The organism is Kitasatospora sp. NPDC101157 (genome assembly GCF_044768255.1).
GTDB lineage: Bacteria > Actinomycetota > Actinomycetes > Streptomycetales > Streptomycetaceae > Kitasatospora.
Map to the genome: position 1 here is coordinate 148,894 of NZ_JBIWPL010000007.1, position 54,591 is coordinate 203,484.

Below are 54,591 nucleotides of genomic sequence, written 5' to 3' on the forward strand. Positions count from 1 at the left end.
CGCTGGCGCGAGAACACCCTCACCCGGCTCACCTCCGGGCCCCGGCCCCGGCTGGTCCTGATGGCCGGACTCAACCGCTACGGCAGCCAGGAGGAACGCACCGTGGGCTGGACCCGCACCCTGGACCGGCTCACCGCGCTCGGCGCCCCGCTCACCTACCTCGGCGACACCCCGATGCCGGGCAAGGACATCCCCACCTGCCTGGCCGCCTCCGACGGTCGCTCCGACGCCTGCTTCTTCCCCCGCGAGACCGCCTTCGAGCCCGACCCGATGCTCGACGGCGGCCTCGCGGCCCGCTACGGCGTCCGCACCCTGGACCTCGGGGCGCTGCTCTGCCCGGGCAGCGGGCCGAGCTGCCCGGCGGTGCTGGAGGGCGTGGTGCTCTACCGGGACACCGGGCACATCACCGACACCCTGGCCCGGGTGCTGGCACCCCGGCTGGACAAGGGGCTGCTGGGCGCGCCGTGACCGGTCCGCGCCCGACGGGGGGCCGGCACCGGATGTGCGGGGATGGGAACGGAACTCCCATCGGCCACCCGACGGTGAACCACGGGCCCTCCGCCGGGCGGAGGACTCAGCCGTAGAACTGGTGGCAGAGGCGGGCCTGCTCCGAGTCGGCCGGCCAGCGGCCGATGCGTTCGGCCTGCTCGCAGATGGTGCCCGGGCCGAGGGAGGGCACCTTCTGGGCTCCGCCGTTCGGGGTCGGGCGGGTGCCGGGGCTGGGATGCGGGGTGCGGCCGGACCTGGGACGGGCGCCGGGGGAGGGGTGCCGGCCGTCGGCGTGCTCCGCTCCGGCCTGGGCGGCCGCCGGGGTGGCCGGGTCCTCGCCCCCCGCCGGAGAGCGCTCGGCGCTGCTGGGCGAGGGCAGTGGGGACGGCAGTGGGGACGGCAGCGGGGACGGCGCGGGCGTGCCGTCCGTCAGCAGGTCCGAGGGGGCGGCGGAGGGCGAGGCGTCGGGCATGCTCACCACCCGGACGTCGTCCCCCGCGCCCGGGCCGCACATCACCAGGACCGCCGCCAGCACGGCGAGCGTCCCGCCAGCCGCCACCGCCCACGCCTTCCGCGATCGGCGCGGCGGCTCCGGCTCCGGGGGCACCGGCGGGCCCACGCGTGGCGGGCCGGCCTGGGGCGGAATGGGGACCGGCGGCGGCTGCCAGGCGTTCGACGGCCACTGCCACTGTCCTCCGGTGGGCTGCCCAGTCATCTGCTCGTCCTTCCAGCGCGCCCCCGCCGTACCTTTCCGTGCTCAACGAGCGCGCGGACTCCGGGACATGACCCGGAAGAGGGGTCTGGACGGGCGTGGATTGCCGCCGCGCCACATGCTGGGGGTCATGGAGACCAACAGCACGACCGCACACCTGGTCGAGGTGGCCGAGTTCCGTACCGACAGCCGCTACCGCCTCGTCCACTTCGAGGGGCACGGCTGGGAACCGCTCGCCCCCGAGGAGTTCGAGCCCCGGATCCACCAGCTCTTCCCCGACGTCGACCCGCGGGACCCGGTCAAGGTGCACTGGGCCGACCGGCCCTGGGAATGGCCGGCCTGGCACCCCGGTGAGGCCTGATCCACCGATCACCGCGCCGCCGTTCGCTACGCTTTCCGGGTGAGCGTGGATCACTTCTGGCGTCGCCTGCCGGGTCAGGCCGTGGACGCCTGTTCGCCCGAGGAACTCGGCGACCTGGTGCCCCGGAGCCGCGACCTCCGGTACGACCGACTGGCCGCCGACGGACTCGCCCTCGGGGTGCGGCAGACCGCCGCCCTGATGGAGGTCGCGCTCACCGAGAACGGACTGCACCCCGACCCGGCCGCCCGGTTGCCCGTCTACGGCGGCGCCCGCCCTGCGGCCGGAACCGGGATGCTCGTGCTGCGCCCCGAACAGGTCGCCGCGGCCTCCACCTTCCTGCGCGGCTCGGCGCTCGGCGAACTCGTCCGCCAGCAGGACACCGTGCTCGCCCGGCGGGTCGCCCAACTCGACTCCGCGCCGCCCTGGTCGGAGACCTGGGCCGCCCGCGTCGTCAACGACCTGCGCGAACTGCGGGACTTCTTCGCGGGCGCGGCCGCGGCCGGGGACGCGGTGGTCGTCCGGGAGTCGGCGGGGGCGGTCCGGTGAGCACCGCTGGGAGCGCCGCGGGCGCCACGAGTGGTGCGGGTCCCGCGGGCACCGCCGGTTACGGCGAGGCGGCGGAGCAACTCGCCGTCCAGTACGAGAGCGTGGCCTTCACCGACGTCCACCGCTCGCGCCTGCACCTCTACCCGGCCGCGCCCGCCGCCGTCCTGGACATCGGCGCCGGCACCGGACGCGACGCCGCCGCCCTGGCCGCCCTCGGCCACCGGGTGGTGGCCGCCGAACCGACCCCCGAGCTACGGGCGGTGGGCCGACGGCTGCACCCGGACGCGGACATCCGGTGGGTCGCCGACGCGCTGCCCGAACTGCCCCGGCTGAGCACCGAGGGCGAGCGCTTCGACCTCATCCTGCTCACGGCGGTGTGGATGCACCTGACCCCCGCCGAAGGCCCGACGGCCATGGACGCCCTCGCCCGCCTGCTCGCCCCCGGCGCCCGCCTCGCCCTCACCCTCCGCCACGGCCCCGTCCCACCCGGCCGCCGGATGTTCGACCTCCCGCCCGAGCACACCATCGCCCTGGCCCGGACCCGCGGCCTCCAACTGCTCCACCGCAGCGCCCGCCGCGACCTGCACGGCCGCGCGGACGTCAGCTGGACGGAACTGGTCCTGGGCCGCGGACACTGACGGACTCGTCCCGCCGCCGCCCGACACGAGGGGGCCCGGTCACGGTTCGCTCCCCGCCTCAGCCCTTCAACTCAACGAGCAGGAGCCTCATGTCGGTCGAGTTCGACATCCCGGAGTTCCCGGATGAGGAGCCTCCCCACGGGATCACCTGCCGAGAGAAGCCCTGGAACGGTGTCCTCGTCAGGGTGGACCGGATCCCGTTCAGGGCCGGAGACAAGGTCACCTTCGACGTCATGGTCTGTGGTGACTTCCACGGGCAGACCCCGGCCGCGACGGTCCAGGGTGTCGTGGCCGTCGCCGCCGACACCACCACGGTCCACTACACCATCCCGTGGGACGGCGTCCTGGACGTCGTCCCCGAGGGGTCCGTCGCGGTCTGCTACAGCCTCACGCCTGCCGACGGCAGCAAGCCGACGACCTCGGAGAGCGCCCTGGTCCTGTACTCCCGCCGACAGCCTGGCGGCGCCGTCTGCGGACCGGAGAGCTGAACGACCGCCGGCCGACGCGGCGTGGGCCGGCACCGCACCGGTGGCCGCCCCAGCCACGGCCGGGCAGCGGTAGCACGGCGGGCGCCGGTCAGCAGCGGAGTTCGGGCGGGAAACCCGTCCAGCGGAGTTCCTCGGGGAGGTGGCTCTGGTCGTTCAGCAGGAGGACGGAAGAGGGGCGGCCGGGGGTGAAGCGCAGGACGGTGAGGGCCGCGTTGGCGGCGTTGAGACCGAGCCAGCGCCACCTGGGGGCGTCCAGGGTGTGGCGGACCAGCCAGCCGACCAGGAAGGCGTGGGTGACGACCAGTTCGTGCCGCTCCTCGCCGCCCGGGACGGGCCCGGTGAACCGCTCGACGGCCCGGCGGGCCAGTTCCGGGCCCCGGGCGAGTTCCTCCGCCGAGGCGCCGGACAGGAAGTTCAGCAGGAACTCCGCGCTGTCGGCGGGCAGTTCGTCGGCCGCGGGCAGGTAGGGGACGTAGTCGTCGGCTTCCTCGCAGGCCGACACCGCCGCCCCGCCCAGCTGCTCCCCGACGAGCCGGGCGGTTTCCACGGCCCGGGGGAGCGGCCCGTGGTGCACCGCCGTGATGGGGCGGTTCGCCAGGCGGCGGCCGAGCAGGACGGCCTGGCGGCGTCCGGCGGCGGTGAGTCCGCCGCCGTCCGGTCCGTCGGAGGCGGCCTCGCCGTGGCGGGCCAGGTAGAGGTAGCGGGTGGCGGTGCCGGGCATGCTGCGGGGTTCCTCGACTCTTCGGTGATCTTCGGGCTCGGTGTTCTTCAGCGACGCCCGCGGAGCCGCTTCCGGTTCCGGGTCAGCCGGCGTGGGCCCGGTCCAGCAGGGCGAGTTCCTCTGCCGTCAGCCGCACCGCGCCCGCGGCGATGTTGTCCTCCAGGTGCGCCACGTCGCCGGTGCCCGGGATGGCGAGGACGTGCGGGCCGCGGTGCAGCGTCCAGGCGAGCCGGACCTGGGCGGTGCTGATCCCGCGGGCATCGGCCACCGCCTGGACCTGGGAGGGTTCGGCTCCACCGGCGCCGTGCTGCCGGCCGTCGCCCGCGATGGCGTAGAAGGGGACGAAGGCGATGCCCTGCTCGCCGCAGAGCCGCAGCAGTTCGTCCTGGGCGGGGGAGGCGCCGATGCCGTACGGGTTCTGCACGCAGGTGACCGGGGCGATGTCCTGGGCCTCGGCCAGCTGGTGGGGGTGGATGTTGGACAGCCCGAGCCGGCGGATCAGGCCGGCCTGCTGCAGTTCGACGAGCGCGCCGAAGCGTTCGGCGATCGAGTCGGTGCCGAGGATGCGCAGGTTCACCAGGTCGAGGTGGTCGCGGCCGAGTTGGCGCAGGTTCTCCTCGACCTGGGCGCGCAGTCCGGCCGGGGTGCGGGCGTGCTCGGTCCACCGGCCGTCGGGACCGCGGGCGGGGCCGACCTTGGTGGCGATCACCAGGCCATCCGCGTACGGGGCGAGGGCGCGGTTGATCAGCTCGTTGGCGGAGCGCAGCGGCGAGAAGTAGAACGCGGCGGTGTCGATGTGGTTGACGCCCAGTTCGACGGCGCGGCGCAGCACCCGCAGGGCCTGCTCGCGGTCGCGCGGCACGGCGTCGGGCACCAGCGCCGGGCCGGTCTGCGGCAGGCGCATCGCGCCGAAGCCGATCCGGTGGACGGCGCGGTCGCCGAGCTGCCAGGTGCCGGAGGCGGCAGCGGTCACGGTGGTCACGGTGGTGTCGGAGGTCATGCCGGTCATGATCGCTTCTGCACTAGCCTGGCCGCCACTGATTCGCAGATGTGCGAATCCATGCGAATCCAAGGGCACGGCCGGGGGGTGAGTGGTGGCGGAACTGCGGTTCACGGCGGGCGACGTGGCGCCGGACCGCCGCCGTGGACGGCCGCGAGGTCGCGCTCACCCGCCAGGACGTCCGCGGCCTGCGCACCCTGATCGAGCTGGGCGAAGGGCTGCACGACGCGCGGGACATCCTGCTGCACGGCTGGGGCGTCCTGCTCGGCCCCCAGGAGCTGCGGTACCCGATGGCCGTCCTGCGGACGAGGCTCGGCGAGCCCTGGTGGATCGTCCGGGCCGGGGACCGCTACGGCCTGCGGCCCCCGGCCCCACCGCCGTCTGGCAAGCTGCCGTCATGACGCTTCCGATGCTTCGCTGCGCCGTCCTGGACGACTTCCAGGGCGTCGCCACCAGCTCCGCCGACTGGTCGTCGATAGCCGACCGGGTCGAGGTGACCTCCTTCCGCGAGCACCACGGCTCGGAGGACGAACTGGCCGCCGCGCTCGCCGGGTTCGACATCGTGGTCACCCTGCGCGAGCGGGTGCCGTTCCCCGCCACGCTGTTCGCCCGGCTGCCGCGGCTCGAACTGCTGGTCGCCTCCGGCATGCGCAACTCGGTCATCGACCACGCCGCCGCCGCGGCCCACGGCGTCACGGTCTGCGGCACCGCCAGCTCCGGCACCCCGCCGGTCGAGCTGACCTGGGCGCTGCTGCTCGGCCTCGCCCGCGGCATCGTCCAGGAGAACACCGCGCTGCGCGAGGGCGGACCGTGGCAGAGCACCGTCGGCGCCGACCTGCACGGGCGGACGCTCGGGCTGCTCGGCCTCGGGCGGATCGGCGCCCTGGTGGCCAGGGTGGGCGTGGCCTTCGGCATGGACGTGCTCGCCTGGAGCCGGAGCCTGACCGACGAGCGGGCGGCGGAGGCGGGCGTGCGCCGGGCCGGTTCCAAGGAGGAACTGCTGCGGGAGAGCGACTTCGTCTCGGTCCACCTGGCCTCGAACGCGGACACCCACGGGCTGATCGGCGCCGCCGAACTCGCCCTCATGAAGCCCGACGCCTACCTGGTCAACACCTCCCGGGCGGCGATCGTCGACCAGGACGCGCTGCTCTCCGCGCTCACCGGGGGCCGGATCGCGGGCGCCGCCCTGGACGTCTTCGACGTCGAGCCGCTGCCCGCCGACCACCCGCTGCGCAGCGCGCCCCGGCTGCTCGCCACCCCGCACCTGGGGTACGTCTCGCAGGACAACTACCGGCGGTACTTCGGCGAGGCGGTGGAGGACATCGAGGCCTTCCTCAAGGGTGAGCCGATCCGCCGTCTGGGCTGACACGACCGTCCGTGCCCCGGCGGCCGGTCGCATACTGACGGCATGACGGGCGGAGACGGTTGTGGCCACCGGGGGACGGGCCGGCGCGGGGTGCTGCGGGCGGGGGCGGCGGCGGTGCTGCTGGGGGCGGTGGGGTGTTCGAGCGGCGGCAAGCCCGTCGGGGCGCTCTCCGGTTCGGGTACGACGACGCCGACCGGGACCGCATCCCCGACCGCGACGCCCGCCGCGCCCTCGACCCCGCTGCCCAACCCGCCGCTCTGGCAGCCCGGCCCCGGCGAGATCCAGCCGGACGTCAAGCGCCGCGCCGTCGAGCTGGTCGCCGCGCTCGGGGCCTGGCCTGCCGGCGGCCAGGGTGCGGAGGCGGCCCGGTCCCGGGTGGCGGCGCTCGGGCTGCCGCCGGGCCTGGCGGACCAGGCCGGGCGGCTCGCCCCGGCGGCGGCCGAGGCGAGCCTGGAGGTGATCGACGCCCAGTACGGCGGGATCCTGGTCGACTCGGCCAGCGTGCTGGTGGTCTGCCGGCAGTGGACCCGGCAGCCGGACGGCTCGGTGGCCCCGGGCGGGATCACCGTGGACGTCCGGCTGAGCCGGGCCGAGCCGCGCTGGACGGTCACCGCACTGCACCCGGGCGACCCGGGCCCGGCCGCCGCCTCGCCCGCCCCGGCGGTGGCGAAGGTGCTGGCCGAGCCGAGGATCGAGCTGCCGCCGGGGGCGGCGGACGACCTGCGCAGCGGCACGGTGCACGACACCGTCCTGGCGGCGATGCTGCGGCTGGCCGGCCCGTACGCGCTCTCGGTGAGCGTGGTGCGCAGCGGCCACCCGCTGGACGTCTTCGGGACGACCCGGCCCAGCGACCATCCGCTGGGCCGGGCCTTCGACGTCTGGCGGATCGACGGCCGGGCGGTGGTGGACCCGGCCACGCCCCGGCAGCTGATCGAGTCCTTCATGCGGGACGCGGCGGCGGCCGGTTCGTACAACGTGGGCGGGCCGGTGGCGATCGCGGGCGTCGGCAACCAGTTCTTCACCGACGACACCCATCACGACCACGTCCACATCGGGTTCAACAGCTAGCGCCAGAAGGCTAGTTGACGCCGACCGCGGTCCAGGCCGCGGCGACCGCGTTGTACTCGGTGCTGCCGGCGCCGTACAGGTCGCGGGCGGCGTTGAGGGAGGCCGCGCGGGCGCCCTTGTAAGTGGTGGTGGAGGTCATGTAGACGGTCAGCGCGCGGTACCAGATCTTGGCGACCTTCTGGTTGCCGATGCCGGTCACCGTGGACTTGTCGCAGGTCGGGCTGTTGTAGGTGACCCCGTTGACGGTCTTGCTGCCGCTGCCCTCGCTGGCCAGGTAGAACCAGTGGTTGCCGACGCCGGAGGAGTAGTGGACGTCGAGCTTGCCGACCGAGCTGGTCCAGCAGTCGGCGGACCTGCCGTCCAGCGAGGGCCTGTCGAAGCGGCGCAGCCACGGCGGGGTCGACTGGTCGCTGAACAGGTAGTCGCCGGTGTCGACCTTGTTGTTGGCGTACCACTCCACCATGGTGCCGAAGATGTCGCTGGTGGACTCGTTGAGGCCGCCGGACTCGCCGCTGTAGCGCAGGTTGGCGGTGGCGCTGGTGACACCGTGGGTCATCTCGTGGCCCATGGTGTCGAGGTCGACCTGCTCGGGGTCGGTGCTGCCGTCGCCGTCGCCGGTCATCATGCAGAAGCAGCTGTCGGACCACTGGGCGTTGTCCCAGTTGGTGCCGACGTGGACGAAGACGGTGGCGCCCTTGCCGTCGTTCTTGATGCCGTTCCGGCCGTGGACGTTCTTGTAGTAGTCGTACGTCCAGGCGGTGTTGGCGTGGGCGTCGACCGCGGCGGTGGCGCGGTCGGCGGAGAACTTCTTTCCGTCGCCCCAGACGTTGGTGGTGCTGGTGAACGGAGTGCCGGAGGTCGCCTTGATCGAGCCGGCGGAGAGGTTGCCGGCGTCCTTGGTGACGTGGCCGCGGACCGGGTCGGTGAGGGTGTAGCCGCCGCTGGTCCGGGTGGTGTCGATGGTGACCTGGCCGGTGTACTCGGAGTTCCCGGTGCCGGCGGCCTGGTGCTCGGCGTCGTAGGACTCGATCTGCTCGCCGGTGGTGGCGTCGGTGACGACGACCTTGCCGGCCGGCTGGCCGTGCTCGCCGGTGCCCTCGACGGTGGTGCGCCAGGCGAGCCGGGGGGTGCCGTCGGCGGCCCAGACCACCAGCTCGGGGGTGCTGACGGCGTCCCTGACGCCGGGGGCGGCGGAGATCGCGTCGGCGGCGCCGGACCGGGCGGGCACCTTGGGGGTGGTGGACCTCACGGCGGCGTCGTGGGCGGCCGCGCGGGAGGTGTCCTTGAGCTTGCCGCGGGCGTCCTGGTGGACGACCAGGTCGCCGCCGACCACCGGGAGGCCCTGGTAGGTGCGGTCGAAGCGGACGTGCGAGACGCCGTCGGCGTCGAGGACGACGTCCTTGAGGACGAGGTCCTGGCCCTCGCCGTAGCCGAACACCCCGGCGTTGTGGGCGACGTTGGCGCGGGCCTGGGCTATCGCGGCCTCCCGCGTGGCGGGTGCGGCGGCGGCCGTGGTGGGGACGGCCACGGCGGCGAGCGCGGCGACGACGGCGATGGCTCCGGCCGTGCGGACACGACGGGAGGAGGACGTGGGGGTCACTCTGGCTCCAGTGGGGGTAGCTGCAGGGAAAAGAGCTGCGACCGAGATTGACGGCGGTCAGTCAGGTTCAGCTAGAGGAAAGGTCATAACTTTGCCAAGTTGTGTCCTGGTCAAATCAAAAATGATCGAAAGTTAACAAGCGCTCCACACTGCCGTCGTGACGATCAATTACCGGGCGACCGACGACCGGCGACCGACGGACGGTGGCGCGGCGCGGGGCTGTCGGGGCTCCCGCCCGGGGTCTAGGCTCTCGGGGCATGGACGGATGGGTGGGGGCCTGGACCGGCGGGCGGGCGGCGGTGCACCTCGGCAACGTCGCGGACTTCAACGCGCAGTTCTTCGCCCCGGGCATGGACGCGGAGCAGCGCGCGCGGCGGCTGCGGCAGGCCCACCACTACGCCTGCCTGGCCGTCGGGTACAGCCCGGAACCGGCGGTGCTGGTGCTGCCCGCCGAGGTCGACCGGGAGTGGACCGACTGGCTGGCCCGGGAGTTGGCGTGGGGGCCGGTCGAGGTGCACAGCGGGCTGGCCCCCGGCCTGACCCTCGCCGAGGCGCTCGCCGCCCGGCCCGCCCTCGCCGCGCGGATCGCCGACTCCGGCCACCCGGTGGTCAGTTGGGGCCGTACCGCCGCGCAGGGCGAGGGGCCCGAGCTGGCCGCCGTGCGACGGTACGAGTCCAAGGCCGCCGCGCACGGGCTGTTCGCCGCCCTGGCCGCCGAGCACCCGGGGATCGTCGTCCCGGCGCAGGAGCGTCCGGAGAGCCGCCGGCGGGCGGCGAGGCGGCTGACCGTCCGCGCCGCCCGGGGCCTGACCACCGTACTGAAGAGCCCGCACGGCGTCGGTGGCTACGGCACCGTGGTGGTCGAGCCCGCCGAGCTGTTCGCCGCCGGCGGCGGGGGCGCCCTGCTGCGCCGCCTGGTCCGCTCGGAAGTCCTGCCTCGGCAGGGCGAGTTGCTGCTGGAGGAGTACGTCGACCCGGGCCCGGCCGCCCGGCTGCGCGATCTCACCTATGACGTCGTGGTCGGCCCGGACGGCACCGTGCACCCCGTCGGCGCGGGCGCCATGGAGGTGGCCGGCACCCGCTACCAGGGCGTCACCGTCGGCCCCGGCGCCGTCCCGCGGGCCGCCGCCGAGACGGCCCGCCGGTTCGCCCTCGCGGTGGGGGAGCGGCTCGCCGCCGACGGCTACCGGGGCTGGTACGACGTCGACTTCGTCACCGACCGGCAGCGCCGGCTCGCCCCCACCGAGATCAACCTGCGGCTGACCGGCCCGGCCATCGCCTTCGTGCTGCGCGAACGCCTCGACCAGGTGCGCGGCCCGGGCCACCTGGTCCGCACCCTGGACGCGCTGCCGCTCGGCGCCCGGCTCGCCCCGGAGGCGCTGCACGACCACCTGGACCGGCTGCGCCCGCGCTGCGCCCGGCTCGGCGTCACCCTGCTGCCGCTGATACCGACGGCGGGCCGAGACCCGGAACCCGCCGTCGGCCTCGCCCTCGCCGGGCCGGACACCGAGGCACTGGACGCCGCCCAGGCCGTGGTCGAGGCGGCCAACCACGCCCTGGCCGGAATGTTCGAGGCGCTGCGCTGAGGCCCTACTTCCTCGCCTTCGGCCGGCTCAGCAGGAACACCACGACCACCACCGCGGCCAGCATCAGCGGGATGTTGAACACGTAGACCATGGTCGTCTCGCGCGGCCAGTCGGTGGCGGCCGTCAGCCGGTACAGGTTGTCCTGCGGCCACCAGGACGCGAGCAGCCAGAACACCGACAGGTACGTCAGCAGCGACAGCCTGAGCGAGCGGCCCTGCCGCAGCACGGCCGGGAGACCGAGGAGGAGGAAGGCCAGCCCGGCGCCGAAGGAGGCGGACTCGGCCCAGTAGAGCAGTCCGAACCAGAAGTGGTAGTCGGCGGGCACCCCGGATAGGTCCGTCGAGCCGGGGTAGAAGTAGTCGGTGGTCCACCGGGCGAGGACGGTGGCGACCACCGTGACGAAGAGCGCGAAGCAGCCCACCCCGTCCTTGTCGGACACCCCGGCCGGCCGCCCGGCCTTCCCGCCGCCCTTGCGGCTGCCACCCGCCTTGGCGGAGCGCGGCGCGGAGTGCTTCGGCGGGGCCGGCAGCGGCAGCGCGGCGCGGTCCAGCTTGCCGGCCCGGGTGCGCGGCAGCTCCGGGACGGGGATGACGGCGGCGGGCGCGGAGAAGCCCTTGAGCTGCCTCGTCAGGTACTGGCTGAGCGACCAGCCGTCCACACCGTCCGCCTGCGGATCGGTCACCGCGTAGCCGACCATCACCCGCTGCCCCGGCGTCGGGTACACCTCGACCACGGCCGCCTCCCGCACCGCGGGGTGGGCGCGCAGCGCCCCCTCCGCCCGGGCCGCGGCCTTGACCCGGGTGGTCACGGTGGTCACCCGGTCCGACCCGAGCGGACCGACCACGGTCGCGGCCCGCCCGACGAACTCCAGCACGCCGTCCGCCCGCAGCAGCCCGAGGTCGCCGGTGAGCAGCACCCGCCCGTCCGGGTCGAAGCTCGCCCGGATGAAGCGGCGGGCGGTCTCCGCCGACCGGTTGAGGTAGCCGCGGGTCAGCCCGCCGCCCGCGATCGCGATCTCGCCCACCCGCCCGGGCGGCACCGGGGCACCGGTGGGGCCGAGCACGTACACCCGGGCGCCGGGGAAGGGCCGGCCGATCAGCGAGACCAGCTCCGCCCCCTCGGCGACGGCCGCACCGCGCACGTCGAAGTAGGTGCTGTCGACGGTGGCCTCGGCCAGGCCGTAGACGTTGAGCACCCGGGTGAAGTCACCGAGCAGCCGCTGCAGGGCCACCTGCTCGTCCAGGTACCACTTCTCGGCGCCGACGGTGACCAGCCGCACCCCGGGCAGCCCGGCGCCGCCGGCCTCCAGCAGGGCGGTGAGGCGGCGGGCGGTGCGGACGTTCAGCTCCATGACCGTGATTCGCTCCTCCGCCACCAGGGCGGGCAGGGCGGCCAGGTCGGCGGTGCGGTCCAGGGTGAGGTTGAACGGCGTGACCACCAGGGTGGCGCCGGTGCACAGCGCGCGGACCCAGTCGGCGGTGAAGACGTCGAACTCCAGGCTCGCGGTCTGCAGGATCCGGTCCCCGGCCGTCAGCCCGTACACCTCGCGCCAGCCCGCGTACGCGGCCAGCAGGTTGCGGTGCTCGACCAGGGCGCCGGTGGGCAGGCCGGTGGAGCCGGAGGTGTAGAACACGCAGGCCAGGTCGCCCGGCCCGACCTCGGGGCGCTCGAACTCCCCTTCCGGCGGGCCGGCTTCGGCCGGGTCGTCCAGGCAGACGACCGGCGACCCGCCCGCGTCCGCCAGCCGCGTCCGGTGGCGCTGCTCGGTCAGCACCAGATCCGGCGCCGCGTCGGCCAGCACGTGCCGCAGCAGCGCGTCGGGCGCGGTCGGCTCCAGCGGCACGAACGCGGCGCCCGCCTTGAGCACCGCGAGCACCGCCACGTACACCTCGGTGCCCCGGCCGAGCGCGACCGCGGCCCGGCCGCCCGGGCGCAGTCCGCGCCGGGCCAGTACGGCGGCCAGCCGGTCGGCCCGCTCGTCCAGCTCCCCGTAGGTCAGCTCCGCCCCGCCGCAGCGCACCGCGACCGCCTCCGGGGCCCGGCGGGCCCGCCGCTCGACCAGCCCGTGCAGGCTCTCCGGCCGTTCCTCCTCCGCCACCATCACGCCTCCCCCTCGCTCCCCTCGGAAAGGCACAATCCTCCTCCCAACTCCCCTCGTACAACAGGGTTCTGCGAAGTCCACCCACCGGACGGCCGGGCTCCGCCCGGGCCGACGGCTGTACGGTGCACACGGACGGTCCGCGCCGGCCGGTCGGTACGGCGCCCCGCCCGTTCCCTGCCCGGCGCCATGAATCGGAGTTCCCCATGAGCCCGTCCTTCGACGGCCCGCTGCTGCGCACCCAGGACGTGGACGTCGTGCGCGACGGCCGGCACCTGCTGCGCGGCATCACCCTGGAGATCCGGCCCGGCGAGCACTGGGCGCTGCTCGGCCCCAACGGGGCGGGCAAGTCCACCCTGCTCGCCCTGCTCGGCGCGGTCTCCCACCCCACCCGGGGCACGGTGGACGTGCTCGGCCGCCGGCTCGGCCGGGTGGACATCCGCGAGCTGCGCGCCCACCTCGGGCACGTGAACCCGCGCCACCCGCTGCGCTCGCCGCTGAGCGTGCGCGAGGTGGTGCTCACCGGGTCCACCAACACCATCGAGCCCGAGTGGCACCGCAAGCCCGCCCCCGAGGCGGTGGAGCGCGCCGAGCAGCTGATCGAGACGCTCGGCATGGGCGCGATGGCCGAGGCCCCGTGGACCACCCTCTCCCAGGGCGAGCGCGGCCGGGCACTGATCGCCCGCGCGCTGATGCCCAGCCCCCGGCTGCTGCTGCTCGACGAGCCCGCCACCGGGCTGGACCTGACCGCCCGCGAGCTGCTGCTGGACAGCCTGGACCTGCTGCGCCACCAGCATCCCGAGCTGGCCAGCGTCCTGGTCACCCACCATCTGGAGGAGCTGCCGGAGAGCACCACCCACGCCCTGCTGCTGCGCGGGGGCGAGTGCGTGGCGGCCGGGCCGGTGGACGAGGTGATGACCACCGAGCTGATCAGCGAGACCTTCGGCCACCCGATCCGGATCAGCCGCCACGAGGGCCGCTGGACGGCCCGGGCGGCCGCCCGCCGCGTGCCCGGGAGATAACGGTTCGGGCTGGGCAGGGGGGCCGGGTACCAACGGTAAAGAGTTCTTACGTAAGGTATGCCTTAGCTAAAAAGGAGGCACCGGCCCGGCCGGCGCTTTACCCGGCCTTGGCACCCCCATGCCCTTTTCCGTTGGAGCTCCCATGCCCGCCCGCCGCCGTTCCACCGCAGCCGCCCTGCTCAGCCTCGCCGTGGCGACCGCAGCCCTGGCCGGCTGCGCCTCGAAGAAGGACGACCAGGCGGGCGGCGCGGACGCGGTCAAGGTCAACGCCACCGACACCGCCTGCGAGGTCTCCACGACCAGCTTCCCGGCCGGCCACGTGGTGCTGGACATCAGCAACAAGGGCTCCAAGACCACCGAGGTCTACGTCTACGCCCCCGGTGACAAGATCGTCACCGAGCGGGAGAACATCGGCCCCGGCACCAGGGCCAGCATCAACGCCGAGATCAAGGCCGGCTCGTACGAGATCGCCTGCAAGCCCGGCATGGTGGGCGACGGCATCCGCCAGAAGATCACGGTGACCGGCGAGGGCGGCAGCACCGCCCCGGCCGACCCGCGCCTGGCCGCCGCCGTCGACTCCTACCGCAAGTACGCCCAGGAGCAGGCCGACGCCACCGTCCCGGCCGTCGAGGCCTTCGCCGCCGCGATCAAGGGCGGTGACCTGGAGAAGGCCAAGTCGCTGTACGCGCCCTCGCGCACCGGCTGGGAGCGCACCGAGCCGGTCGCCGAGAGCTTCGGGGACGTCGACCCCAAGACCGACACCCGTGAGGACAAGCTGGAGCAGGGCCAGGCGTGGACCGGCTGGCACCGGCTGGAGAAGGCGCTCTGGGCCGACGCGAAGACCGGCGACGACGAGAAGAAGCTCGCGGACCAGTTGGTCGCCGACCTCAAGGACTGGCAGAAGAAGATCCCCGAGGCGGAGATCACCGCGACCAGCATGGCCAACGGCGCCAAGGAGCTGCTGGACGAGGTCGCCACCAACAAGATCACCGGCGAGGAGGACCGCTACAGCCACACCGACCTCGCGGACTTCCAGGCCAACGTCGAGGGCGCCCAGAAGGCCTACGAGCTGCTGAAGCCGGTCGCCGCCGAGAAGGACCCCGAGCTCGCCAGGACGCTCGACTCCGAGTTCGCCGCCATCAACGCGCTGCTGGCCAAGTACAAGCAGACCGACGGCACCTTCACCCCCTACGACAAGGTCACCGAGGCCGAGCGCAAGGCCTTCTCCGACGCGGTGAACTCGCTGGGCGAGCCGCTGTCGAAGCTGGCCGCCGCCGTGGTCGTCAAGTAGGACCTCGACCAGATCGTCAAGCAGCCGGTCCCCGGCCGCAGTTCAGTAGTTCCGCAAGAGTGAGAAGGGCCCGCCCGCCGATGGACGCCGAGAACGAGCAGCAGGACGGCACCCCGGCCGCTGCCGCCACTGCCACCCCCGACCGGGCCCCGGTCAGCCGGCGCGCCGTCATCGGCTGGGCGGGCGCGGGCGTCGCCCTCGGCGCCGCCGCCGTCGGCTCGGTCGCGGCGGCCGTCCGGCAGGACGACGCCCCGGCACCGGCGGCGAACGCCGTGGTCGGCGGCGAGGTGCCGTTCTACGGCGAGCACCAGGCGGGCATCTCCACCCCGGTCCAGGACCGGCTGCACTTCGCGGCCTTCGACGTCTCCGAGAAGGCCACCCGGGAGTCCCTGGTCAAGCTCCTCAAGGAGTGGACCAAGGCGGCCGCCGCGATGACCGGCGGCCGCGAGGTCGGCACCGGCGCGGTCCCGGCCTCCGCCGAGGCCCCACCGGACGACACCGGCGAGGCGCTCGGCCTGCCCGCCTCCCGGCTCACCCTGACCATCGGCTTCGGGCCGAGCCTGTTCGAGAAGTCCGGCCCGGACGGTCAACCCGTGGACCGCTTCGGCATCCGGGCCCAGCGCCCCGACGCCCTGATCGAACTGCCGAACTTCAAGGGCGACAAGCTCGACCCGCTGCGCAGCGGCGGTGACCTGTGCGTCCAGGCCTGCGCCGACGACCCCCAGGTCGCGGTGCACGCGATCCGCAACCTGGCCCGGATCGGCATGGGCACCGTCAACATCCGCTGGTCCCAGCTCGGTTTCGGGAAGACCTCCTCGACCACCCCGGACGAGCAGACCCCGCGCAACCTGATGGGATTCAAGGACGGCACCCACAACATCGCGGGCACCGACACCGCCAACCTGTCCGAGCACGTGTGGGCCGCCCCCGGCGACGGCCCGGAGTGGATGACCGGCGGCTCCTACCTGGTCGCCCGGCGGATCCGGATGCACATCGAGACCTGGGACCGCGCCTCCCTCAAGGACCAGGAGGACACCTTCGGCCGCACCAAGGGCGAGGGCGCCCCGTACGGCAGGGCCAAGGAGCACGACGCCCCGGACCTCAAGGCGATGCCCGCGACCTCACACGTAGCCCTGGCCCACCCGGACGCCAACAACGGCCTGATGATCCTGCGCCGCGGCTTCTCCTTCACCGACGGCACCGACGGCCTCGGCCGCCTGGACGCCGGACTGTTCTTCATCGCCTACCAGCGCGACACCCGCAAGGCCTTCGTGCCGCTGCAGCAGCGGCTCGCGGCCTCCGACAAGCTCAACGAGTACATCCAGCACGTCGGCTCCGCCCACTTCGCCTGCCCGGCGGGGGTGCGCAAGCCGGGGGAGTGGTGGGGCCAGGCCCTCTTCGGCTGATGTCACCCACCCCCACCACCACGAGGAGTCAGCCGTGTTCGGCAACTACCTGATCGGCCTGCGCGAAGGCCTCGAAGCCAGCCTGGTCGTCTGCATCCTGATCGCCTATCTGGTCAAGACCGACCGCCGGGACAAGCTGCCGCCGGTGTGGCTCGGCGTCAGCGCGGCCGTGGTGCTCTCCATGGCCTTCGGCGCGGTGCTGCAGTTCGGCTCCTCGCAGCTCACCTTCGAGGCCCAGGAGGCGCTCGGCGGCTCGCTGTCGATCATCTCGGTCGGGCTGGTGACCTGGATGGTGTTCTGGATGCGGCGCACCGCCCGGCACCTGAAGACCGAACTGCACGGCAAGCTGGACGCGGCGGTCGCGATGGGCACGACGGCCCTGGTGGTCACCTCCTTCCTGGCCGTCGGCCGCGAGGGCCTGGAGACCGCGCTGTTCATCTGGTCGGCCGTGCAGGCCACCGACGACGGCTGGAACCCGCTGATCGGCGCCGCGCTCGGCCTCCTCACCTCGGTGGTGCTCGGCTGGCTGTTCTACCGGGGCGCGCTGAAGATCAACCTGGCCAAGTTCTTCACCTGGACCGGCGCGATGCTGGTCGTGGTCGCGGCCGGCGTGCTCGCCTACGGGGTGCACGACCTCCAGGAGGCCGGCTGGCTGCCCGGCCTGCACTCGCCGGCCTTCGACATCTCCAGCACCATCCCCAAGGACAGCTGGTACGGCACCCTGCTGAAGGGCGTGTTCAACTTCCAGCCGGACCCGACCGTCCTGCAACTGGTGGTCTGGCTGGCCTACCTGCTGCCCACCCTGGCCGTCTTCTTCAACCTGTTCGGGAGCAGGGCGAAGCCCGTCACCGCCAAGTCGGCCGCCTGACCCGGCAGTTCGACCTCACTCCACCGCCCCGCTCGGCCGTCGAACGCCGGCGGGGCGGTGTCGTTCCCGGCGGCGGGTGACCGTCCGTGAGCGCTCCTCCTCGTACGCACCACGCGGGAGAGCCGGGTCGAGTGGCACCTCCGGCCTGCCGCGGTCATGCTGGGAGGCGGACGGCCTCGCTCGATCTGCGTACCTCGCACCACCCGCGTACTCACGGAGAGAACATGAACGTCCACAAACCCTCCCGCTCGACCGTCATCGGCAGCGGCACGCTCGCTGCCACCCTCCTGCTCACGGTGTGCGGCACTGCCGGAGCACAGACACCGCCGACGGCGGTTGACAACGCCACCACCGCCACCGCGGCGGCGTCTCCCCGGTCGGCCCCTCCGCGCTGCACCGCCGACGACCTCGCCGCGACCGTACAGCTCCAGAACACCGGCTCCGCGAAGAACGCCGGCTCCGCGATGGTGATGCTGCAGAACAAGGGCAGCCGCACCTGCACCCTGCGGGGCTACCCGGGCTTCGCCGGACTGCTCGCCAACAACCGCTCGGACACGCTGGCCGTCAAGCGTGTGGCGCACCCCGGGCCGCCGGTGCGGGTCACCCTCAAGCCGGGCGCGACCGCCTTCGCCGGTCTGAAGTGGGCCACCTGCCAGAAGTCCGACAAGAACTGCCACGTGATCGCCGGGCTGCGGCTCACCCCGCCGGACGGGAACAGGCAGCTGACGGCCAAGGTGCTCGGCCTGAACGGCAAGGCCGTCACCCAACTGACCGTCTCCGCGGCCGGACTGACCACCGGCACGCTGCAACCCACCAGCCAGGGCGTGGTGTTCGCCCCTGGGGCGTGACGCGCTCCCGCCCTGACGCGCCAGGGCCCCTGACGCGCCGGGGCTCCTGACGAGCGGACCGCCTCACACGCCGGGGCCCCGAACGGTGAAGAGCCGTCCGGGGTCCCGCCGGTCCGGTTTCGTCGTTCGTCATGAGTACGTCACAGCCGCAACCGGGCCGGCCGTGGACCACGTACCTCCCGGTGGAAGTTCCGCAACGAACACTCGCCCATGAGGGGACCATGACCGTCCGCAGGCCGGCCGCGCTCGTCGCCGCCGGTGCGACCGCCGAGGTGATCGGCCCCGACGGCAAGCCCGTCACCCAACTCCCGGTATCCACAGAGGGTTTGACCACCGGCAGCATCCAGCCCTACAAGCAGGGCGTGGTCTTCCCCCGGTCGTGAGGCGCGGAAGCCCCCCGGGGGGCGGTTCGACCGGAACCGCCCCCCGCCGGTCACTCCACCGCGACGCCGAAGGCCGTCGCCAGCCCGGCCAGACCGTTCGTCACCGCTCGTGCGGAGGGGGCCAGCTGCCAGCCGCCGTCCGCCCGCCGGAAGCTCCCGAGCAGCATCGCGGAGTCCGGGATGCCGCCGTTGGCGCCCGGCCACTTGGCCGGCCCGTCCGCGCCGGGACCGAGCTCGGCGGCGACGGCCAGCCCGTACACATGGCCGAGCGGCAGCGCGGGGGGCTCCTCCTCCTCGGTGGAGACCGCGAGCACCACCTCGTCGACGGCGGCCGGCAGCCGGTGCAGGTCCAGGCTCAGCCGGGCCGCCCGGACCGGCTCGCCCGGCACGGAGTGGGTGGGGTGCAGGCGCACGGCGCCGTCCGGGTCCTGCGGGTTGTTGAAGAAGACGAAGTGCTCGTCGCTGAGCACCCGGCCACCGGCGCACAGGAACGCGGTGACGTCCAGCTCCACCGGGTCCCCGCCGGCCGTACGGCTCTGCCAGCTGACCGTGACACTGCTCTGCGGGGCGGCCGGCTCGGCCTCCTGCGGCTTCGGCGCGGGCTCGGCGCCGCCGCCCGGTCCGCCGCCGCCCGGTCCGACACCGAGCCGACCGCCGCCGAGCCGACCGCGCAGGCCCTGCTCCGCCAGCAGCTCGACCAGCTCCGGCCCGCTCACCAGGGTCAGCGGCTTGCCCTCGATGTAGCTGTACGAGCCGCGGCCGAAGCCCGCCGTGGTGACCAGGATGCCCTTGATCGCGCCGTGGTGGCGGACGGTGGACTCCAGGTCCCGCACGGCCGTCGGCGGCACGGTCTTCTTGTAGCGCTTGGCCTGGATCACGATCTTGCCGCCGGTGACCGGGTCCAGGTCCTCGGCCACCACGTCCACCCCGACGTCGCCGCTGCGAGCCGTGGTCATGACGCGGAAACCGCGCAGCCGGAACAACTCGGCGATCAGGTCCTCGAACTCCAGCGGATCCATCTCGAAGAGGTCCGGCTCGTCCTCGCCGAAGTGCCCGGCCAGGTTCCCGCCCACCGACTCCGGCAGCCGGTCCGGCCTCACCTCGTCCAGCCGCTCGGGCCGCGCCGACAACCTGCCGCCCAGGCCCTGGAAGCACTCCACCGGCGCCACCCGGTCCAGCGCCAGCCCGGAGAACTCGGCCCGGGTCGCGGTCAGCGTGGACAGGAAGCGCTCCGCCTCCCGGCCGGTCGCCGGGTCGATGCCCAGCACGAAGCCGTTCAGCACCACCGAGTCCAGCATCCCGTCCCGGTCCGCCCGGAACAGCTCCGCCGCCACCCGCAGCGCCGACTGGGCCAGCACCTCCCGGTACAGCGCCTTGCGCTCGGTCGCCGGACGGGCCACCTCGGCCTCGCGGTCGTCCGACTTCACGTACCGCACCCGGGTGGCCGCCGGCACCACGTCCGGACCGGGCAGCTCCCAGTTCACCACCAGCTGACGGCTCGACGCCTCCCAGGCCGCCACCAGCCGGTGCGGGAAGCCCTCCGGCCAGGCCGCCGAGGCGTACAGACCGGCCGTGAAGTACTCCTGCACCGCCTCCGGGTCACCCGCCCGCAGCCGCCGCAGCAGCTCCTCGGTGCCGGCCCCGCGCTCCTCCTCCTGGCGGCGGAAGCCCTCCGCCCAGGCCAGGTACTCCTGGTGGTACGCGGCCAACCGGCGCTGCCGGTCCGCCTCCTGCGCCTGCGCGGCGTACCAGTCCTGCTCGAACCGGGCCCGGGCCTGGACCAGGTACTGCTCGTACTGCCGGCGCACCCCGGCGTTGCGGGCCTGCGCGGCGTCCGGCGGCGGCACGTGGTACGTGGCGGAGGTCTGGTCCGGCATCGGGACCGGCACACCCAGCGGCCCCGGATCGAACGGCGGCACCGGACGCGGCGCCAGCAGCGCCTGCGGCCCGAACGCCGGAGCAGCCAGCCCGGCCGCCAGGAGCCCGCGAAACTCCGCGACCCGGGCGTCCAGTTCGGCCGTCCGCCGGGCCGCCTCCGCCTCCCGCGACTGCTGGTACGCGCGCTGCGCCTCCCGCTCGTCGCGGGCGGCCGCACGCTGCGCCTCGCGCTGCGCGCGCTCGTGCCGGCGCAGCTCCGCCGCCTCGGCACGCCACCGGGCCTCCTCCCGGCGCTGCTGCTGCCGCTGCGCCTCCGCCCAGACCGCCAGCACCCCGCTGTTCCGCCGCCCCGCCACCAGCCACCCCTTCGCCCTCGCACCGGCCAGGCCGGCCCGCGCCACCTCCCGGCGACACCGCCGACCGCGCCCGCCACAATAGAACGTGGACGGCCCGACGGGCCAAGCGCCCGCGACCTGCGGAAGCGAACGGGCCCCGGGGACCGTCCGGCACCTGGCGACCGGTCAGCGGATCACGCGCCGGGCTCAGTCCGGTACGTCGGCGTACCAGCGCCAGTCGGTGCGCGGCGGACGACCGGGGAGGGCGGTGCGGCCGGTCGCCCAGAGCAGGGTGGGCCAGGGTGCGGCGGCGAGCGGGACGTCGGGGAACAACCGGGCCAGGGTCCGGGCGCAGACCCCGGCGGGCGGCTCCCAGGGCAGGCCGAGGCCCTGGGCGACGTCGTGGAGGTGGACCAGGGTCTCCACCAGGCTCATGGCCACGAAGCCGGTCGCATCGGCCAGGCCCCACGGGTGGTGGGCCCGCGCGTCCGGCGGCGAGACCCGGGCCACGGCGACCATCAACCCGCCGCTCGCGTCCAGCACTTCGAGCAGCCCCGGCACGCCGCAGGCCGGGTCGGCGCGGACGAAGTTGTTCGGGGCGCCGGGGGAGCGGCGGGTCGCCAGGAACGGCACGTACCGCTCGCGCGGCGGCCGCGCCGGGCCGAGCTGGGCGGCGTAGGCGAGGAGATCGTCGGCGAGGTGCTCGACGGTCTCCCAGCAGCTCCAGCCGAGCGTGCCGGCGGGCCGCGACCAGTCCGCGTCCGCCGGGGCGGCTGCCAGGGTGTCGACAGCGAGGCGCAGGGTGCGGGCGAGGTCGTCCGGGGTCGGTGAGTCGATCATGGCCGGACGCTAGCAAGCGCTCGGGCCGTCGGCCACGGAAGGTGCGGTGCAGGTGCTCGATCGAGACCCCGGGTTCTCCCACGGGGCGAAGCGCCCGCCCTCCGGGACGCGGGTGTTGTCGGTGGCAGCGGGTAGCCTCACCAGGGTCGTCGACCCACAGGGAGGGCTGCCCATGACGATCCCCGCGCCCCAGCACCCGGACCGGCCGGGCGGCTGGGTCTCCACCGGCCTGAGCTGGCACGACGGCCGGGCCCTGCTCGGCGCCGTGCGCGGCGACCGGGTGCACGAGCGCGCCGTCGTGCCGGGTACGGAGGTCGGCTGGCTGCTCGGCGGCCCGCGCCGCTGCACCGGGGCCTGGCTGGCCGGGGCGACGGAGCGCACGCCCTGCCCTCACCACGCGGAGATCGCCCCGGGCGGCAGCGCCACCCAGTGTCCGGCCTGCCAGAGCGTGGACCGCGGCCTGGCCCTCGCCCGGGACCAGATCCTCGACGACGGGCGCACCTACCTGCTCTACCTCGCCTGGTTCGGCGAGGGCCTGCTGAAGGTCGGCCTGACCGCCGAGCAGCGCGGCGACAGCCGACTGCTCGAACAGGGCGCGCTGGCCTACGCGTTCACCGCGCGCGGCGGCCTCCCCGCGGTGCGCCGCGCCGAACTGACCGTCGCCGCCTCGGGGATGGCCCGCGAGCGCTACAAGTCCCGGCTGAAGACGGACCACTGGTGGTCCCACGGCGACGCCCCGCACCGCCGTGCGCTGCTCACCGAGGCCCGCGCCCGGGCGCACCGGCTGCTCGACGGCCACGCCGTGGAACCGCTCGCCGACCGCCCGGTGGTGGACCACGTGGAGCGCTTCGGCCTGGTCGGCGGCGCCCCCGAGACCTACCGGGAGATCGTCGGCCTGGCCCCCGGCGCGGTGATCGCGGGCACGCTGCGTCCGCCGGTGGGCCGGCACCTCTTCCTCGACCAGCCGGACGGCTCGGGCCCGCTGCTGCTGGACACCCGGAGGCTCACCGGCTGGACGCTCACGCCCGTCACCGGCCGCCCTTCGGAGGGCCTGGTGCTGGAGGAACGGGCCCGCCCGCCGGAGCCGGACACCCAGGAGGTGCTGTTCTGAGGCCGGGGCCGGCGCCCGTCAGCTGCTGATCAGGGCGAGCAGCTGGGTCACCAGGCCCAGTGCGGGCGCGGCCGCCTCGCCGAGCTCCCGGGTCAGGCCGGCCAGCAGGTGGAGGGTGTTGCGCCGGCTGCGCCGCTCCTGGCCGGCCGGCTCCCGCAGCACCGGGAGGATCTCCTCCAGGCTCTGCCGGTCCTCCGCGGGCACCCGTGCGTCCCGGGCCAGGTCGGCCACCGCGGTGGCCAGCCGGGCGAACAGCGCGGCGACCTCGGGCGGCAGGGCCTGGTCGGCGGCCGGCCCGTTGTTGTGCTGGACACCGACGTTGTGGTGGCCGCCGTGGATGGTGACGTTGTCGCCGAACTGGAACCGGGGTCCGTTGCCGCTCATTTGATGACTCCCGTGTTGCCCTGGCCGCCGTAGATGTTGACGTTGTCGCCGAACTGGTAGTGCCGCAGGTCCACCAGGACGTTGCTGACGAACTGCTGGAACTCGGTCTGCGGATTCTCGATCGCGTGGGTGATCCTGGCCTGGAGCTCGTACGCGTACTTCGGGTCCTTCCAGGCCAGCAGCGCGGTCGGCGGGCCGGCCGTGTCGACGGTCAGCGCGTGCAGCCGGCGCTGGAGCAGCACGGGCAGGGTGGCGACCAGGAAGTAGGACACCACGAGGAACAGGGACACCGCCACGATCCAGCCCGAGCCGGAGCCGCTGCTTCCGTCGCGGCTCCCGAAGGTCGAGTGGGAGGCGTCGGCGAGGGCGGTGAGTGCGGCCAGGACGAGCGCGATCCCCAGCACGGCCCCGACGAACTTCAGGAACCGTTTGATCGCGCCGAGCACATCCGGCACGATCACCGTGATGCTGACCCGCGCGACGGTCGCCAGCGGGTAGGCCGCCGACCCGATCCAGAGGATGCGCCTGGTCACGGCCACCCGGGTGGCGGACGGGTCGTACGCGGGTCTCGGCGGCGGGACGGACGGAGTGGAGCCGGTCTGTCCGGCCCCCGGCGGCTCGGCCGGTTCGGTCGGTTGCACAGGCGTTCCCCCAAGGCTGTCGAGCGAGCGACGACAATTAACCAGCACGCCCGCCGGTGCGCACAAGCGATTTGCCGGAAACCGCTTTTGACGGACCGTCGGGCCGTCGGACCGGTGGGGCCGGTGGGGCCGCCCGCCGGGGGCTCAGCCCAGCCTGCCACGCACCCCGCCCGGACCGGAGCGCGCCCGGCGGGACAGCGGGGGCCGGGACGGCCGGACGTCACCGCGCCCGACGGCGGCCGGTTCGGCCGCCTCGGCGGCGCGCCGGGCCAGGGCGGCGCGGGCGGCGGCCAGGGCGAGGCGGGCGAGCAGCGGGTCCTCCCGGAGGCCCGCCGTGCGCTTGGACGTCTGGCAGGGAGAGCACCAGACCGGCGAGGCCGGCCCGTCCGGGTACACCATGCCCTCCGGCGGCAGGTAGTGCCCACCGCACTCGACGCATTCGAAGACCAGCCTCATCCGACGATCACCGTCCCGGATCCGTGGCACCGACCGCAGGGCGACCAGTAGTCGTGAACCCTGGGCACCATGCTTCCTTCCTCGTCCAGCTCGACCGTTGCCTCGGTCTTCTGGGTCCCCCCGGACCCGCCGCAACCGGAGCAGGACTGAACCTCGGGCATATGCCGTCCTTCCGTAGCGGAGCACCACCGTAGCGCGATTCTCCGTCAGGGAGCACCGCCGACGGCCATCCACCACCCGTTCGGGGAGCGCGAACTGCGCTCGCGCGCCCCGAACATCGGTGTCGGCCCCTCGCCTGAGCACCAGAGCGAGGGGCCGACCGTCCTGGGAAGGGGTGTCAGCCGCGGGCGGCCCGCAGGAACTCCCGGTTCATCGCCGCGATGCTGGGCAGCGGGATGCCCTTGGGGCAGGCGGTGGCGCACTCGCCGGTGTTGGTGCAGCCGCCGAAGCCCTCGGCGTCCATCGCCGAGACCATGTTCCGTACCCGGGCGGCCCGTTCGGGCGCACCCTGGGGCAGCACGTTGAGGTGCACCACCTTGGCGGAGGTGAACAGCATCGCCGAGCCGTTCGGGCAGGCGGCCACGCAGGCGCCGCAGCCGATGCACTCGGCGTGCTCGAAGGCGGTGTCCGCGGCCTCCTTGGGGACGGGCGTGGCGTGCGCCTCGGGGGCGCTGCCGGTGGGCGCGGTGATGTAGCCGCCGGAGCCGATGATCCGGTCGAAGGCCGAGCGGTCCACCACCAGGTCCTTGACCACCGGGAAGGCCGCCGCCCGCCACGGTTCGACGTCGATGGTGTCGCCGTCCCGGAAGTGCCGCATGTGCAGCTGGCAGGTGGTGGTGCGTTCCGGGCCGTGCGCCTGGCCGTTGATGACCATGCCGCAGGCGCCGCAGATGCCCTCGCGGCAGTCGTGGTCGAAGGCGACCGGCTGGTCGCCGCGGGTGATCAGCTCCTCGTTGAGGGTGTCCAGCATCTCCAGGAAGGACATGTCCGGGCTGATGCCGGTGACCTGGTAGGTGGTCATCGAGCCGGGTGCGTCCGGGCCCGCCTGGCGCCAGATGCGCAGGGTGAGGTTCATGCGTAGCTCCGCTGGGTGGGGTGGACGTGCTCGAAGTCGAGGTCCTCGCGGTGGAGGACGGGGGCCTCGCCGGTGGCGGTGAACTCCCAGGCGGCGGCGTAGGAGAACTCCTCGTCGCGCCGGGCGGCCTCGCCGTCGGGGGTCTGGCTCTCGGTGCGGAAGTGGCCGCCGCAGGACTCGGCGCGGTGCAGCGCGTCCAGGCACATCAGCTCGGCCAGTTCGAAGTAGTCGACCAGCCGGTTGGCCTTCTCCAGCGACTGGTTGAGCTCCTGGCCGGTGCCGGGCACCTTGATCCGGCGCCAGAACTCCTCGCGCAGCTGCGGGATCCGCTCCAGCGCGCGCCGGAGCCCGGCCTCGTCGCGGGCCATCCCGCACTCGTCCCACAGCAGTTCGCCGAGTTCGCGGTGGAAGGAGTCCGGGGTGCGGTCGCCGTCCACGGAGAGGATCAGGTTGAGCCGGTCCTCGACCTCGGCCTCGACCTCGGTGAGCACCGGGTGGTCGGTGGGCACCGGGGCGACCGGGTTGCGGGCCAGGTAGTCGTTGAGGGTGGGCGGCAGCACGAAGTAGCCGTCGGCGAGGCCCTGCATCAGGGCGCTGGCACCGAGCCGGTTGGCGCCGTGGTCGGAGAAGTTGGCCTCGCCGATCGCGAACAGGCCGGGAACGCTGGTCTGCAGGTCGTAGTCGACCCAGAGCCCGCCCATCGTGTAGTGGATCGCCGGGTAGATCCGCATCGGCACCTGGTACGGGTCCTCGGCGGTGATCCGCTCGTACATCTCGAAGAGGTTGCCGTACTTGGCCTCGACGGCGTCCCGGCCCATCCGGCGGATCGCGTCGGCGAAGTCCAGGTACACGCCCTGCCCGCCGGGGCCGACGCCGCGGCCCTCGTCGCAGACGTTCTTGGCGGCCCGGGAGGCGATGTCGCGGGGCACCAGGTTGCCGAAGGAGGGGTAGATCCGCTCCAGGTAGTAGTCCCGCTCCTCCTCGGGGATCTGCGCGGGCGGGCGGGTGTCGCCCTGGGCCTTGGGCACCCAGATCCGGCCGTCGTTGCGCAGCGACTCGCTCATCAGGGTGAGCTTGGACTGGTGGTCGCCGGAGCGCGGGATGCAGGTGGGGTGGATCTGGGTGAAGCAGGGGTTGGCGAAGTAGGCGCCGCGCCGGTGGGCCCGCCAGATCGCGGTGGCGTTGGAGTTCTTGGCGTTGGTGGAGAGGTAGAAGACGTTGCCGTAGCCGCCGGTGGCGAGGACGACGGCGTCCGCCGTGTAGCTGGTGATCTTCCCGGTGACCAGGTCGCGGGCGACGATGCCGCGGGCCCGGCCGTCGACCACCAGCAGGTCGAGCATCTCGGTGCGCGGGTGCATCTCCACGTTCCCGGCGGCGATCTGCCGGGAGAGCGCCTGGTAGGCGCCGAGCAGCAGCTGCTGGCCGGTCTGGCCGCGGGCGTAGAAGGTGCGGGAGACCTGCACGCCGCCGAAGGAGCGGGTGTCCAGCAGGCCGCCGTACTCGCGGGCGAAGGGCACGCCCTGGGCCACGCACTGGTCGATGATCTCCACCGAGACCTGGGCGAGCCGGTGCACGTTGGACTCGCGGGCGCGGAAGTCGCCGCCCTTGACGGTGTCGTAGAACAGCCGGCGGATCGAGTCGCCGTCGTTGCGGTAGTTCTTGGCCGCGTTGATGCCGCCCTGGGCCGCGATCGAGTGGGCGCGCCGCGGGGAGTCCTGGAAGCAGAACTGGACGACGTGGTAGCCCTGTTCGGCGAGGGTGGCGCCGGCCGCGCCGCCGGCCAGGCCGGTGCCGACCACGATCACGGTGTGCTTGCGCCGGTTGGCCGGGTTGACCAGTTTGGCGTCGAACCGCCGCTGGTCCCAGCGCTGTTCGATCGGCCCGGCGGGGGCCTTGGTGTCGGCGATCGGCTCGCCGAGGGTGTAGTCCAGGTAGCTCACTTCACGACTCCGGTCATCACGGCGACGGGGACGGACAGGAAGCCGGCCGTCAGCAGCAGCGCCAGCCCGTTGGCGGTCAGCTTCAGCGCCCGGTCGCGGCGGGCGTTGTTGGCACCGAGGGTCTGGGCGGCGCTCCAGAAGCCGTGCCGGATGTGGAGGCCGAGGGCCAGCATCGCGACGATGTAGATCACGTCGCTGTACCAGCGGCCGAAGGTGCCCACGACGTTCTGGTAGACGTGACCGTGCTCGGCGACCGGGTTCACGGTGAGCGTGGTGAGGTCCAGGACGTGCCACACGACGAACAGGCCCAGGATCACCCCGCCCCAGCGCATGGTCCGGGTGGCGTAGCTGGCGCGGCGGCGCTGGTGGACGTACTTGCTCGGGCGGGCGGCGAGGTCCCGGCGGCTGAGCTGGTACGCGGACACGCCGTGCAGGACGACGGAGGCCAGCAGGGCCAGGCGGGCGATCCACAGGAACCACTCGTGGCCCAGGAACGGCTGGCCGATGGTGCGCAGCCAGGCCGCGTAGCCGTTGATGTCGTCGGGGCCGAAGAACACCTTGAGGTTCCCCAGCATGTGCGCGACCAGGTACAGCAGCATGACCAGTCCGGTGACGGCCATGACCGCCTTCTTGCCGACGGTCGACCGCCACAGGGTCGCCAGGGTGGACGGATGCCGGCCCGTCCGAGTCGCGGTTGTCATGGCAGCAACGGTAGGGAAGCCCGCAAGGGTGCGTCCAAGACATGCTGCGGCTGGTGACGATAGCCGGAGCCTATCGAGACGGCGTAGCCTGGCCGTGTGCAGCTCCAGCAACTCCGCTACTTCCTGGCCGTCGCCGAGACCCGGCACTTCACCCGGGCCGCCGAGGCCGAGCACGTCGCCCAGCCCTCGCTCTCCCAGCAGATCCGGGCGCTGGAAAGGGAGTTGGGCGCCGAACTGTTCCACCGCACCCGGGGCAACATCGCGCTCACCGACGCCGGGGACGCCCTGCTGCCGCTGGCCCGGCGCATCCTCGCGGACACCGAGAGCGCCCGGCTGGCCGTCCAGGAGACGGTGCAGCTGCGCCGCGGCCGGGTGCGGCTCGGCGCGCCGCCGAGCCTGTGCACCAGCCTGGTGCCGGACGTGCTGCGGGTGTTCCGGGACCGCTACCCGGGCGTCGCGCTGGCGGTGCGCGAGGGCGGCTCGCGGGACCTGGTGCGCTGGCTGGCTGCGGGTGAGCTGGACCTCGCGCTGGTCATCACGCCGCCCAGCGGAGAGGCCGCGCCCGCCCTCGCCGTCACCGAGCTGCTGCACGAGGAGCTGGTGCTGGTCTCGGCCGCCGGGCCCGCCCGGCGCCCGGTGCGGGTGGCGGAGCTGCGGGGGCGGCCGCTGGTGATGTTCCGGGAGGGTTACGACGTGCGCGAGGCCGCGCTGGCGGCCTGCCGGGCGGCCGGCTTCGAGCCGGAGTTCGCCGTCGAGGGCGGGGAGATGGACGCGGTGCTGGGCTTCGTCCGGGCCGGGCTCGGACCGGCGGTGGTGCCCGGCATGGTGGCAGCCCGCTCGGGCCTGTCCGTCACCCCGTTCGCCGGGCCGGGCCTGGGCCGCACCATCGCGGTCGCGCACGGCCACGAGGTGCCGCTGACCCGCGCCGCCGAGGCGCTGCACGACACCCTGCTGGCGCACCTTCGGAACGCCGCCGAGGAGGGCGAACTACCGCCCGGCACAAGGCTGTTGCTGTGAAAGGGCCGCCTGTGGGGGCGGCCCTTCCGGCAGCGGGGCGGGCGTCAGGCCGGCAGCACGGCCTCGATCGCGGCGATCAGCTCCGCCGACTCCGGCTCGACGCGCGGACGCAGGCGCGCGGCGACGGTGCCGTCCGGGGAGACCAGGAACTTCTCGAAGTTCCAGCTGACGTCCCCGGCCTGGCCCTCGGCGTCGGCGACCTCGGTCAGCTGCCGGTACAGCGGGTGCCGGTCGTCACCGTTGACGTCGATCTTCTCGAACAGCGGGAAGGTCACCCCGTAGGTGGTCGAGCAGAAGCTCCGGATCTCCTCGGCGCTGCCCGGCTCCTGCCCGGCGAACTGGTTGCAGGGGAAGCCCAGCACGGTGAACCCGCGACCGGCGTAGCGCTTCTGGAGGTTCTCCAGGCCGGCGTACTGGGGGGTCAGGCCGCACTTGGAGGCGACGTTGACGATCAGCAGCGCCTTGCCCTTGTGGTCGGCCAGCGAGGTCGCCTCGCCGTCGAGGGTGCGCAGCGGAATGTCGTACAGGCTCACGGTGGTGGGTCCTTTCGGCAGGTTGGCGGCGGGTCGCGCCCGGGCACACGGTAGCGGCCCCGGACGGCTCAACCGTGTCGGCCCCGCCGGTGTTCCGGCGGGGCCACCGGTGCCCCGCGGGCGCGGGGGCGTACGGAGCGGCTCGTACGCCCCCACTCCTTGACCGCCTCAGAGGGCCAGCGGCTTGATGGCGGTCGGCGCGTGCTCGGGGAGGGTGGCCAGCTCCTCCCACTCGTTGACCTTGTCGATGTCGGCGGCGGCCATCGAGATGTTGGTGACCCGCTCCAGGATCGCCTCGACCACGACCGGGACGCGGAACTCGGCGGCCAGCTTCTTGGCCTCCTCGAAGGCCGGCAGCAGGCCCTCCGGCTCGGTGACCCGGATCGCCTTGCAGCCCAGGCCCTCGGCGACCTTGACGTGGTCCACGCCGTAGACGCCCAGCTCCGGCGCGTTGATGTTCTCGAACTCCAGCTTGACCTGGAAGTCGATGTCGAAGTTGCGCTGCGCCTGGCGGATCAGGCCCAGGTAGGAGTTGTTGACCAGCACGTGGACGTACGGGATCCGGTGCTGCGCGCCGACCGCCAGCTCCTCGATCATGAACTGGAAGTCGTAGTCGCCGGAGAGGGCGACGATCTGGCCCTCCGGGTCGGCGGTGGCGACGCCCAGCGCGGCCGGGATGGTCCAGCCCAGCGGGCCGGCCTGGCCGCAGTTGATCCAGTGCCGCGGCTTGTAGACGTGCAGCATCTGCGCGCCCGCGATCTGCGACAGGCCGATGGTGGTGACGTACCGGGTCTCCGGGCCGAAGGCCTTGTTCATCTCCTCGTACACGCGCTGCGGCTTGAGCGGCACGTTGTCGAAGTGGGTGCGGCGCTGGAGCTGCGCCTTGCGCTCCTGGGTGGAGGCGGCCCACTCGCTGCGGTCCTTGAGGGTGCCGGCGGCCTTGAGCTCCTTGGCGACCTGGACGAACAGCTCCAGGGCGGCCTTGGCGTCGGAGGCGATGCCGAGCTCGGGCGCGAAGATCTTGCCGATCTGGGTGGGCTCGACGTCGACGTGGACGAACTTGCGGCCCGCGGTGTAGACGTCCAGGCCGCCGGTGTGGCGGTTGGCCCAGCGGTTGCCGATGCCGAGGACGAAGTCGGAGGCGAGGAAGTTCTCGTTGCCGTAGCGGTGCGAGGTCTGCAGGCCGACCATGCCGGCGTTCAGCTCGTGGTCGTCCGGGACGATGCCCCAGCCCATCAGGGTCGGGACCACCGGGACGCCGGTCAGCTCGGCGAACTCCAGCAGCAGCTCGGAGGCGTCGGCGTTGATGACGCCGCCGCCGGCCACGATCAGCGGGCGCTCGGACTCCTGGAGGAGCGCGAGGGCCTTCTCGATCTGGATCCGGTTGGCGGCCGGCTTGTAGACCGGCAGCGGCTGGTAGGCCTCCGGGTCAAAGTCGATCTCGGTCAGCTGGACGTCGATCGGCAGGTCGATCAGGACCGGGCCGGGGCGGCCGGAGCGCATCAGGTGGAAGGCCTGCTGGAACACGCCGGGGACCTGTGCGGCCTCCAGGACGGTGGTGGCGGCCTTGGTGACCGGCTTGGCGATCGAGGCGATGTCGACGGCCTGGAAGTCCTCCTTGTGGAGGCGGGCGACCGGGGCCTGGCCGGTGATGCACAGGATCGGGATGGAGTCGGCGATCGCCGAGTACAGGCCGGTGATCATGTCGGTGCCGGCCGGTCCCGAGGTGCCGATGCACACGCCGATGTTGCCGGCCTCGGCGCGGGTGTAGCCCTCGGCCATGTGGGAGGCGCCCTCGACGTGCCGGGCCAGGGTGTGCCTGATCCCGCCGGAGGCCTTGAGGGCGGCGTAGAAGGGGTTGATCGCGGCGCCCGGCACACCGAAGGCGACGTCGACGCCTTCCAGCTTGAGGATCTCCACGGCCGCGCGGGCGGCTGTCATACGGGGCATCGGTTCTCTCCTGCGTCGGCCCGCAGTGGGTCGGAGGGCTCATCTCCTGAATTCCACCATACGGAAGAACGGTTTCTGTATGTGGAAACACGGTAGGGTCGGGCCCAGCGGGGAGTCAAGGGGCACTTCAACAGAATGTGGAAGGCCCGATGGTGCGCTGCCGCGTGGCCGGACTCGCACACCAGAACCGCGTTCGCGCTGGTGTGCCCGGGGAAGCGGAGCGTCCGGGCCGGAAAGCGCAGCCGCCGTGCAGTGCCCGTGAAGGGACGGTGCCCGAGGTCGGCCCGGCGGGCGGGGCTGGGTACCGTCGGTGCCACGCCGGGCCCATGGCGTCCGACGGGGGCCGCGGCGGGGGACGCGGGAGCGCCGGGACGGGGGACACCGTCGGCGGGCCTGCCCAGGAGAGCCCGACCGCAGCGCACCCGGATCGCACTGCGCACCTGGATCGCACCGAACCGCACCGCACCGACCCGAAACCCGCCGACCGCCCGGACCCGCCGACCGCCCGGACCCGCGGCCGTACCGCTGTCGCCCGTCCGGCGCCCGCCGCGGTCCTCCCCCCGGCCCCACCTCGTGCCCGTCCCGCAACGGCGCGCCCGCAGCGGCGGGCGCACGGAAGGAACGCCGCCATGCGCCGCACCCCTGCCCGATCCCCGCTCGCCGTGCTGCGCGCCGTCCCCTGGCGGCACGACCTGCCCGCCTCGCTGGTGGTGTTCCTGGTCGCCCTCCCGCTCTGCGTGGGGGTGGCCGTCGCCTCCGGCGTCCCGGCCGAACTGGGGCTGGTCACCGGCATCGTCGGCGGCCTGGTCGTCGGTCTGCTGCCCGGCAGCAGCCTCCAGGTCAGCGGTCCCGCCGCCGGACTGACCGTGCTGGTCGCGGACGCCGTCCAGCAGTTCGGCGTCGCCGCACTCGGCCCGCTGGTGCTCGCCAGCGGCCTGCTCCAGCTGGCGATGGGCGCGCTGCGGCTCGGCCGCTGGTTCCGCGCGATGTCCGCCTCGGTGGTGCACGGCATGCTGGCCGGCATCGGGCTGACCCTGGTGTCCGGCCAGCTGTACGCGCTCGCCGACCGGCGCGCCCCCGGCACCGGCCCGCAGAAGCTCGCCGGACTGCCCGCCCTGCTGACCGACGTGGCCACCGCCGCCGCCAATCCCGGCGCCGTCGCCCTCGGCCTGGGCACCCTGCTGCTGCTCGTCGCCTGGAAGCACCTGCCCGGCCGCGCGGCCCGGGCCGTCCCCGCGCCGCTGGCCGCCGTCGGCCTGGCCGCCGCCGTCACCGCCGCCGCCGACCTGCCGGTGGCCCGGGTCCGGGTCTCCGCCCTGCTCGACGTCGTCCACCTGCCCGGGCCCGCCGTGCTGGGCGAGCTGGCCGGAGCGGCCGGGTTCGGGACGGTCGTCGCCCTCACCCTGATCGCCTCCGCCGAGACGCTGTTCAGCGCCGCCGCGGTCGACCGGATGCACCACGGACCGCGCACCGACTACGACCGCGAACTCACCGCCCAGGGCCTCGGCAACACCGTCTGCGGACTGCTCGGCGCCCTGCCGATGACCGCCGTGATCGTGCGCAGCGCCGCCAACGTCCAGGCGGGCGCCCGCAGCAGGGCCTCGCGTTTCCTGCACGGGCTGTGGCTGCTGCTGTTCACCGCCCTGCTGCCCGGCGCGCTCGGGCTGGTTCCGCTCACCGCGCTGGCCGCCGTCCTGGTGCACGCCGGGGCCAAGCTGGTGCCGGTGCGCCGGATCGTCGCGTTGTGCCGGGGGCACCGCGGCGAGGCGCTGGTGCTCGGGGTGACGGCGGTCGCGATCGTCGCCACCGACCTGTTCGAGGGGGTGCTGATCGGCGTCGGCCTGGCGGTGGCCAAGTCCGCCTGGCAGACCTCCCACCTGCAGATCGCCGTCGAGGAGGTGGTGCTGGCGGACGGGCGGCCGCTGCACCGGGTGCGGCTGAGCGGCAATGCCACCTTCCTGCGGCTGCCCCGGCTGCTGGACACCCTGGAGCGGCTGCCCGGCGACCGGCCGGTGGAACTGGACTGGTCCGGGCTGCGCCACCTGGACCACGCCTGCACCCTGGCCCTCACCTCCTGGGCCGACCAGCACCGGGCCCGCGCCAGCGCCCCGCTGGCCGTCGACCCGCCGCTGCCGTCGGTCGTCTGACGGCGGGCCGGGGAGCCGGCGGGATGCTCAGGACCGGCGACCCGTGCCGGCGGGGCGCCCAGGCCAGCCGGGCCTGGGCCGGCGCGGCGTGCCGGGCTCGAACGGAGGGCCGTCCGACGGGGGGACCCTAACCTGGTCGCGGCCCGGAGTGGTCCGGGCCGCGACCAGTGCCGTCGGGTGACAAGGAGCACAGAACCGTGATCGCAGCTTTTTCGGTGACCCCGCTGGGGATCGGCGAGGACGTGGGGGAGGCGGTGGCAGCGGCCGTCCGGGTGGTCCGGGCCAGCGGGCTGCCGAACCGCACGGACGCGATGTTCACCAGCATCGAGGGGGAGTGGGACGAGGTGATGCCGGTGATCAGGGCGGCGATCGAGGCGGTGAAGGCGCACAGCAACCGGGTGAGCACGGTCATCAAGATCGACGACCGGGCCGGGGTCACCGACGGCCTCACCGCCAAGGTCGCCTCGGTCGAGCGGCACCTCGCGAACGGCTGAGGGCCTCAGCCGGTGGTGGGCTGGGCGGCGGTCGCCTCGACCGGGCCGGGCACCGCCTGGGGCTGACGGGTGCCCAGCAGCCGGTCCAGCGAGTAGGGCCCGGAGCCGAGGACCGCGATGGCCAGGAAGGCCCAGCAGAACATCACCGAGGGTTCGCCCCCGTTCTGCAGCGGCAGCAGCGCGTGCTCCTGGTGGACGGTGAAGTAGGCGTAGGCCATCGAGCCGGAGCACAGCAGGGCGGCGTACCTGGTGCCGATTCCGAGGAGCACCAGGGCGCCGCCGACCAGTTGGATCAGGGCGGCCCACCAGCCCGGCCACTGGCCGAACGGGAGGCTGCCGCCGCCCTTGGCGCCGCCGAGGACGCCGAAGACCGAGGCGGCGCCGTGGCAGGCGAAGAGCAGGCCGACGACGACCCGAAAGGCCGTCAGCACGAGGGGACGGGCGGCCTCGACGGCCTGTGCGGGGGTGGTGTGGATGCGTGCGGGCATGCCGGGGGACCTCCTGTGGGGGGAGGAGGGACGGGGCGGTAAGGGTAGCCTTGGTCTAGTCCACTTGGCAATGCCCCGTCAGATAACGGTCAGGACCGGTCGCCGTCCTTTCTTGACCGATCGATCTCGAAAGGGCTAGCGTTCACACCATGGCGCGAACGAAGGAATTCGATCCCGACGCGGCGCTCCAGGCAGCTCTCGAACTGTTCTGGCGCCGCGGCTACGAGGCCACCTCGATGGCCGACCTGGTCGAGGGCCTCGGCATCGCCCGGGCCAGCATCTACGCCACCTTCGGCAGCAAGCACGAGCTCTACCTGCGCGCGCTGGAGCGCTACAACGAGCAGCACGACCCGGGCCTGCTGGCCGAGCTGTCCCAGCCCGGCCCGGTGCTGCCGGCCGTCCGCGCCCTGGTGCGCCGCTACGCGGGCATGGGGGGCGAGGATCGCAAGCGCGGCTGCTTCATCACCAACACGGCCGTCGAACTCGCCCCGCACGACGAGGCGGCGGCCCGCCGGGTGGAGGTCAGCTACGACCATCTGGAGACGGCGCTGACCGCCGCCCTGCTGCGCGCCGAGGCCCAGGGCGAACTGCCCGCCGGGCGGGAGCCGCGGGCGCTGGCCCGGATGCTGGTGGTGCTGCTGCAGGGGATCCGGGTGGTGGGCAAGACCGCCGAGGGCGAGCCCCGGGTGCGGGACGCCGCCGAGCAGGCGCTGACGCTGCTGGGCTGAGCTCCGGCCGGCCCGGCCGGAGCCGTCTGCTGTCCCTTTTCTGGACCGAACGGTCTTGAAACTTTGACATTGGGGGGAGTTCCATGGGCATCGCCGTGCCGTCGGCCCGGGCGAGTTTCGCCCTGCTCGGTGCCGTCCAGGCCGTGCTGATCTTCGCCATCATGATCCTCGCCGTGCCGCTTCCCCTGGTCGCCCGGGAGCTCGGGCTCGGCCCGTCCGAGGTGCTGCTGCTCAGCTCCGCGTACGGGCTCTCCTTCGCCGCACTGCTGCTGCTCGGCGGACGACTGGCGGACCGTCACGGAGGCCGCCCGGTGCTGCGGTGGGGCCTGGCACTGCTCGCCGCCGCCTCGGTGGCCTGCGCCCTCGCGCCCGGCTACCCCGTCCTGCTGGCCGGCCGCCTCGTCCAGGGCGCCGGTGCGGCGCTCACCGCCCCGGCCGCGGTCGCGGTGGTCCGCCGGCTGTACCCCCGACCCGCCGACTACCGACGGGCGATGGCCACCTGGGGCGGCCTCTCGGTGATCGGCGCGACGACCGGCAGCGTGGTGTCGGGCGCGGTCGCCGCCGCGGTGTCGTGGCGCTGGCTGTTCGCGGTGCCCGTCCTGGTCGCCCTGGCCGGCCTCGCCCGCTCCGGCTCGCTGCCCGCCGCTGCCCCCGCACCGTCCGGCCGCCGTCCGGCGCTCGACCTGCGCGGCGCCGCCCTCGCCACCACCGGTCTCTGCGCGGCGAGTTACGCCCTGGTGGCCTCCACCGACCACGGCTGGCGGACCGCCGAGACGCTCGTGCCGCTGGCTGCCGGACTGCTCCTGCTGCTCGCCTTCGCCGGCGCCGAACGCCGCACCGTCGACCCGCTGCTGCCACCCGGCTTCCTCGCCGACCGGTCCCGGGCCACCGCACTGGTCGCCGTGACGGCGACCTCCGCCGGTACCGCAGCGGCCTTCGTCCTGCTCTCGCTCTACCTCCAGCAACTGCGCGGCTGGAGCGCGGCCGGCACCTCCGCCGCCTTCCTGCCGTACGCGGCCGCCCTGCTGCTCTCCGGCCGCCTGGCCGGCCCGCTGACCGCCCGGTTCGGGCCGGTTCCGGTCACCGCCGCCGGCCTCGCGCTGGAAGGCGCGGGCCTCGCCCTGCTCGCCGGGATCGATCCCGCCAGCTCCTACCCCACCGGCCTGCTGCCCGGACTGCTCCTGCTGCCCGCCGGAGCCGCCGCCTCCTTCGCCGGGGCGGCCGTCCTGGCCACCGGCGGCGTGGCGCCCGAACGGACCGGCCTGGCCGCGGGCGTCCTCAACACCGCCATGGAGCTCGGCCCCACCACCGGACTGGCCGCCCTGATGGCGCTCGCCGCCACGCGGCCGACCACCGTCGGCGGCTACGCCACGGCCTTCGCGGCCGCGGCCGCCGGCCTGGCACTGACCGCGGTCGCGGTCGGCGCCCTGCCCCGAACCAACCCGACCACCACCCCTGAACGCACCGATCCAATCAAGGAGTTCAGCTCATGAGCACGCGTTTCGCCGACAAGTCCGTCCTGGTCACCGGCGGCGGCAGCGGCATCGGGCGGGGCATCGCCCTCGCCTTCGCCCGGGAGGGCGCCCGGGTCGCGGTCGCCGGGCGCGGCGCCGGCCCGCTGGCCGAGACCGTCGCGCTGATCGAGCAGGCCGGTGGCAAGGCCGTCGCACTGACCGGCGACGTGACCAACGGTGCGGACGCCGCCCGGCTGGTCCGGGAGACCGTCGAGCGGTTCGGCGGTCTGGACGTCGCCGTCAACAACGCCGGGGTGTTCGGCGCGGCCGGCCCGGTCGCCGAGATCGACGAGGACGAGTTCCGGCGGGTCGTCGAGATCAACGTGACCGGCACCCTGCTGGCGATGAAGCACCAGATCGGCCACATGCGGGCGCACGGCGGCGGCGCGATCGTCAACGTCTCGTCCAACCTGGGCGTCCACCGGCGGCTGGAGGGCGTCGGCGCCTACGCCGTCAGCAAGGCCGCGGTCACCGCGCTCACCCGCGCCGCCGCCCGCGACCACATCGGTGAGGGCGTGCGGATCAACACCGTCAGCCCGGGACCGGTGGACACCCCGATGTCTTCCCGGCCCGGCGAGAGCGACGCGGACAAGAGCGACCGGATGAAGTCCGAGGTGCCGGTCGGCCGTTCCGGCGCGGTCGCGGAGATCGCCGCCGCCGTGCTGTACCTGGCCTCGCCGGAGGCGGGCTACACCGTCGGCGCGGACCTGGTGCTGGACGGCGGCGTCACCGCCTGACCGGCGCGGCTCAGCCGTTCAGCCATTCACCGGGCACGGCCTCGTGGAGCGCGTGGAGCGCCTCCGGGGTCCGTGCCCGGGCCGAGATCCAGGCGTCCCCGACCGCCACGACCAGGACGTCCGGACCCCCGTACCAGCGGAACTCCCGGCCCAGCGCGGGCAACTCCACGAAATCGTCCGGGAGTTCGCCCTCGGATTCGAGGAAGTCGCACAACTCGCCGTCCTCCAGCAGCTTCTCGCTCATCGCCATCACCGCCGCCGCCGTCGAGAAGCGCTCCTCCCAGGGCTCCCAGCGCTCCTGCGACTTGTCCGCGAGGTCCGGCCGGGTCACCGTCGGCGGGTCCTCCTGCGCCAGGTCGTCCAGCAGCACGCCCCAGTGGGCGCAGCCCTGGTTCTCCGCGCGGTACACCAGCGCGCCGTCCAGCACGTGGAGCTCGTCCGGCGTGAGCAACACGTCCTGGGAGCTGGTGAGGTCGGCCCGGCGTCCGAACAGTCGGTACGCCTCCCGCAGCGCCACCGGCAGCCGCAGCCCGAGCCGCCGCTCGGCCGCGTCCAGTTCGGCGTCGGTGAAGCCGTCCCGGGGGGTCAGCGGCGCACCCCAGTACGCGGCGAAGCCCCGGACGAGGGCCCAGGCGTCCTCACGGCCGCCGCGCAGGGTCCCCGCCATCGCGGCCGGCATGTCGAAATCCGTGTCGTTCACCCGCGCACCGTACGACACCGCGCTGACAGGGCCCCGGCCCCGACCCTCGTCAGCGCACGACCGGCCGAATCTGACGCGAACGCGTAATCCCGAGGACACCGGTTGATCACTGCGGGGTTCCCGCGCCGTCGTTCGGGCAGGACACGGTTTCGGCCGGAACCGACACACGAAAGGCGGACGCGCGACAGATGCCGACCGCACCGCACGCCGCACGCAGGAGCCGCTGGGGCGAGCACGGGCTCGCCTGGGCCTTCCTGCTGCCCTCCCTGGTGGTCTTCGCCCTGTTCATCGGCTACCCGCTCGGGCGAACGATCTACCTGAGCGGACACGCCAACGACCTCTTCGGGGCGCCCTCCCGCTACGTCGGCGCGAAGCACTACACCGACCTGCTGTCCTCGGCCGACTTCGGCCGGACGCTGGTCACCACGGGGCTGTTCACCCTGATCACCGTGGCGCCCGGGGTGCTCGGCGCGCTGGTGCTGGTGCTGCTGCTGGAGAACCGGATCCGGGGCGTACGGCTGCTGCGCTCCGCCTTCGCGCTGCCCTTCGCCTTCTCGGTGGCCAGCGCCTCGGTGGTGTTCGCGGTGTTCTTCAACCCCGCCAGCGGGGTGCTCAACGGCCTGCTGGCGCACGTCGGCCTCGGTCCGGTCGGCTGGCTCACCGACTCCCGGTACGCGCTGGTCTCGGTGGCCCTGACCACGGTCTGGATGAACCTCGGCTACAACGTGCTGGTGCTGTCGGCGGGCATCGGATCGATCCCCGGCGAGATCGTCGAGGCGGCCCGCATCGACGGCGCCTCCGGACTGCGGCTGGCCCGCTCGATCACCGTCCCGATGCTCGGCCCGAACCTGTTCTTCCTGACGGTGGTCTCCACCGTCCACGCACTGCAGAGTTTCGGCCAGATCCACATCCTCACCAAGGGCGGGCCGGACGGTGCCACCCGGACCCTCGTCTACTCGGTCTACGAGAAGGCCTTCGCCTACAACTCCAGCGACTTCGGCACGGCGAGCGCCCAGGCCGTGGTGCTGCTGGTGGTCGTCCTCGCCTGTACGGCCGTCCAGTTCGGCGTCCTGGAGCGGAAGGTGCACTACGCATGACCACGATCGTCAGTGAGAGCGGGACCAGGACCGACACACCCCGCCCGCGTCCCCGGCCCCGGCTGCTCGCCGGGCGCTCCCCGCGCGACCTGCTGGGCCGCGCCGCCGTGTACCTGCTGCTGGCCGCCGCCCTGGTCACCGTGGCCTTCCCGGTGTACTACGCGATCGCCGGCGCCTTCATGGGCCCGGCCGAACTCTCCTCCTACCCGCCGGCGTTGGTGCCGCACTCGGTCACCGGCCGGAACTTCTCCGGCGCCGTGGACAGCATCCCGCTGTTCCGGCAGTACGCCAACTCGGCGATCACCGCCACCGCGATCACCCTCGCCCAGCTGTTCACCTCGATCCTGGCCGCGTACGCCGTCGTCTTCCTGCCGCTGAAGGCCAGGGCCGTGGTGTTCGGGGTGTTCCTGGCCACCCTGATGGTCCCGTGGGAGGCCATCATCATCCCCAACTACCTGACCCTGTCGGACTGGGGCTTCGGCAACACCTACTTCGGCCTGGTCCTGCCGTTCCTGGCCTCGGGCTTCGGCACCTTCATGCTGCGCCAGGCCTTCCGGCAGCTGCCCGGCGAACTGCGGGACGCAGCGCGGATCGACGGGGCCGGCCACTGGCGCTTCCTGTGGCGGATCGTCGTCCCGCTGAACAAGCCGGCCCTGGCCGCGCTGTCGATCTACGTCTTCCTGTCGGCCTGGAACCAGTACTTCTGGCCGCTGATCATCACGCGCACGGCCGACATGCAGACCCTGCAGATCGGCCTCACCTCGCTGCGCGACTCCGAGATGGCCGACCCGGGGCTGATCCTGGCCGGCGTCGTGCTGTCGCTGCTGCCCACCCTCGTCCTGGTGGTCCTCGGCCAGCGGTTCATCGTCCGCGGCCTCACCGCGGGCGCCGTCCGCTGACCCGCTCCGGCCGCCCGGTCCGCCGACCCGTTCCGGCCGCCCGGTCCGCCGACCCGGCGGCACCCGTCCCGCTCGCACCCGCCCGTCCCCCTTCCGGAAAGAGAGTGAACCCTCGTGAAGAAGAGTGCACGCGCGCTCGCGGCCCTGCTGGTGGCCGGCCTGTCCCTGACCGCCTGCAGCTCCAGCGGCTCCGGCTCGGGCGGCTCCGCCGAGGCCGGTGCCCCCGGGGCCCAGGCGCTGGACCAGGCCTCCGGCGTGACCACCGTCGAGTTCTGGCACTCGATGACCGGGAAGAACGCCGACGCGCTGAACGGGCTGGTCAGCCAGTTCAACGCCGCCCACCAGGGCAGGATCGAGGTCAAGGCACAGTTCCAGGGCAAGTACGACGAGCTGGTCACCAAGTACAAGGCCGCGGTGCAGCAGAAGGGCACCCCCGCCCTGGTGCAGGTCTACGACATCGGCACCCGGTTCATGATCGACTCTCGGCAGACCGTTCCCGCCCAGGCCTTCGCCGACAAGGACGGCTACTCGCTGGACGACCTCGACCCGAACATCCGCAACTACTACTCGACGGGCGGCAAGCTGGTCTCGATGCCGTTCAACTCCTCGATGCCGCTGCTCTACCTGAACACCGACGCCTTCAAGGAGGCCGGCCTCGACCCGGCCCAGCCGCCCAAGGACCTCAACGAGCTGGCCGACCTGGCCAGGAAGCTCACCAAGAAGGACGCCGACGGCAAGACCGTCCGCTACGGCTTCGGCGCCGCCGTCTACGGCTGGTTCGTCGAGGAGCTGATCGCCGAGTCCGGCACCATGTACTGCGACAAGGACAACGGGCGCAGCGACAAGGCGGGCAAGGTCGTGTTCGACTCCGCCCAGGGCGCGCAGATCGTCCAGTGGTGGGCCGACCTGGTCAAGGGCGGCTACGCGGCCAACACCGGCCGGGTCACCGACGACGCCCAGGCCGCCTTCAAGTCCGGCACGGTCGCGATGCACCTGGAGTCCACCGGCGTGCTGCGCGGCTACACCGAGGCCGCCAGGTTCGGCGTCGGCACCGCCCCGTTCCCCAAGGTCACCGCCGCCGACCAGGGCGGCCCGGCGATCGGTGGTGCCTCGCTCTGGATCAGCGGCCCGGGGCACTCGGACGCGGAGAAGCGGGCCGCCTGGGAGTTCGAGAAGTTCCTCACCGGCCCCGAGCAGCAGGCCGCCTGGCACACCGGCACCGGATACTTCCCGGTCAACAGGAAGGCCCTGGACGACCCCAAGGACAAGGAGTGGGTGGCCAAGTACCCGCAGTTCCGGACGGCCATCGACCAGCTGAAGGCCACCAAGCCCACCCCGGCCACCGCCGGCTGCCTGCTCGGCGTGATGCCGCAGGCCCGCAAGGGCGTGGAGACCGCCATCGAGCAGACCATCGCGGGCAGCAAGACCGCCCAGCAGGCCCTCTCCGACGCGGCCAAGGAGCTCCAGCCCGCGATCGAGAGCTACAACAGCTCGGTCGGCTGACCCGGCCCGCCCCCGGCAGCACGGCCCGCCCCCGCATTCCGGCCCGCCCGGCGCAGCGCGCGCCCGGCGGGCCGTCGCCGCCACGCCCGTACGCCGTCACACCGTCGCGGCGCATACCGTAGGGGCGTCACACCGTCGCGGCGCACACCGTCGCGGCCGTAGCGCCGGATCAGGCCGAGAGCGCCTCGCCGTCCTCGGGCAGCACGCACGCGCCCGCCAGCTCGTCCAGCGACAGGTCCAGCGCGAAGGCCAGCGCCGCGATGGTGAAGAACGACGGCGTCGGTGCCCGACCGGTCTCGATCTTCCGCAGCGTCTCCGCCGAGACACCGGCCACCGCCGCCACCTCGACCATGCTGCGCTCACCACGCGCCTCACGCAGCAGCGCCCCGAAGCGCTCCCCACGCTCGCGCTCCCACGGGGTCAGCGGAGTCCTCACCATGGCGTCGAGTCTACGGCGTGCCTGACATGCCCGGGCCCTCGTACTGCGCCTCGTGCTTGGCGCAGCCCACGATCTGCTGACGCTGCCCTGTCCTGTCCTGTCCGGACCCGGCGCCGCGATCGTGCGGGCAGTCGCCGACCCGCGGGACATCGGCGCCGGTGCGTTTTCCGGACGGACGGACGGACGGAGCCGGATCGCCGGGTGGGGTTCGCGGACCCTCGACCGTGATACAAATACCGGTATAAGAATTGGATCCCAGGGGAGTGGTTCACCATGGTCGAACTCAAGTCGGACACCGCCCTCGCCGCGATGCGCGAGGCCGGAAGGGTCGTCGCCAACGCCCTGGCGGCGGTGCAGCAGGAGGCGGCGGTGGGCGTGAGCCTGCTGGAGCTGGACGAGGTGGCGCGCGGCGTCCTCGCCGCCGCCGGGGCGAGCTCGCCGTTCCTCGGCTACCGACCGTCCTTCGCGCCCGTGCCCTTTCCGGCCGTGATCTGTGCCTCGGTCAACGACGCGGTGGTGCACGGCATCCCGGACGGCTACCGGCTGCGCGACGGCGACCTGGTGAGCATCGACTGCGGCGCCGTGCTGGACGGCTGGTGCGGCGACTCCGCCGTCAGCTTCACCGTCGGCGCCGCCCGCCCCGAGGACGACGAGCTGATCGCCGCCGCCCGGCGCTCGCTGGAGGCCGGCATCGCCGCCGCCGTGGTCGGCAACCGGATCGGCGACATCGCGCACGCCATCGGCCGGTCCGCCCGGGCCGGGCGCTACGGACTGCTCGACGGCTACGGCGGCCACGGCATCGGCCGCCGGATGCACGAGGACCCGCACGTCCCCAACGAGGGCCGCCCCGGGCGGGGTTACCCGCTGCGCCCGGGCCTGGTGCTGGCGATCGAGCCGATGCTGACGGCCGGCGGCCGCGACGACTACGCCACCGACCCCGACGGCTGGACCCTGCGCACCACCGACGGCACCCGCGCCGCCCACGTCGAGCACACCGTCGCCATCACCGAGGAAGGCCCGCGGATCCTGACAATTCCCTGACAAGTGACGGATGCCACGCGTTCGCGCCCCTCCTGCCGGAGTACCGTGCGGGGCATGAACGATCAGGACTTCACGACCCGGGTCACCGTGCGCGGCTACGAGACCGACACCCAGGGCCACCTCAACCAGGCCGTCTACCTGCAGTACGCCGAGCACGCCCGCTGGGAGTACCTCCAGGCGGCCGGGATCCGCCAGGCCGACCTCGTGGCCAAGGGCGTGGGCCCGGTGGTGCTGGAGACCACGGTGAAGTACCTGCGGGAACTGTGCGCCGGGGACACGGTGGAGATCAGCTGCGCGTTCAGCTGGCGGGAAGGCAAGACCTTCCAGGTGGTGCAGCGGCTGACCCGCGAGGACGGCGTGCTGGCCGCGGAGATCACCGGGGTCGGCGGCATCCTCGACCTGGCGGAGCGCCGGCTGGTCGGCGACCCGCGCGAGCCGCTGCGCGCCCTCGCCTCGGACCCGGGCCTGCTCGGCCTCTGACCGCCCCCGACTCGGCCTCTGACCGGCCCCGAGAGGAATCCCGCCCCTGCGAGGAATCCGGGCCGAGAGGAAGCCCGGACCCCCGTGCTTCGCGGGCCGGTGGCGCCCGGCGGGGGCCGTCACCGTCCGGGGATGGTCGGCGGCGGCGATCAGGGCGGCCAGCCCGGTGGTCACCGGCACCGCGGCGACCAGCCCGATGCTGCCGACCAGGGTGCGGGCGATCTCCTCCGCGACCAGTTCGCTGGTGGCCACCGACACCACCGTCCGGTGGGCGACGGTGAACAGCAGCAGCAGTGGCAGCGCCGCGCCCGCGTACGCGAGGACCAGGGTGTTGACGGTCGAGGCGATGTGGTCGCGGCCGATCCGCATGCCCGTCCGGTACAGCCGGCCCGCGCCCATCGACGGGTCGGCCTCGTGCAGTTCCCAGATCGCCGAGGTCTGGGTGACCGTCACGTCGAACAGCACCCCGAGCGAGCCGATCACGAACCCGGCCAGGAGGAGGCCGCGGATCTCGATGCCGGGGTAGAGGTCGTGGATGAGCCCGGTCTCCTCCGAGGTGTTCCCGGTCAGGTGCGCCCAGGCGGCGAAGACCAGGCTCAGCACCCCGATCAGCACCATGGACACCAGGGTTCCCAGCACCGCCACCGAGGTGCGGGCGGACAGCCCGTGGCACAGGTAGAGGGCGATCAGCATGATCGCGCTGGCGCCGACGATCGCCACCAGCAGCGGGTCCGAGCCGCGGAGGATGGCGGGCAGGATGAACAGTGAGAGCACGGCGAAGCTGATCGCCAGTGCGATCAGCGCGGCCACCCCGCGCCAGCGCCCGACCACCACCACGACGACGGCGAAGAGCCCGGCCAGCACGCCCATCGGCAGGTTCCGGTCCACGTCCACCACGCTGTACCGGAGGTCGGCCGGGGCGTCCGGCGCGTACGTCAGGACGACCCGTTCGCCGAGCTCGTACTGCCGGGGCTCGGCCGGGTGGACGACCACGGTGAAGGTGCGGCCCCGGTCCGGGCCGTCGGTGACCTCCACCGTGTCCTGCCGGCAGGTGCCCTGGTCGGCGGGGTTGAGGTCGCTGCAGGGCAGTTCCCGGACGGCGGTGACCCTGCCGTGCCGGACCTGCTGGTCGAAGCCGACCCCGCTGTGCTGGTGGGCGGGGACACCGTCCGGCCAGAGCACCACCATGCCGACCACCACGGCCACCGCGAACGGGATCAGCACGGCCGCGATCACCTTGCGCAGGTGCGCGGAGACCGGTGCGGCCGGCCCGTGGGCGTGCGAGTGCCCCACGGGTACGGGGCGTCCTTCGTGCCCACCGCCGTCGTGCCCGTGCTCGTGCCCGTGCCCGTGCCCACCGCCGTCGTGCCCGTGCCCGTGCCCGTCGTCCGGATTCCCTGCCGCCACCTCACGCCTCCTCAGACCCGCTCCACAACACCCGAATTCATCGGCGCCCGACCGCCCGCCGTCCCGGAGGCCGCGAACCCTGGGCGCGCCGCCCGGTGGGGCACGGCACACCCCGGCGCCGGGGGCATACCCCACCTCCCACCGGCCAGCTGCCCGCATGGGCCCAAGGCCACCGCCACAGCAGACTCTTGGGCATGCCGAACACCAGCCGTCGAACCGTCACCGCGACCGCCGCCGCCACCGTGGCCGCCGCCCTCGCCGTCTCCGCGCTCACCGCCCTGCCGGCCGTGGCCGACCAGGGGCACCCCCGCCGCGACCACCTCGACTGGACCGCCTGTCAGGGCGAGGTCGACCCCCGCCAGCAGTGCGCCACCGTCACCGTCCCCCTGGACTACAACGACCCGGACGGCCAACAGATCACGCTCGCGATCTCCCGCATCCCCAGCGCCAAGCCCGGCCTGCGCCACGGCGTCCTGCTGACCGTCCCCGGTGGGCCGGGCGGCTCCGGGCTCGACCTCCCCAGCGGCGCGGCCAAGCGCCTCCCGCCGTCCGTCCAGGACCGGTTCGACCTGATCGGCTTCGACCCGCGCGGCGTCGGCCGTTCCACCCCGGTCAGTTGCGGTCTGGACCACGCCGACCTGGCGATGGTCAACCTGCGCCCCTGGCCCGCCGCGGACGGCTCGATCGACGGGAACCTCGCCACCGAACGCCGGATCGCCGAGACCTGCGCCCGCAACGGCGGCCCGGTGCTGCGCAGCATCTCCACCGCCAACGAGGCCCGCGACATCGACCGGATCCGCCAGGCCCTCGGCGAGCGCAAGCTCTCCGCCTGGGGCACCTCCTACGGCACCTACGCCGGAGCCGTCTACGCCACCGAGTTCCCCCAGCACACCGACCGGATCGTGCTGGACAGCAACGACGACCCGGACCCGTCACGGGTCGGCCGGGGCTGGCTGGCCGCCTTCGGCCGGGGCGCGGAGGACCGCTTCCCCGACTTCGCCAAGTGGGCCTCGGCGCCGGACAATCCGGACCGGGTCGCGGACACCCCCGAGCAGGTGCGCCCGCTCTTCCTCGACCTCGCCGCCCGCCTGGACCGCTCGCCGCTGCCCTGGCCGGGCGCCAACCCGGCCGAGCTGAACGGCAACGTGCTGCGCGAGACCATGCTGGAGAGCCTGTACGCGGACGCCAAGTTCCCCGGTCTCGCCCGGCTGATGCTGGCCGGCCTCGGCCGCCGGCCGTTGCCCACCCCGGTCCTGCCTCCCGACCAGGCGGTGCAGAACACCATCGCCGTCTCCGTCGGCACCCTCTGCAACGACGTCAGCTGGCCCGCCGCCCCGGCGGCCTACGCCAGGGACGTCGCCGCCGACCGCGCCGCCCGTCCGCTCACCGCGGGCATGCCGGTGAACGTGATGCCCTGCGCCTTCTGGCCGTTCAAGCCCGCCGAGCCGCCGGTGCGGGTGACCGGCCGCGGCCCGGCGAACGTCCTGCTGGCGCAGAACCTGCGCGACCCGGCCACGCCGTACGGGGGCGCGCTCAAGCTCCGCGCCGCCTTCGGTGACCGCGCCCGGATGGTCACCGTGGACTCCGGCGGCCACGACGTCTACCTGGCGAACGGGAACGTCTGCGGCGACGCGGCGGTAACGGACTTCCTGGTGACGGGCCGTCGCCCGGGCGAGGACGTGTACTGCCCGGCCGGCTGACGCCACCCAGGGCTGACGCCACGCAGGGCTGACGCCTGGGCGGGAAGCGACTGACACGGGGGGAGGCAACGGACCGTGGGCGAACGGTCCTTGTCCCTTCGTGGACCCCCATTCGACCCCCGCACATGAGTCGAACCTGTCGCGATTTTGTGACAATAGTTCGCCAACACGCCGCCCACCGTGGGGATTCGCGGCCTTAATGTTCGGACTATGTCACCGAAGAGCCGCATACCTGCCCCGGACCCGGGCGACACCTGGGTACCGCGCCCCCGGCGCCGACAGACCCCGCTCGGAATCCTGCGCCATGCGGCCACCTTCCTCGGCTCCAGCGTGCTGGGCGGCGTCCTGCTGGCGGGCCTGATCCTCCCGGGGGCGGGCGCGGTCGGACTCGGGGCCAAGAACGGCGCCGAGGGCTTCGAGAGCATCCCCGACGACTTCAAGACCCCGCCGCTCACCCAGGCCACCCAGATCTACGATGCCGAGGGCGGCCTGATCGCCAAGGTCTACGAGCGCGACCGCACCGTGCTGACCGCCGAGCAGATGTCGCCGCTGATCCGCAAGGCCCAGGTGGACATCGAGGACGCGCGCTTCTACGAACACGGCGCGGTGGACCTCAAGGGCGTCCTGCGGGCGATCACCAAGAACGCCGAGAGCGGCGCCGCCGTGCAGGGCGCCTCCACCCTCACCCAGCAGTACGTGAAGAACGTCAACGTCGAGATGGCCGGGGACGATCCGGTGGCGGTGCACGAGGCCCAGCGCAAGACCCTGGGCCGCAAGATCCAGGAACTCCGGTACGCCATCAAGCTGGAGGAGGACCTCTCCAAGGAACAGATCCTCACCAACTACCTGAACATCACCTTCTACGGCCACCAGGCGTACGGCATCCAGGCCGCCTCCCAGCGCTACTTCAGCAAGGACGCCAAGGACCTCACCCTCCCCGAGGCGGCGATGCTCGCCGGACTGGTGCAGAACCCGTCCCAGTACGACCCCAAGCTGCACCCGGTGGCCGCCCAGAAGCGCCGGGACACCGTGCTCGACAAGATGGTCGAGAACAAGCACATCACCGCCGAGCAGGCCAAGGAGGCCAAGGCCACCCCGCTCGGCCTCAACTACCGGGACCCGCAGAACGGTTGCATCACCGCCCAGGCCGGCATGGGCTTCTTCTGCGACTACGTCCGGCACGTCGTCAAGCAGGATCCGGCCTTCGGCAAGAGCGCCGCCGAGCGCAAGAAGCTCTGGGACACCGGCGGCCTGAACATCTACACCACCCTCGACCCGGAGAAGCAGGCCGCCGCCCAGAACGCCGTCTCCACCAAGGTGTACGTCACCGACCCGGTCTCGGCGGCGATGACGATGGTCGAGCCCGGCACCGGCAAGATCCTGGCGATGGCCCAGACCCGCCCCTACGGCCTGGCGAAGGAGAAGAACCAGACCGTCGTCAACCTCAACGTGGACGCGGCGATGGGCGGCGGCATCGGCTTCCAGCCCGGCTCCAACTTCAAGCCGATCGTGGCCGCCGCCGCCCTGGAGGCCGGACTGCCGCCCACCCAGCAGTACGACTCGCCGAACCGGATGGACTGGCCGACGATGAAGACCTGCGACGGCACCTGGAAGAACCTCAGCAAGGGCAAGAAGGACGGGGTCATCCCCAACGAGAGCCCGAGCGAGAAGGGCCCGTACGCCCTCAAGCAGGCGATGGCGCTCTCCGTGAACACCTACTTCGTGCAGATGGAGCAGGAGATCGGGCTCTGCGCCGTCAAGCAGATGGCCAACAAGCTGGGCGTGACGGCCAAGGCGAGCGGCGACCCGCTCCAGGAGGTGCCGGCCCTCGGCCTCGGCACCCAGGAGGTGAGCCCGCTGACCATGGCGAACGTCTACGCGACCTTCGCCGCCCGGGGCGACTACTGCGCGCCGCTGGCGATCAACCGGATCACCACGGTGGACGGCAAGGACGTCCCGGTGCCGCCGGCCCGCTGCAACCAGGTGATGTCCACCGACACCGCCGACGTGGTCAACAGCGTGCTGCTCGGCGTGACCGAGAAGGGCGGCACCGCGCGCGACCTGCGGCTGGACGACGACCGCCAGATCGCCGGCAAGACCGGAACCACGGACGAGAAGAAGTCCGCCTGGTTCACCGGCTACACCGGCAACCTGTCCGGCTCGGTCTGGCTGGGCAGCCCGGGCACCAAGGTGCCCATGCGCAACATCAGGATCGGCGGCCAGTACCAGGCCGAGGTGTTCGGGGCGACCGGCCCGGGACCGATCTGGCAGAAGGCGATGAGCGACGCCGTCCGCACCGTTCCGGACAAGGAGTTCACCACCGTCTACATCCCGGACCCGGTCAGGCACGACCCCGGCTGCGCCACCCCCGGCACCCCGCCCGGCTCGGCCACCTGCACCGGCACGCCCAGCCCGGGCACCACCGGCAGGCCGCGCGGCACCAACCCCACCACCGGCGGCCCGACCACCCGCTACACCCCGACCACCCCACCGGACCCCGAGGACCAGTGACGCCCCGTCACCTTCCTCACGGCCCCGCCCGAGCACCCGCGCTCGTGCGGGCGGCCGGTTGCGGTACGTTGAGGGCGGCTCCCGGCACTTCCATTGCCGGGAGCCGCCCAGGAGTTGAGCAGCCCTGCCTACTGCTGTTCGAGACCGGCGATGGCCAGGACGTCGACGGAGCCGGAGAAGCGGTAGCCGTCCCCGGGGCTGACGGTCGCGTATGAGTGCCAACCGCGCACTGGCGCCTGCCCGCACTCCGGGCGTGCCCACGGTGTCCCGCGCCCGGGACGGCGCCACCGTCCCGAACCGGCGTCCTACCGCGCCTCGACCGGCTCGCCGCTGTCCTGGTCGAGGTTGAACACCCGCCGGTAGGAGTCGGTGACCACGGTGATCTGCGTGCGACCGGTCCAACTCGCCCCCACCAGCCGGGCGTCGGCCGGTGCGCCGCCGATGTCCGCCAGCAGCCAGCGCCGGGCCGACCAGCCTTCGCCGCTCTCCAGCAGCACCTGCCAGTGCTCGCCCGCCTGCGGTCCGGAGCCGTACGAGCGGTGCACCACCACCAGGGTCTGCTCCGCGCCGGCCGGGGCGACCTCCCGGCTGCGGGTCTCGGCCGCCGACACCTTGTGCGCGGTCAGCACGCCGAGCAGGAACACCACCCCGGCGGTGACCGTGACCGCCCGGGTGGCGGCCCGTACGGCGGTGCGGCGGTCGCTCAGCCAGGCGGCGGCGATCAGCGCGGCCAGTGCGCCGCCGAGCAGCAGCTCCGGCCGGTTCAGCAGGTCGGCGACCAGCATCAGGCCGCCCGAGCGGCTCTCCCACTGTCCCTCGGTGTACAGCAGTACGGCCACCGCCCCGCAGGCCAGCAGTGCCCGGATGAGGGCGCGCCTGGCTCGCGGTGTCCGGCTGGTCCGGCGCTCGTTCATCGTCCCCCCGGTCATGTGGTCACAGCTCCGCGAGAAGCTTCCGGCCCTCCGGCCAGTCGCCCAGCCCCGACTCCGAGTTGATGTGCCCGTACGCGCCCGCCTCGACGTGGCGGGCGCCCCAGGCCGCCGCGAACTCGCGGGCCCGTGCCGGAGCCACCCACGGGTCGTCGGTGGAGGAGACCACCACCGCCGGGAACGGGAACCGCTCCAGCGCCACCGGCCGGAAGCCCAGCAGCTCCGGCACCTCGGCGGTGTCGATGTCCGCCGGGGCGACCAGCAGCGCGCCCCGCACGGCGGCGGTCCGCCCGGCCGGCGCCTCCGCGACCCAGCGGGCCACGGTGACGCAGCCCAGGCTGTGCGCGACCAGCACCACCGGTCCCTCGGCGGCGGCCGCCGCCACCGCCGCGTCCACCCGGGCCACCCAGTCGTCCTGGTCCGGGTGGTCCCAGTCCGCCTGCTCGACCCGGCGGAAGGCCTCCGGCTCGGCAACTTGCCAGCGGGTCTGCCAGTGCGCGGGGCCGGAGTTCTGGTAGCCGGGGAGGACGAGGTAGGTGATGCGGTCGGGCATGGCTCCTCCGGGAGTCGGTCGGTCGGGCTGCGGGCGATGGACGTCCGGTGGGCGGACGGTGGGCAGAGGGGTGGTCGGTGGGCAGAGGGGTGGTCGGTGGGTGGTCGGTGAACGGGCAGCACGAGAGTCTAGGCCGCGGCCGCCGAGGCGCCGCAGCCGGGCGCCGCACCCGCTCGGCGGTTCCGTCACCGAGCCGTTCGCCGAGCCGTTCGCCGCACCCGCCACCGCACCCGCCACCGCCCCCGCACCCGCCACCGCCCCCGCCCCCGGCGCGCGCGGCTCGCAGGCGGCGCACGAGCCGGGTGATGCGCCGCCGCACACCCGGTGTGCCCCGTTGCCAACGGCGTGGCCGGTACGGGAGGTTGGACCGAGCCCGAGCGGCGGCGCCTACCGCCCAGGGCTGGAACCAGGCCTGACGCTCGATCACGTGGAGGGATGTCGGCGATGACATCGAAGATCCTGCTCGTCACCGGGGACGCCGCCGAGTCGCTGGAGGTGTTCTACCCGTACCAGCGGCTGCGCGAGGAGGGCTACCAGGTCGACATCGCGGCCCCGACCAAGAAGCGTCTGCAGTTCGTGGTGCACGACTTCGTGGACGGCTACGACACGTACACGGAGAAGCCCGGCTACACCTGGCCCGCCGACATCGCCCTGGCCGACGTCGACCCGGCCGACTACGTCGCCCTGGTCATCCCCGGCGGCCGCGCCCCCGAGTACCTGCGCAACGACCCGGAGGTGCAGCGGATCGCCCGGCACTTCTTCGACGGGGACAAGCCGGTCGCCCAGATCTGCCACGGCCCGCTGATCACCGCCGCCGCCGGGTTGCTCGACGGCCGCCGCACCTCCGCCTACCCCGCGCTCGCCCCGGACATCAAGGCGGCGGGCGCCGAGTTCGTGGAGGGCGAGGCGGTGGTGGACGGCGTGGTCGTCTCGGCCCGCGCCTGGCCCGACCACCCGGCGTGGCTGCGGGCCTTCATCGAGGTGCTGCGCACCAAGGCCCCGCTGAGCTGACCCCGCTCCGCCCGTACCCCGAGAGAACTCGGGGTACGGCTCCGGGTCGCGGTCAGGGTCGCGGGCCCTCCTCCAGGCCGATGACCGCCGCCGAACGCCCTGCCATGGTGTCAACAGCCATGGAACCAGCCGGAGTTGTCGGGACTCCGGTGGCATCGAACCAGGGAGAACGGCATGACCGCCGATCCGACCGCCCTCCGCCGCAGGCTCCGTCGGCCGGTGCTGCGCGCCGCCGTCACGGTCGTCGCGGGCGCCGGGCTGCTCGCCACCCTCGCCCCCGCGGCGATCGCCCAACCCGCCGACCGCTCCCTGGCCTCCGGCTGCCACGGCGCCCTCCACCTCCTCGCCGCCGACCGCGCCGACCGGACGGACTCCGCCGAGGGCCGGACGGACTCCGCCGGGAGCCGGGCCGATCGGGCCGCCGCGGACGCCGCCCTGGCCGGCCTCACCGACCCCGGCTACGCCACCTCTGCCCTCGGCGCCCTCCGCGAGAACGGCCGACTGGTCTGGCGCAACGCCACCGGTGTCGCCGCCCTGGGCGGCCGGCCCGCCGACCCCGACGGCCGCTTCCGGATCGGCAGCGTCACCAAGACCTTCGTCGCCACCACCCTGCTCCAACTCGTCGGCGAGCGGCGGCTTGAGCTCGACGACCGGCTGGAGTGCCTGCTGCCCGGCGTCGTCCCCAACAGCACCGCGATCACCGTCCGGCAGCTGCTCGACCACACCAGTGGCGTCGCCAACTACACCCAGGACCCGGCCTTCGATCCCTACGACCAGGACTGGCTGACCGACCGCCGCTTCCGGCCGTACTCCCTCCAGGACCTGGTCGACATCGCGAACAGGTACCCGCCGGCCTTCCCTCCGGGCCAGGACTGGGCCTACTCCAACACCAACTTCGTGCTGATCGGGCTGATCATCGAGAAGCTCACCGGTCACAGCTGGCAGGAGGAGGTCACCCACCGGATCATCCGCCCGCTCCACCTCACCGGCACCTCGATGCCCGGCGACTCGCCCTTCATCCCGGGCCCGCACGCCCACGGCTACCTCAAGACGGCCGCCGGCCCGGCGGACGTCACCCTGCTCGACCCCTCGATGGCCGGCTCGGCCGGCGCCGGCATCTCCACCACCGCCGACCTCACCGCCTTCGTCGGCGCCCTGCTCGGCGGCCACCTGCTGCCCCCGGCCGAACTCGCCGAGATGGAGCGGACCAGCGCGACCAGCGCGACCGGCGGCGGCCGGAACTACGGCCTCGGCCTCCAGCGCGTGGACACCCCGTGCGGCACCCTCTGGGGCCACGCCGGCGGCATCCCCGGCTACACCACCCTGGTGCTCGGCTCGGCGGACGGCAAGCGCCAGTTCGCCGCCTCCGTCACCGTCTACGACGTCGGGGACGGCACGGCCGCCAATGCCGCCTGGAACAAGCTGGCCGTCACGGCCCTGTGCGGTCCCCAGGCCTCCGCGCTCGGCCCCTCCACCGTGCCCGGCCCCGCACCCGACCTCGCCCGCACCGCGCCCTGACCGGCCCCCTACGCTGACCGGCGACAGATCGCCGACCAGATCGCCGACCGGACCGTCGACAGACCGTCGACCGTCACACCAGGAGGACGAGTCATGGCAGAACCGCTGATCGCCGCCGTCGGGGGCAAGGTGCCCGCCGTCGACCCGGGCGCCTTCCTCGCGCCCAACGCCGTGGTCGTGGGGGACGTCACCGTCGCCGCCGGTGCGAGCATCTGGTACGGCGCGGTGCTGCGCGGCGACGCCGAGTCGATCACCGTCGGCGCGGGCAGCAACATCCAGGACAACTGCACTCTGCACGCCGACCCCGGTTTCCCCCTGGTGGTCGGAGCGCGCGTCTCGGTCGGCCACAACGCGGTGCTGCACGGCTGCACCGTCGAGGACGACGTCCTGGTGGGGATGAGCGCCACCGTCCTCAACGGCGCCCGGATCGGCACCGGCTCCCTGGTGGCCGCCGGGGCCGTGGTCACCCAGGGCACGGACGTCCCGCCCGGCTCCCTGGTCGCCGGCGTCCCGGCGAAGGTCCGCCGCCCGCTGACCGAGGAGGAGAGGACCGGCATCAAGGCCAACGGCGAGGGCTACCTCCTGCTCGCCGAGGCCCACCGGCAGATCTGAGACGTGTCCCCGCGGCCGCTACAGCCGGTCGTAGACGGCGGACAGCCGGTGCAGCACCTCGGCGGCCCGGTCGAGGGCCTCCTCGTCGTAGTCGTCGAGGTCGCTGTGCAGGGCCTCGGCCAGGGCCTGCTGACGCTGCCGGTGGCGGTCGCGGCCCGCGTCGGTGAGGGCGACCAGGACGGAGCGCTTGTCCTCGGGAGGGCGGGTGCGGGTGACGTAACCGGCGTTGACCAGGCCGTTCACCAGCTGGGTGGTGGCGGCGCCGGTGGTCTCGGTGCCGGCGGCGAGCTGGGTGATGGTGAGCGGCCCCTGGTCGGCCAGGGTGCGCAGGGCCCGGGCGTGGGTGAGGGAGAGGGCCCCCGGGGTGCGGGTGGCGCGGCCGCGCAGCCGGGCGTCGGCGGCGCTGAGGCGGTAGGCGGCGCGGGCCAGGCGGTCGAGCGCCTGGGCGCGTCCGGGGGTGGGCGGCGACTCGGTCATGGTCGGGTGTCCTCCTCGGCGGGTTGACAGCAGCTTAGCTTCAGTACTTAATGAATAAGTACTTAATTACTAAGTACTTATCTACATCTCCGGAAGGAGACCGCCATGACCGTCCGTTCCACCGGCCAGAGCTGGGCCCTGGACATCGCCCTCGTCCAGGGCGGCTTCGACGCCCTGCATCCCGAGGCCGTCGGGACCATGGAGCAGCTCGGCCACGACCACACCGACTTCGCGAAGGTGTTCGCGCTGGTCAG

The 54,591-nt window shown here is 73.5% G+C and carries 54 protein-coding genes and 1 pseudogene (2 of these 55 cut by a window edge); 33 read left to right on the forward strand and 22 right to left on the reverse strand.

Going from position 1 to position 54,591, the window contains the following annotated elements; translation table 11 throughout:
- On the forward strand, positions 1-468 hold the 3' portion of the coding sequence (locus tag ACIRVF_RS17650; RefSeq protein WP_402817905.1) for an acyltransferase family protein. The gene continues 1,644 nt to the left of window position 1, outside the view; 468 of the gene's 2,112 nt are visible here — the last part of the coding sequence; its start codon lies beyond the left edge, outside the window; the stop codon is at positions 466-468.
- Positions 469-574: 106 nt separating this feature from the next.
- Here the strand turns inward: ACIRVF_RS17650 and ACIRVF_RS17655 are convergent, their stop codons facing one another.
- Positions 575-1,048, reverse strand: a complete 474-nt coding sequence (locus tag ACIRVF_RS17655) for a hypothetical protein (RefSeq protein ID WP_402817908.1) — start codon at positions 1,046-1,048, stop codon at positions 575-577.
- A gap of 283 nt (positions 1,049-1,331) precedes the next feature.
- Here ACIRVF_RS17655 and ACIRVF_RS17660 point away from each other — a divergent pair, with 283 nt between their 5' ends.
- From ACIRVF_RS17660 to ACIRVF_RS17675, 4 genes are all read left to right on the forward strand, one after another.
- Entirely contained in the window at positions 1,332-1,562 is a 231-nt protein-coding gene (locus tag ACIRVF_RS17660) for a hypothetical protein (RefSeq protein ID WP_402817911.1), read from the forward strand.
- 39 nt (positions 1,563-1,601) lie between these two features.
- Entirely contained in the window at positions 1,602-2,108 is a 507-nt protein-coding gene (locus tag ACIRVF_RS17665; RefSeq protein ID WP_402817914.1) for a hypothetical protein, read from the forward strand.
- Entirely contained in the window at positions 2,105-2,746 is a 642-nt protein-coding gene (locus ACIRVF_RS17670) for a class I SAM-dependent methyltransferase (protein WP_402817917.1), read from the forward strand. Before ACIRVF_RS17665 ends, ACIRVF_RS17670 begins: the two co-directional genes overlap by 4 nt.
- 89 nt (positions 2,747-2,835) lie before the next feature.
- The gene (locus ACIRVF_RS17675) at positions 2,836-3,234 is read left to right on the forward strand and encodes a hypothetical protein (protein ID WP_402817920.1); all 399 of its coding nucleotides are present in this window, start codon (positions 2,836-2,838) and stop codon (positions 3,232-3,234) included.
- Positions 3,235-3,322: 88 nt separating this feature from the next.
- Here the strand turns inward: ACIRVF_RS17675 and ACIRVF_RS17680 are convergent, their stop codons facing one another.
- Together ACIRVF_RS17680 and ACIRVF_RS17685 are read right to left on the reverse strand one after the other, a co-directional pair.
- The gene (locus ACIRVF_RS17680; RefSeq protein ID WP_402817923.1) at positions 3,323-3,955 is read right to left on the reverse strand and encodes a histidine phosphatase family protein; all 633 of its coding nucleotides are present in this window, start codon (positions 3,953-3,955) and stop codon (positions 3,323-3,325) included.
- A gap of 82 nt (positions 3,956-4,037) precedes the next feature.
- A complete protein-coding gene (locus ACIRVF_RS17685) occupies positions 4,038-4,955 on the reverse strand; it encodes an aldo/keto reductase (protein ID WP_402817926.1) in 918 nt (305 codons plus the stop codon).
- A gap of 143 nt (positions 4,956-5,098) precedes the next feature.
- On the opposite strand from ACIRVF_RS17685, the gene ACIRVF_RS17690 reads away from it, so the two are divergent.
- The 3 genes from ACIRVF_RS17690 to ACIRVF_RS17700 are packed head-to-tail and all read left to right on the forward strand — an operon-like array spanning position 5,099 to position 7,389.
- A complete protein-coding gene (locus ACIRVF_RS17690; RefSeq protein ID WP_402817929.1) occupies positions 5,099-5,356 on the forward strand; it encodes a hypothetical protein in 258 nt (85 codons plus the stop codon).
- On the forward strand, positions 5,353-6,321 hold the full coding sequence (locus ACIRVF_RS17695; protein ID WP_402817932.1) for a D-2-hydroxyacid dehydrogenase family protein: 969 nt from the start codon (positions 5,353-5,355) through the stop codon (positions 6,319-6,321). Before ACIRVF_RS17690 ends, ACIRVF_RS17695 begins: the two co-directional genes overlap by 4 nt.
- A gap of 42 nt (positions 6,322-6,363) precedes the next feature.
- Positions 6,364-7,389, forward strand: a complete 1,026-nt coding sequence (locus tag ACIRVF_RS17700; RefSeq protein WP_402817935.1) for a hypothetical protein — start codon at positions 6,364-6,366, stop codon at positions 7,387-7,389.
- A gap of 10 nt (positions 7,390-7,399) precedes the next feature.
- Here ACIRVF_RS17700 and ACIRVF_RS17705 read toward each other — a convergent pair whose 3' ends face one another.
- Positions 7,400-8,989 (reverse strand): M4 family metallopeptidase, encoded by a 1,590-nt coding sequence (locus ACIRVF_RS17705; protein ID WP_402817938.1) that lies wholly within the window; start codon positions 8,987-8,989, stop codon positions 7,400-7,402.
- 257 nt (positions 8,990-9,246) lie between these two features.
- Between ACIRVF_RS17705 and ACIRVF_RS17710 the strand changes: the two genes are divergently transcribed.
- A complete protein-coding gene (locus ACIRVF_RS17710) occupies positions 9,247-10,575 on the forward strand; it encodes a hypothetical protein (protein ID WP_402817941.1) in 1,329 nt (442 codons plus the stop codon).
- A 4-nt stretch (positions 10,576-10,579) separates the two neighbouring features.
- On the opposite strand, the gene ACIRVF_RS17715 is transcribed toward ACIRVF_RS17710, so the two are convergent.
- On the reverse strand, positions 10,580-12,676 hold the full coding sequence (locus ACIRVF_RS17715; RefSeq protein WP_402817944.1) for an amino acid adenylation domain-containing protein: 2,097 nt from the start codon (positions 12,674-12,676) through the stop codon (positions 10,580-10,582).
- Between the two features lie 203 nt (positions 12,677-12,879).
- Here ACIRVF_RS17715 and ACIRVF_RS17720 point away from each other — a divergent pair, with 203 nt between their 5' ends.
- From ACIRVF_RS17720 to ACIRVF_RS17745, 6 genes are all read left to right on the forward strand, one after another.
- A complete protein-coding gene (locus tag ACIRVF_RS17720; protein WP_402817947.1) occupies positions 12,880-13,695 on the forward strand; it encodes an ABC transporter ATP-binding protein in 816 nt (271 codons plus the stop codon).
- A 142-nt stretch (positions 13,696-13,837) separates the two neighbouring features.
- On the forward strand, positions 13,838-14,986 hold the full coding sequence (efeO, locus tag ACIRVF_RS17725) for an iron uptake system protein EfeO (RefSeq protein WP_402817950.1): 1,149 nt from the start codon (positions 13,838-13,840) through the stop codon (positions 14,984-14,986).
- 80 nt (positions 14,987-15,066) lie between these two features.
- On the forward strand, positions 15,067-16,392 hold the full coding sequence (gene efeB / locus ACIRVF_RS17730; RefSeq protein WP_402817953.1) for an iron uptake transporter deferrochelatase/peroxidase subunit: 1,326 nt from the start codon (positions 15,067-15,069) through the stop codon (positions 16,390-16,392).
- A 34-nt stretch (positions 16,393-16,426) separates the two neighbouring features.
- Complete coding sequence (efeU, locus tag ACIRVF_RS17735) at positions 16,427-17,260, forward strand: iron uptake transporter permease EfeU (RefSeq protein ID WP_402817956.1); 834 nt, start codon at positions 16,427-16,429, stop codon at positions 17,258-17,260.
- Positions 17,261-17,484: 224 nt separating this feature from the next.
- Positions 17,485-18,108, forward strand: a complete 624-nt coding sequence (locus ACIRVF_RS17740) for a DUF4232 domain-containing protein (RefSeq protein ID WP_402817959.1) — start codon at positions 17,485-17,487, stop codon at positions 18,106-18,108.
- Positions 18,109-18,329: 221 nt separating this feature from the next.
- Complete coding sequence (locus tag ACIRVF_RS17745; RefSeq protein WP_402817962.1) at positions 18,330-18,491, forward strand: hypothetical protein; 162 nt, start codon at positions 18,330-18,332, stop codon at positions 18,489-18,491.
- Positions 18,492-18,541: 50 nt separating this feature from the next.
- Here the strand turns inward: ACIRVF_RS17745 and ACIRVF_RS17750 are convergent, their stop codons facing one another.
- Together ACIRVF_RS17750 and ACIRVF_RS17755 are read right to left on the reverse strand one after the other, a co-directional pair.
- Positions 18,542-20,725 carry a restriction endonuclease gene (locus ACIRVF_RS17750; protein WP_402817965.1) on the reverse strand — a complete coding sequence of 728 codons (2,184 nt, stop codon included), beginning with the start codon at positions 20,723-20,725 and terminating at the stop codon, positions 18,542-18,544.
- A gap of 186 nt (positions 20,726-20,911) precedes the next feature.
- Positions 20,912-21,544 carry a maleylpyruvate isomerase N-terminal domain-containing protein gene (locus ACIRVF_RS17755; protein ID WP_402817968.1) on the reverse strand — a complete coding sequence of 211 codons (633 nt, stop codon included), beginning with the start codon at positions 21,542-21,544 and terminating at the stop codon, positions 20,912-20,914.
- A 172-nt stretch (positions 21,545-21,716) separates the two neighbouring features.
- Between ACIRVF_RS17755 and ACIRVF_RS17760 the strand changes: the two genes are divergently transcribed.
- Complete coding sequence (locus ACIRVF_RS17760) at positions 21,717-22,655, forward strand: DUF2797 domain-containing protein (RefSeq protein ID WP_402817971.1); 939 nt, start codon at positions 21,717-21,719, stop codon at positions 22,653-22,655.
- A gap of 18 nt (positions 22,656-22,673) precedes the next feature.
- On the opposite strand, the gene ACIRVF_RS17765 is transcribed toward ACIRVF_RS17760, so the two are convergent.
- The 6 genes from ACIRVF_RS17765 to ACIRVF_RS17790 all read right to left on the reverse strand — a co-directional run bounded on the left by ACIRVF_RS17765 (position 22,674) and on the right by ACIRVF_RS17790 (position 27,852).
- Positions 22,674-23,039: a hypothetical protein gene (locus ACIRVF_RS17765; protein ID WP_402817973.1), complete on the reverse strand. Its 366-nt coding sequence runs from the start codon at positions 23,037-23,039 to the stop codon at positions 22,674-22,676.
- Complete coding sequence (locus ACIRVF_RS17770) at positions 23,036-23,680, reverse strand: DUF6232 family protein (RefSeq protein ID WP_402817975.1); 645 nt, start codon at positions 23,678-23,680, stop codon at positions 23,036-23,038. Before ACIRVF_RS17770 ends, ACIRVF_RS17765 begins: the two co-directional genes overlap by 4 nt.
- Positions 23,681-23,824: 144 nt before the next feature.
- Positions 23,825-24,136: a hypothetical protein gene (locus tag ACIRVF_RS17775; protein ID WP_402817977.1), complete on the reverse strand. Its 312-nt coding sequence runs from the start codon at positions 24,134-24,136 to the stop codon at positions 23,825-23,827.
- Between the two features lie 337 nt (positions 24,137-24,473).
- Positions 24,474-25,211 (reverse strand): succinate dehydrogenase/fumarate reductase iron-sulfur subunit, encoded by a 738-nt coding sequence (locus ACIRVF_RS17780; RefSeq protein WP_402817981.1) that lies wholly within the window; start codon positions 25,209-25,211, stop codon positions 24,474-24,476.
- Positions 25,208-27,151 carry a fumarate reductase/succinate dehydrogenase flavoprotein subunit gene (locus tag ACIRVF_RS17785; RefSeq protein WP_402817984.1) on the reverse strand — a complete coding sequence of 648 codons (1,944 nt, stop codon included), beginning with the start codon at positions 27,149-27,151 and terminating at the stop codon, positions 25,208-25,210. The genes ACIRVF_RS17780 and ACIRVF_RS17785 overlap by 4 nt, the downstream gene beginning before the upstream one ends.
- Complete coding sequence (locus ACIRVF_RS17790; RefSeq protein ID WP_402817987.1) at positions 27,148-27,852, reverse strand: succinate dehydrogenase cytochrome b subunit; 705 nt, start codon at positions 27,850-27,852, stop codon at positions 27,148-27,150. The genes ACIRVF_RS17785 and ACIRVF_RS17790 overlap by 4 nt, the downstream gene beginning before the upstream one ends.
- A gap of 96 nt (positions 27,853-27,948) precedes the next feature.
- On the opposite strand from ACIRVF_RS17790, the gene ACIRVF_RS17795 reads away from it, so the two are divergent.
- Positions 27,949-28,869 (forward strand): LysR family transcriptional regulator, encoded by a 921-nt coding sequence (locus ACIRVF_RS17795; protein WP_402817990.1) that lies wholly within the window; start codon positions 27,949-27,951, stop codon positions 28,867-28,869.
- 44 nt (positions 28,870-28,913) lie between these two features.
- On the opposite strand, the gene ACIRVF_RS17800 is transcribed toward ACIRVF_RS17795, so the two are convergent.
- Positions 28,914-29,402 (reverse strand): glutathione peroxidase, encoded by a 489-nt coding sequence (locus tag ACIRVF_RS17800; RefSeq protein WP_402817993.1) that lies wholly within the window; start codon positions 29,400-29,402, stop codon positions 28,914-28,916.
- A gap of 168 nt (positions 29,403-29,570) precedes the next feature.
- On the reverse strand, positions 29,571-31,352 hold the full coding sequence (gene gcl, locus ACIRVF_RS17805; RefSeq protein WP_402817995.1) for a glyoxylate carboligase: 1,782 nt from the start codon (positions 31,350-31,352) through the stop codon (positions 29,571-29,573).
- A 629-nt stretch (positions 31,353-31,981) separates the two neighbouring features.
- On the opposite strand from gcl, the gene ACIRVF_RS17810 reads away from it, so the two are divergent.
- Together ACIRVF_RS17810 and ACIRVF_RS17815 are read left to right on the forward strand one after the other, a co-directional pair.
- Positions 31,982-33,499, forward strand: a complete 1,518-nt coding sequence (locus ACIRVF_RS17810; protein WP_402817998.1) for a SulP family inorganic anion transporter — start codon at positions 31,982-31,984, stop codon at positions 33,497-33,499.
- A 197-nt stretch (positions 33,500-33,696) separates the two neighbouring features.
- On the forward strand, positions 33,697-33,993 hold the full coding sequence (locus tag ACIRVF_RS17815) for an MTH1187 family thiamine-binding protein (RefSeq protein WP_030285083.1): 297 nt from the start codon (positions 33,697-33,699) through the stop codon (positions 33,991-33,993).
- Positions 33,994-33,998: 5 nt separating this feature from the next.
- On the opposite strand, the gene ACIRVF_RS17820 is transcribed toward ACIRVF_RS17815, so the two are convergent.
- Positions 33,999-34,481, reverse strand: coding sequence for a DoxX family protein (locus ACIRVF_RS17820; RefSeq protein WP_402818001.1), 483 nt, complete (start codon positions 34,479-34,481; stop codon positions 33,999-34,001).
- A gap of 149 nt (positions 34,482-34,630) precedes the next feature.
- On the opposite strand from ACIRVF_RS17820, the gene ACIRVF_RS17825 reads away from it, so the two are divergent.
- The 3 genes from ACIRVF_RS17825 (at position 34,631) to ACIRVF_RS17835 (ending at position 37,460) form a co-directional block, all read left to right on the forward strand.
- Complete coding sequence (locus ACIRVF_RS17825) at positions 34,631-35,209, forward strand: TetR/AcrR family transcriptional regulator (RefSeq protein ID WP_402818004.1); 579 nt, start codon at positions 34,631-34,633, stop codon at positions 35,207-35,209.
- An 83-nt stretch (positions 35,210-35,292) separates the two neighbouring features.
- Positions 35,293-36,702, forward strand: coding sequence for an MFS transporter (locus tag ACIRVF_RS17830; protein WP_402818007.1), 1,410 nt, complete (start codon positions 35,293-35,295; stop codon positions 36,700-36,702).
- Positions 36,699-37,460 carry an SDR family NAD(P)-dependent oxidoreductase gene (locus ACIRVF_RS17835; protein WP_402818010.1) on the forward strand — a complete coding sequence of 254 codons (762 nt, stop codon included), beginning with the start codon at positions 36,699-36,701 and terminating at the stop codon, positions 37,458-37,460. Before ACIRVF_RS17830 ends, ACIRVF_RS17835 begins: the two co-directional genes overlap by 4 nt.
- A gap of 10 nt (positions 37,461-37,470) precedes the next feature.
- Here ACIRVF_RS17835 and ACIRVF_RS17840 read toward each other — a convergent pair whose 3' ends face one another.
- A complete protein-coding gene (locus ACIRVF_RS17840) occupies positions 37,471-38,160 on the reverse strand; it encodes an SMI1/KNR4 family protein (protein WP_402818013.1) in 690 nt (229 codons plus the stop codon).
- Between the two features lie 188 nt (positions 38,161-38,348).
- Between ACIRVF_RS17840 and ACIRVF_RS17845 the strand changes: the two genes are divergently transcribed.
- From ACIRVF_RS17845 to ACIRVF_RS17855, 3 genes are all read left to right on the forward strand, one after another.
- On the forward strand, positions 38,349-39,257 hold the full coding sequence (locus ACIRVF_RS17845; protein WP_402818016.1) for a carbohydrate ABC transporter permease: 909 nt from the start codon (positions 38,349-38,351) through the stop codon (positions 39,255-39,257).
- Positions 39,254-40,156, forward strand: coding sequence for a carbohydrate ABC transporter permease (locus ACIRVF_RS17850; RefSeq protein WP_402818019.1), 903 nt, complete (start codon positions 39,254-39,256; stop codon positions 40,154-40,156). The genes ACIRVF_RS17845 and ACIRVF_RS17850 overlap by 4 nt, the downstream gene beginning before the upstream one ends.
- A 114-nt stretch (positions 40,157-40,270) precedes the next feature.
- Positions 40,271-41,659, forward strand: a complete 1,389-nt coding sequence (locus ACIRVF_RS17855) for an ABC transporter substrate-binding protein (RefSeq protein ID WP_402818022.1) — start codon at positions 40,271-40,273, stop codon at positions 41,657-41,659.
- A 169-nt stretch (positions 41,660-41,828) separates the two neighbouring features.
- Here the strand turns inward: ACIRVF_RS17855 and ACIRVF_RS17860 are convergent, their stop codons facing one another.
- Entirely contained in the window at positions 41,829-42,098 is a 270-nt protein-coding gene (locus ACIRVF_RS17860; protein WP_030285102.1) for a helix-turn-helix domain-containing protein, read from the reverse strand.
- 273 nt (positions 42,099-42,371) lie between these two features.
- On the opposite strand from ACIRVF_RS17860, the gene map reads away from it, so the two are divergent.
- Entirely contained in the window at positions 42,372-43,139 is a 768-nt protein-coding gene (gene map, locus ACIRVF_RS17865) for a type I methionyl aminopeptidase (protein WP_402818025.1), read from the forward strand.
- A gap of 54 nt (positions 43,140-43,193) precedes the next feature.
- Positions 43,194-43,619, forward strand: coding sequence for an acyl-CoA thioesterase (locus tag ACIRVF_RS17870; RefSeq protein WP_402818028.1), 426 nt, complete (start codon positions 43,194-43,196; stop codon positions 43,617-43,619).
- Between the two features lie 87 nt (positions 43,620-43,706).
- Here the strand turns inward: ACIRVF_RS17870 and ACIRVF_RS17875 are convergent.
- Positions 43,707-45,185 (reverse strand): annotated as a pseudogene (locus ACIRVF_RS17875) (YibE/F family protein); the annotation flags it as partial.
- 35 nt (positions 45,186-45,220) lie between these two features.
- Here ACIRVF_RS17875 and ACIRVF_RS17880 point away from each other — a divergent pair.
- Positions 45,221-46,726: an alpha/beta hydrolase gene (locus ACIRVF_RS17880; protein WP_402818031.1), complete on the forward strand. Its 1,506-nt coding sequence runs from the start codon at positions 45,221-45,223 to the stop codon at positions 46,724-46,726.
- Positions 46,727-46,936: 210 nt separating this feature from the next.
- Positions 46,937-49,237, forward strand: a complete 2,301-nt coding sequence (locus tag ACIRVF_RS17885; protein ID WP_402818034.1) for a transglycosylase domain-containing protein — start codon at positions 46,937-46,939, stop codon at positions 49,235-49,237.
- A 305-nt stretch (positions 49,238-49,542) separates the two neighbouring features.
- Here ACIRVF_RS17885 and ACIRVF_RS17890 read toward each other — a convergent pair whose 3' ends face one another.
- Together ACIRVF_RS17890 and ACIRVF_RS17895 are read right to left on the reverse strand one after the other, a co-directional pair.
- Positions 49,543-50,166 (reverse strand): hypothetical protein, encoded by a 624-nt coding sequence (locus ACIRVF_RS17890; RefSeq protein ID WP_402818037.1) that lies wholly within the window; start codon positions 50,164-50,166, stop codon positions 49,543-49,545.
- 4 nt (positions 50,167-50,170) lie between these two features.
- Positions 50,171-50,719 carry an RBBP9/YdeN family alpha/beta hydrolase gene (locus ACIRVF_RS17895; protein WP_402818039.1) on the reverse strand — a complete coding sequence of 183 codons (549 nt, stop codon included), beginning with the start codon at positions 50,717-50,719 and terminating at the stop codon, positions 50,171-50,173.
- 444 nt (positions 50,720-51,163) lie between these two features.
- Between ACIRVF_RS17895 and ACIRVF_RS17900 the strand changes: the two genes are divergently transcribed.
- The 3 genes from ACIRVF_RS17900 (at position 51,164) to ACIRVF_RS17910 (ending at position 53,860) form a co-directional block, all read left to right on the forward strand.
- A complete protein-coding gene (locus ACIRVF_RS17900) occupies positions 51,164-51,730 on the forward strand; it encodes a DJ-1/PfpI family protein (RefSeq protein WP_402818041.1) in 567 nt (188 codons plus the stop codon).
- Between the two features lie 174 nt (positions 51,731-51,904).
- Complete coding sequence (locus ACIRVF_RS17905; protein ID WP_402818044.1) at positions 51,905-53,248, forward strand: serine hydrolase domain-containing protein; 1,344 nt, start codon at positions 51,905-51,907, stop codon at positions 53,246-53,248.
- Positions 53,249-53,341: 93 nt separating this feature from the next.
- A complete protein-coding gene (locus tag ACIRVF_RS17910) occupies positions 53,342-53,860 on the forward strand; it encodes a gamma carbonic anhydrase family protein (RefSeq protein ID WP_402818047.1) in 519 nt (172 codons plus the stop codon).
- Between the two features lie 18 nt (positions 53,861-53,878).
- On the opposite strand, the gene ACIRVF_RS17915 is transcribed toward ACIRVF_RS17910, so the two are convergent.
- Positions 53,879-54,337: a MarR family winged helix-turn-helix transcriptional regulator gene (locus ACIRVF_RS17915; RefSeq protein WP_402818049.1), complete on the reverse strand. Its 459-nt coding sequence runs from the start codon at positions 54,335-54,337 to the stop codon at positions 53,879-53,881.
- Positions 54,338-54,442: 105 nt separating this feature from the next.
- On the opposite strand from ACIRVF_RS17915, the gene ACIRVF_RS17920 reads away from it, so the two are divergent.
- Positions 54,443-54,591, forward strand: partial view of an alpha/beta hydrolase gene (locus ACIRVF_RS17920; protein ID WP_402818052.1) — the 5' portion only. It continues 1,111 nt past the right edge of the window; only the first 149 of its 1,260 coding nucleotides appear in the window; the start codon lies at positions 54,443-54,445; its stop codon lies off the right edge, out of view.

Excerpts from the sequence above, each read along its gene's own strand:
- ACIRVF_RS17660 (WP_402817911.1), top strand. The coding sequence starts at position 1,332 with ATGGAGACCAACAGCACGACCGCACACCTGGTCGAGGTGGCCGAGTTC.
- ACIRVF_RS17675 (WP_402817920.1), top strand. The coding sequence starts at position 2,836 with ATGTCGGTCGAGTTCGACATCCCGGAGTTCCCGGATGAGGAGCCTCCC.
- ACIRVF_RS17680 (WP_402817923.1), bottom strand. The coding sequence starts at position 3,955 with ATGCCCGGCACCGCCACCCGCTACCTCTACCTGGCCCGCCACGGCGAG.
- ACIRVF_RS17685 (WP_402817926.1), bottom strand. The coding sequence starts at position 4,955 with ATGACCTCCGACACCACCGTGACCACCGTGACCGCTGCCGCCTCCGGC.
- ACIRVF_RS17695 (WP_402817932.1), top strand. The coding sequence starts at position 5,353 with ATGACGCTTCCGATGCTTCGCTGCGCCGTCCTGGACGACTTCCAGGGC.
- ACIRVF_RS17700 (WP_402817935.1), top strand. The coding sequence starts at position 6,364 with ATGACGGGCGGAGACGGTTGTGGCCACCGGGGGACGGGCCGGCGCGGG.
- ACIRVF_RS17710 (WP_402817941.1), top strand. The coding sequence starts at position 9,247 with ATGGACGGATGGGTGGGGGCCTGGACCGGCGGGCGGGCGGCGGTGCAC.
- ACIRVF_RS17715 (WP_402817944.1), bottom strand. The coding sequence starts at position 12,676 with ATGGTGGCGGAGGAGGAACGGCCGGAGAGCCTGCACGGGCTGGTCGAG.
- ACIRVF_RS17720 (WP_402817947.1), top strand. The coding sequence starts at position 12,880 with ATGAGCCCGTCCTTCGACGGCCCGCTGCTGCGCACCCAGGACGTGGAC.
- efeO (WP_402817950.1), top strand. The coding sequence starts at position 13,838 with ATGCCCGCCCGCCGCCGTTCCACCGCAGCCGCCCTGCTCAGCCTCGCC.
- efeB (WP_402817953.1), top strand. The coding sequence starts at position 15,067 with ATGGACGCCGAGAACGAGCAGCAGGACGGCACCCCGGCCGCTGCCGCC.
- ACIRVF_RS17740 (WP_402817959.1), top strand. The coding sequence starts at position 17,485 with ATGAACGTCCACAAACCCTCCCGCTCGACCGTCATCGGCAGCGGCACG.
- ACIRVF_RS17745 (WP_402817962.1), top strand. The coding sequence starts at position 18,330 with ATGACCGTCCGCAGGCCGGCCGCGCTCGTCGCCGCCGGTGCGACCGCC.
- ACIRVF_RS17755 (WP_402817968.1), bottom strand. The coding sequence starts at position 21,544 with ATGATCGACTCACCGACCCCGGACGACCTCGCCCGCACCCTGCGCCTC.
- ACIRVF_RS17760 (WP_402817971.1), top strand. The coding sequence starts at position 21,717 with ATGACGATCCCCGCGCCCCAGCACCCGGACCGGCCGGGCGGCTGGGTC.
- ACIRVF_RS17765 (WP_402817973.1), bottom strand. The coding sequence starts at position 23,039 with ATGAGCGGCAACGGACCCCGGTTCCAGTTCGGCGACAACGTCACCATC.
- ACIRVF_RS17775 (WP_402817977.1), bottom strand. The coding sequence starts at position 24,136 with ATGAGGCTGGTCTTCGAATGCGTCGAGTGCGGTGGGCACTACCTGCCG.
- ACIRVF_RS17780 (WP_402817981.1), bottom strand. The coding sequence starts at position 25,211 with ATGAACCTCACCCTGCGCATCTGGCGCCAGGCGGGCCCGGACGCACCC.
- ACIRVF_RS17790 (WP_402817987.1), bottom strand. The coding sequence starts at position 27,852 with ATGACAACCGCGACTCGGACGGGCCGGCATCCGTCCACCCTGGCGACC.
- gcl (WP_402817995.1), bottom strand. The coding sequence starts at position 31,352 with ATGCCCCGTATGACAGCCGCCCGCGCGGCCGTGGAGATCCTCAAGCTG.
- ACIRVF_RS17810 (WP_402817998.1), top strand. The coding sequence starts at position 31,982 with ATGCGCCGCACCCCTGCCCGATCCCCGCTCGCCGTGCTGCGCGCCGTC.
- ACIRVF_RS17820 (WP_402818001.1), bottom strand. The coding sequence starts at position 34,481 with ATGCCCGCACGCATCCACACCACCCCCGCACAGGCCGTCGAGGCCGCC.
- ACIRVF_RS17825 (WP_402818004.1), top strand. The coding sequence starts at position 34,631 with ATGGCGCGAACGAAGGAATTCGATCCCGACGCGGCGCTCCAGGCAGCT.
- ACIRVF_RS17830 (WP_402818007.1), top strand. The coding sequence starts at position 35,293 with ATGGGCATCGCCGTGCCGTCGGCCCGGGCGAGTTTCGCCCTGCTCGGT.
- ACIRVF_RS17835 (WP_402818010.1), top strand. The coding sequence starts at position 36,699 with ATGAGCACGCGTTTCGCCGACAAGTCCGTCCTGGTCACCGGCGGCGGC.
- ACIRVF_RS17845 (WP_402818016.1), top strand. The coding sequence starts at position 38,349 with ATGCCGACCGCACCGCACGCCGCACGCAGGAGCCGCTGGGGCGAGCAC.
- ACIRVF_RS17850 (WP_402818019.1), top strand. The coding sequence starts at position 39,254 with ATGACCACGATCGTCAGTGAGAGCGGGACCAGGACCGACACACCCCGC.
- ACIRVF_RS17860 (WP_030285102.1), bottom strand. The coding sequence starts at position 42,098 with ATGGTGAGGACTCCGCTGACCCCGTGGGAGCGCGAGCGTGGGGAGCGC.
- map (WP_402818025.1), top strand. The coding sequence starts at position 42,372 with ATGGTCGAACTCAAGTCGGACACCGCCCTCGCCGCGATGCGCGAGGCC.
- ACIRVF_RS17870 (WP_402818028.1), top strand. The coding sequence starts at position 43,194 with ATGAACGATCAGGACTTCACGACCCGGGTCACCGTGCGCGGCTACGAG.
- ACIRVF_RS17880 (WP_402818031.1), top strand. The coding sequence starts at position 45,221 with ATGCCGAACACCAGCCGTCGAACCGTCACCGCGACCGCCGCCGCCACC.
- ACIRVF_RS17885 (WP_402818034.1), top strand. The coding sequence starts at position 46,937 with ATGTCACCGAAGAGCCGCATACCTGCCCCGGACCCGGGCGACACCTGG.
- ACIRVF_RS17890 (WP_402818037.1), bottom strand. The coding sequence starts at position 50,166 with ATGACCGGGGGGACGATGAACGAGCGCCGGACCAGCCGGACACCGCGA.
- ACIRVF_RS17895 (WP_402818039.1), bottom strand. The coding sequence starts at position 50,719 with ATGCCCGACCGCATCACCTACCTCGTCCTCCCCGGCTACCAGAACTCC.
- ACIRVF_RS17900 (WP_402818041.1), top strand. The coding sequence starts at position 51,164 with ATGACATCGAAGATCCTGCTCGTCACCGGGGACGCCGCCGAGTCGCTG.
- ACIRVF_RS17905 (WP_402818044.1), top strand. The coding sequence starts at position 51,905 with ATGACCGCCGATCCGACCGCCCTCCGCCGCAGGCTCCGTCGGCCGGTG.
- ACIRVF_RS17910 (WP_402818047.1), top strand. The coding sequence starts at position 53,342 with ATGGCAGAACCGCTGATCGCCGCCGTCGGGGGCAAGGTGCCCGCCGTC.
- ACIRVF_RS17915 (WP_402818049.1), bottom strand. The coding sequence starts at position 54,337 with ATGACCGAGTCGCCGCCCACCCCCGGACGCGCCCAGGCGCTCGACCGC.